The organism is Psychrilyobacter piezotolerans, assembly GCF_003391055.1.
GTDB classification, from domain to species: Bacteria; Fusobacteriota; Fusobacteriia; order Fusobacteriales; family Fusobacteriaceae; genus Psychrilyobacter; species Psychrilyobacter piezotolerans.
In genome coordinates this window covers 1-48,229 of sequence record NZ_QUAJ01000024.1, presented here as the reverse complement: position 1 = coordinate 48,229, position 48,229 = coordinate 1, and the positions used below count along the sequence as shown (strand labels likewise).

42 protein-coding genes and 2 riboswitches are annotated in these 48,229 nt (G+C 33.1%); of the genes, 28 read left to right on the top strand and 14 right to left on the bottom strand.

Going from position 1 to position 48,229, the window contains the following annotated elements; translation table 11 throughout:
- Positions 1 to 437 precede the first annotated feature (437 nt).
- The 8 genes from DYH56_RS12325 to rpmH form a co-directional block, all read right to left on the bottom strand.
- Positions 438 to 1,616, bottom strand: coding sequence for a cation:proton antiporter domain-containing protein (locus DYH56_RS12325; RefSeq protein WP_114643174.1), 1,179 nt, complete (start codon positions 1,614 to 1,616; stop codon positions 438 to 440).
- 56 nt (positions 1,617 to 1,672) lie between these two features.
- Positions 1,673 to 1,749: riboswitch (Fluoride riboswitch) on the bottom strand.
- A 123-nt stretch (positions 1,750 to 1,872) separates the two neighbouring features.
- Positions 1,873 to 3,723 (bottom strand): tRNA uridine-5-carboxymethylaminomethyl(34) synthesis enzyme MnmG, encoded by a 1,851-nt coding sequence (mnmG, locus tag DYH56_RS12320; RefSeq protein WP_114643173.1) that lies wholly within the window; start codon positions 3,721 to 3,723, stop codon positions 1,873 to 1,875.
- Positions 3,724 to 3,860: 137 nt separating this feature from the next.
- Positions 3,861 to 5,228 (bottom strand): tRNA uridine-5-carboxymethylaminomethyl(34) synthesis GTPase MnmE, encoded by a 1,368-nt coding sequence (gene mnmE / locus DYH56_RS12315; RefSeq protein WP_114643172.1) that lies wholly within the window; start codon positions 5,226 to 5,228, stop codon positions 3,861 to 3,863.
- Between the two features lie 4 nt (positions 5,229 to 5,232).
- Positions 5,233 to 5,880, bottom strand: a complete 648-nt coding sequence (gene jag / locus DYH56_RS12310) for an RNA-binding cell elongation regulator Jag/EloR (protein WP_233500039.1) — start codon at positions 5,878 to 5,880, stop codon at positions 5,233 to 5,235.
- The gene (locus tag DYH56_RS12305; RefSeq protein ID WP_114643178.1) at positions 5,870 to 6,466 is read right to left on the bottom strand and encodes a YidC/Oxa1 family membrane protein insertase; all 597 of its coding nucleotides are present in this window, start codon (positions 6,464 to 6,466) and stop codon (positions 5,870 to 5,872) included. Before DYH56_RS12305 ends, jag begins: the two co-directional genes overlap by 11 nt.
- A 73-nt stretch (positions 6,467 to 6,539) precedes the next feature.
- Entirely contained in the window at positions 6,540 to 6,749 is a 210-nt protein-coding gene (gene yidD, locus DYH56_RS12300; RefSeq protein ID WP_114643170.1) for a membrane protein insertion efficiency factor YidD, read from the bottom strand.
- Complete coding sequence (rnpA, locus tag DYH56_RS12295; RefSeq protein ID WP_114643169.1) at positions 6,746 to 7,084, bottom strand: ribonuclease P protein component; 339 nt, start codon at positions 7,082 to 7,084, stop codon at positions 6,746 to 6,748. Before rnpA ends, yidD begins: the two co-directional genes overlap by 4 nt.
- 50 nt (positions 7,085 to 7,134) lie before the next feature.
- Positions 7,135 to 7,272, bottom strand: a complete 138-nt coding sequence (gene rpmH / locus DYH56_RS12290; RefSeq protein WP_114643168.1) for a 50S ribosomal protein L34 — start codon at positions 7,270 to 7,272, stop codon at positions 7,135 to 7,137.
- Between the two features lie 763 nt (positions 7,273 to 8,035).
- Here rpmH and DYH56_RS12285 point away from each other — a divergent pair.
- From DYH56_RS12285 to spoVG, 7 genes are all read left to right on the top strand, one after another.
- Complete coding sequence (locus DYH56_RS12285) at positions 8,036 to 9,907, top strand: replication initiator protein A (protein WP_114643167.1); 1,872 nt, start codon at positions 8,036 to 8,038, stop codon at positions 9,905 to 9,907.
- 721 nt (positions 9,908 to 10,628) lie between these two features.
- On the top strand, positions 10,629 to 13,589 hold the full coding sequence (mfd, locus tag DYH56_RS12280) for a transcription-repair coupling factor (protein ID WP_114643177.1): 2,961 nt from the start codon (positions 10,629 to 10,631) through the stop codon (positions 13,587 to 13,589).
- Between the two features lie 13 nt (positions 13,590 to 13,602).
- Positions 13,603 to 14,463 (top strand): peptidylprolyl isomerase, encoded by an 861-nt coding sequence (locus tag DYH56_RS12275; RefSeq protein ID WP_147269615.1) that lies wholly within the window; start codon positions 13,603 to 13,605, stop codon positions 14,461 to 14,463.
- Between the two features lie 160 nt (positions 14,464 to 14,623).
- Positions 14,624 to 15,376 (top strand): nucleoside triphosphate pyrophosphohydrolase, encoded by a 753-nt coding sequence (gene mazG / locus DYH56_RS12270; protein ID WP_114643165.1) that lies wholly within the window; start codon positions 14,624 to 14,626, stop codon positions 15,374 to 15,376.
- A 103-nt stretch (positions 15,377 to 15,479) separates the two neighbouring features.
- Entirely contained in the window at positions 15,480 to 15,746 is a 267-nt protein-coding gene (locus DYH56_RS12265) for an RNA-binding S4 domain-containing protein (protein ID WP_114643164.1), read from the top strand.
- A gap of 129 nt (positions 15,747 to 15,875) precedes the next feature.
- On the top strand, positions 15,876 to 16,745 hold the full coding sequence (gene ispE / locus DYH56_RS12260) for a 4-(cytidine 5'-diphospho)-2-C-methyl-D-erythritol kinase (RefSeq protein ID WP_114643163.1): 870 nt from the start codon (positions 15,876 to 15,878) through the stop codon (positions 16,743 to 16,745).
- A gap of 26 nt (positions 16,746 to 16,771) precedes the next feature.
- The gene (gene spoVG, locus DYH56_RS12255; RefSeq protein ID WP_114643162.1) at positions 16,772 to 17,086 is read left to right on the top strand and encodes a septation regulator SpoVG; all 315 of its coding nucleotides are present in this window, start codon (positions 16,772 to 16,774) and stop codon (positions 17,084 to 17,086) included.
- 66 nt (positions 17,087 to 17,152) lie between these two features.
- On the opposite strand, the gene DYH56_RS12250 is transcribed toward spoVG, so the two are convergent.
- Together DYH56_RS12250 and proB are read right to left on the bottom strand one after the other, a co-directional pair.
- On the bottom strand, positions 17,153 to 18,400 hold the full coding sequence (locus DYH56_RS12250) for a glutamate-5-semialdehyde dehydrogenase (RefSeq protein WP_114643161.1): 1,248 nt from the start codon (positions 18,398 to 18,400) through the stop codon (positions 17,153 to 17,155).
- 18 nt (positions 18,401 to 18,418) lie between these two features.
- Entirely contained in the window at positions 18,419 to 19,540 is a 1,122-nt protein-coding gene (gene proB, locus DYH56_RS12245; RefSeq protein WP_114643160.1) for a glutamate 5-kinase, read from the bottom strand.
- A 263-nt stretch (positions 19,541 to 19,803) separates the two neighbouring features.
- Between proB and DYH56_RS12240 the strand changes: the two genes are divergently transcribed.
- The 3 genes from DYH56_RS12240 to DYH56_RS12230 all read left to right on the top strand — a co-directional run bounded on the left by DYH56_RS12240 (position 19,804) and on the right by DYH56_RS12230 (position 22,201).
- On the top strand, positions 19,804 to 20,232 hold the full coding sequence (locus tag DYH56_RS12240; RefSeq protein WP_114643159.1) for an S-layer homology domain-containing protein: 429 nt from the start codon (positions 19,804 to 19,806) through the stop codon (positions 20,230 to 20,232).
- Positions 20,233 to 20,279: 47 nt separating this feature from the next.
- On the top strand, positions 20,280 to 21,626 hold the full coding sequence (locus DYH56_RS12235; RefSeq protein WP_114643158.1) for a glucose-6-phosphate isomerase: 1,347 nt from the start codon (positions 20,280 to 20,282) through the stop codon (positions 21,624 to 21,626).
- 119 nt (positions 21,627 to 21,745) lie between these two features.
- The gene (locus tag DYH56_RS12230; protein ID WP_114643157.1) at positions 21,746 to 22,201 is read left to right on the top strand and encodes a Spy/CpxP family protein refolding chaperone; all 456 of its coding nucleotides are present in this window, start codon (positions 21,746 to 21,748) and stop codon (positions 22,199 to 22,201) included.
- A 45-nt stretch (positions 22,202 to 22,246) separates the two neighbouring features.
- Here the strand turns inward: DYH56_RS12230 and DYH56_RS12225 are convergent, their stop codons facing one another.
- Positions 22,247 to 22,861, bottom strand: coding sequence for a metal-sensing transcriptional repressor (locus tag DYH56_RS12225; protein ID WP_199533027.1), 615 nt, complete (start codon positions 22,859 to 22,861; stop codon positions 22,247 to 22,249).
- Positions 22,862 to 23,246: 385 nt separating this feature from the next.
- Here DYH56_RS12225 and DYH56_RS12220 point away from each other — a divergent pair, with 385 nt between their 5' ends.
- The 9 genes from DYH56_RS12220 to DYH56_RS12180 all read left to right on the top strand — a co-directional run bounded on the left by DYH56_RS12220 (position 23,247) and on the right by DYH56_RS12180 (position 34,584).
- Positions 23,247 to 24,971, top strand: a complete 1,725-nt coding sequence (locus DYH56_RS12220; protein WP_114643156.1) for an FAD-dependent oxidoreductase — start codon at positions 23,247 to 23,249, stop codon at positions 24,969 to 24,971.
- Positions 24,972 to 25,069: 98 nt separating this feature from the next.
- Positions 25,070 to 26,368, top strand: coding sequence for a YeeE/YedE family protein (locus DYH56_RS12215; protein ID WP_114643155.1), 1,299 nt, complete (start codon positions 25,070 to 25,072; stop codon positions 26,366 to 26,368).
- Between the two features lie 62 nt (positions 26,369 to 26,430).
- Positions 26,431 to 26,605: riboswitch (Lysine riboswitch) on the top strand.
- A 123-nt stretch (positions 26,606 to 26,728) separates the two neighbouring features.
- Positions 26,729 to 28,465 (top strand): Na+/H+ antiporter NhaC family protein, encoded by a 1,737-nt coding sequence (locus tag DYH56_RS12210; RefSeq protein ID WP_114643154.1) that lies wholly within the window; start codon positions 26,729 to 26,731, stop codon positions 28,463 to 28,465.
- 99 nt (positions 28,466 to 28,564) lie between these two features.
- Complete coding sequence (locus DYH56_RS12205) at positions 28,565 to 29,557, top strand: glycosyltransferase family 9 protein (protein WP_369928782.1); 993 nt, start codon at positions 28,565 to 28,567, stop codon at positions 29,555 to 29,557.
- A gap of 275 nt (positions 29,558 to 29,832) precedes the next feature.
- On the top strand, positions 29,833 to 30,480 hold the full coding sequence (locus DYH56_RS12200; protein WP_114643152.1) for a TVP38/TMEM64 family protein: 648 nt from the start codon (positions 29,833 to 29,835) through the stop codon (positions 30,478 to 30,480).
- On the top strand, positions 30,477 to 32,090 hold the full coding sequence (locus DYH56_RS12195; protein WP_114643151.1) for a phosphatidylglycerol lysyltransferase domain-containing protein: 1,614 nt from the start codon (positions 30,477 to 30,479) through the stop codon (positions 32,088 to 32,090). Before DYH56_RS12200 ends, DYH56_RS12195 begins: the two co-directional genes overlap by 4 nt.
- Positions 32,091 to 32,172: 82 nt before the next feature.
- Positions 32,173 to 32,706 (top strand): HdeD family acid-resistance protein, encoded by a 534-nt coding sequence (locus DYH56_RS12190; protein ID WP_114643150.1) that lies wholly within the window; start codon positions 32,173 to 32,175, stop codon positions 32,704 to 32,706.
- Between the two features lie 268 nt (positions 32,707 to 32,974).
- Positions 32,975 to 33,172, top strand: coding sequence for a hypothetical protein (locus DYH56_RS12185; protein ID WP_114643149.1), 198 nt, complete (start codon positions 32,975 to 32,977; stop codon positions 33,170 to 33,172).
- A 269-nt stretch (positions 33,173 to 33,441) separates the two neighbouring features.
- Positions 33,442 to 34,584 carry a tetratricopeptide repeat protein gene (locus DYH56_RS12180; protein ID WP_114643148.1) on the top strand — a complete coding sequence of 381 codons (1,143 nt, stop codon included), beginning with the start codon at positions 33,442 to 33,444 and terminating at the stop codon, positions 34,582 to 34,584.
- A gap of 436 nt (positions 34,585 to 35,020) precedes the next feature.
- On the opposite strand, the gene DYH56_RS12170 is transcribed toward DYH56_RS12180, so the two are convergent.
- From DYH56_RS12170 to rpmB, 3 genes are all read right to left on the bottom strand, one after another.
- On the bottom strand, positions 35,021 to 35,437 hold the full coding sequence (locus tag DYH56_RS12170) for a DUF2721 domain-containing protein (RefSeq protein ID WP_114643146.1): 417 nt from the start codon (positions 35,435 to 35,437) through the stop codon (positions 35,021 to 35,023).
- Positions 35,428 to 35,817 (bottom strand): DUF2721 domain-containing protein, encoded by a 390-nt coding sequence (locus DYH56_RS12165; RefSeq protein WP_114643145.1) that lies wholly within the window; start codon positions 35,815 to 35,817, stop codon positions 35,428 to 35,430. The genes DYH56_RS12170 and DYH56_RS12165 overlap by 10 nt, the downstream gene beginning before the upstream one ends.
- A 145-nt stretch (positions 35,818 to 35,962) precedes the next feature.
- Complete coding sequence (rpmB, locus tag DYH56_RS12160) at positions 35,963 to 36,220, bottom strand: 50S ribosomal protein L28 (RefSeq protein WP_114643144.1); 258 nt, start codon at positions 36,218 to 36,220, stop codon at positions 35,963 to 35,965.
- A gap of 173 nt (positions 36,221 to 36,393) precedes the next feature.
- On the opposite strand from rpmB, the gene DYH56_RS12155 reads away from it, so the two are divergent.
- The 9 genes from DYH56_RS12155 (at position 36,394) to DYH56_RS12115 (ending at position 47,757) form a co-directional block, all read left to right on the top strand.
- Positions 36,394 to 38,736 (top strand): endonuclease MutS2, encoded by a 2,343-nt coding sequence (locus tag DYH56_RS12155; RefSeq protein WP_114643143.1) that lies wholly within the window; start codon positions 36,394 to 36,396, stop codon positions 38,734 to 38,736.
- Positions 38,712 to 39,422, top strand: coding sequence for a 2-C-methyl-D-erythritol 4-phosphate cytidylyltransferase (ispD, locus tag DYH56_RS12150; RefSeq protein WP_114643142.1), 711 nt, complete (start codon positions 38,712 to 38,714; stop codon positions 39,420 to 39,422). The genes DYH56_RS12155 and ispD overlap by 25 nt, the downstream gene beginning before the upstream one ends.
- A 135-nt stretch (positions 39,423 to 39,557) precedes the next feature.
- Positions 39,558 to 40,373 (top strand): nitrilase-related carbon-nitrogen hydrolase, encoded by an 816-nt coding sequence (locus DYH56_RS12145; RefSeq protein WP_114643141.1) that lies wholly within the window; start codon positions 39,558 to 39,560, stop codon positions 40,371 to 40,373.
- A gap of 106 nt (positions 40,374 to 40,479) precedes the next feature.
- Complete coding sequence (locus tag DYH56_RS12140) at positions 40,480 to 41,748, top strand: hypothetical protein (RefSeq protein ID WP_114643140.1); 1,269 nt, start codon at positions 40,480 to 40,482, stop codon at positions 41,746 to 41,748.
- Positions 41,741 to 43,234, top strand: coding sequence for a cysteine--tRNA ligase (gene cysS, locus DYH56_RS12135; protein WP_114643139.1), 1,494 nt, complete (start codon positions 41,741 to 41,743; stop codon positions 43,232 to 43,234). Before DYH56_RS12140 ends, cysS begins: the two co-directional genes overlap by 8 nt.
- Positions 43,222 to 43,614: a ribonuclease III domain-containing protein gene (locus DYH56_RS12130; protein WP_114643138.1), complete on the top strand. Its 393-nt coding sequence runs from the start codon at positions 43,222 to 43,224 to the stop codon at positions 43,612 to 43,614. The genes cysS and DYH56_RS12130 overlap by 13 nt, the downstream gene beginning before the upstream one ends.
- Positions 43,615 to 43,747: 133 nt before the next feature.
- Entirely contained in the window at positions 43,748 to 44,806 is a 1,059-nt protein-coding gene (locus DYH56_RS12125; RefSeq protein WP_114643175.1) for a rod shape-determining protein, read from the top strand.
- Positions 44,806 to 45,756: a DNA polymerase III delta subunit-related protein gene (locus tag DYH56_RS12120; RefSeq protein WP_114643137.1), complete on the top strand. Its 951-nt coding sequence runs from the start codon at positions 44,806 to 44,808 to the stop codon at positions 45,754 to 45,756. The genes DYH56_RS12125 and DYH56_RS12120 overlap by 1 nt, the downstream gene beginning before the upstream one ends.
- Positions 45,757 to 45,780: 24 nt before the next feature.
- Positions 45,781 to 47,757, top strand: a complete 1,977-nt coding sequence (locus DYH56_RS12115) for an LTA synthase family protein (RefSeq protein ID WP_114643136.1) — start codon at positions 45,781 to 45,783, stop codon at positions 47,755 to 47,757.
- Positions 47,758 to 48,229: the final 472 nt, after the last annotated feature.

The following is a 48,229-nucleotide window of genomic DNA, read 5'->3' as shown; positions in this document are numbered from 1 at the left end:
ATCCTGAGCCAGGATCAAACTCTACATTCAAATTTATATCCTAACTTCATAAATGAAGTTTAGCTATCTATTAAAAGATAATTATTTTTATAGTGGTTCATTCCACTGTACACCTTAATCGATTGTTTGAAACAAGTTTCAAACGACAATTGAGTTTTTAATTTACACTTTCTTTCTCTATTTAATTGCTAATGTCCTATTGTTCGTCTCGCTCCAGATGCTTTCGCTTTCCCTCGCGGACAAGAAGAAGTATACCGCGTTTACAACTTTTCGTCAAGGATTTTTTTATTTTTTTATAAAGTTTTTTTTGTTTTTTTATATTTTTTTCAAAAAAAACCGACCACACCTCACTTATGCTTGATTTTATTGGCTTATAGATGGTACAACTAATGTGTTATCGATGTAGAAAATTTATAAGATTTTTTTTATTAACGAATTTATTTTTCCAATAATTTATCTGCACTTAGTCTTATTCCGATAGCTCCTATTGGTGCTGTTATAATCACACTCAAAATTGCCATGGCCTGTATCAACTCTCCACCTACAACTCCCATTTGAAGCGGTATCCCGGCTTTAGCAGATTGAACTGTTGCTTTAGGCAGATAAGCTATCACACAGAACAATCTTTCTTTCAGATTTAAATCTGTACCTATTAAAGCTATCAAAACACCCATTGATCTGACTATAAGAGAAATAAAAACTATCATACTACCTGTATAAAATATACTTCCTACTAGTGAAGGATCTATAGCAGTTCCTACCAATGTAAATAAAAATACTGCTCCAACAGACCAAGCCTTTCCCAATCCATCCATTATATTGTTTCCCAGCCATTCATAATAGTTAGTTATTACATAACCTATAACCATTATTCCTAAAAGAGAATTAAAGTACCTCAGATGATATGTAGTTTCAATTATCCTCATTCCTACTGCCATCCCTCCTACCAATATAGTTTGAAAGATCTCAGATTTTATTTTTTTGGATATTTCCCCTGCCATTACAGCTACTAAAATTCCTATAACTATGCCAACTGCTGCAGAGATTGGGATAGTAATTAAATTTTTTAAAATCCCGCCACTGGTACCTAAATACATTCCCATGAAAGACGTAAACATAGCTATAGCCACACTATCGTCTGCCGAGGCTCCTGTAAGCAGCATTTGAGGTATAGCTTTTTTTTCTCCTAAACCTCTCTTTATCAGGTCAACCATGGCAGGAACTAATACCGCCGGGCTCACTGCCGCTATTATAAACCCCAATATCCCAGCTTGTATCGTTGGCAGCCCCAAGACCTTTATAGATAAAAACATAACCGCCAACCCTTCTACCGACACAGGGATCAAGCTGAGTAGTACTGCTGCTCTGCCAACTTTTTTTATCTGTTTTTTTCTAATCCCCAAACCTGCTATCAGTAATACAACGACCAAAGCCAGGTTTTTCAGAATTCCCCCAAATTCTAAAGCTACGGGGTCTATTATTTTTAAATACACATTGGCTAAACAGCCAAATGCAATCATACCTATTAATTTAGGAAAATGTAATTTTTCTACTAATTTTCCAACTATTACTCCACCTATAAATAAAATTAAAAATGAAACTAAAATATTTAACATAACTTTCCTCCTAAAAATATATAATAAAAAAACTTCTACACCAATACAAAAATTGTATCGATGTAGAAGCCATTAACTTTTTTCAGTAGTTCTAGATCCTAAATCTAAGGAGAGCTTCATCTCCTAGATGAATTATATCATAATTCAATATTTTTTAGTAAATATTAAAAATATAATTTATCTTTATTTTTGTCTGTATACATATTTGTTAACAACTGAACTTTTGCGATGGTGCACACATTAAAAACCTAAAATTTTATTTCATATTCTCCAAATTTGTAATAAGTACTGCTATATCATTTCCTGTTACCCCGCTTATCCTTGTAGCTTCTCCGATAGACAGCGGCTTTATCTGTTCTAACCCATCTCTGGCTATATTAGATAATCCTGGTATAGTTTCAAATTTAAATCCTTCTGGTATTTTCATACTTTCTAGTCTTCTAAATTTTTCTATTTGTGTTTTTTCTCTCTCGATAAATACATTATATTTGATTATAGTTTCAATTTGATTTTTAACGAATGTCGGCAGCTCCTTAATATCTATAATTAACCCCAAAGAATCATAGGTAACTTCTTTTTGTTTTAATAATTCAGATAATTTTACCCCTTTACCAAATCTATCCTTAGCATCTACACTTGCTAAAACTTCATTTGCCTGTTTCATAGATATACTTATCTGGTTTATCCTTTCAACTTCGTATTCTACAATCTCTTTCGCTTCCTCTAAAAATTTAATTTTATCCTCAGAAACAATACCAATCTCTTTAGCTTTATCAAGGAGCCTCATAAATGCATTGTCAAACCTCAGAGTCAGTCTGTACTCTGCTCTTGATGGCAACACTCTATATGGTTCTGGAGTTTTTTTATGGATTATATCATCGACCAATACCCCTAGGTAACCTTCGGTTCGATCTACTACAACAGGATCTTTCCCCAATACTTTTCTACTGGCATTTACCCCTGCTAAAAATCCTTGAGCTGCTGCTTCTTCATACCCAGAAGTTCCATTTATCTGTCCTGCAAAATAAAGATTTTTTATTTTTTTACTCTCTAAACTAGGGTATAACTGGTAAGAAGGTGCATAGTCATATTCCACAGCATAACCATACCTCATTATTTTAGCATCTTCCAATCCTGCTATGGTTCTCATCATCTTTTCTTGAGCAAAGGGAGGCATAGCTGTTGTCAGGCCGTTTACGTAAAGTTCATTAGTTTCTTTGGATTCTAATTCCAAGAAAATTTGATGATTTGTTTTTTCAGGGAAGTTCAATACTTTTCTATCAAGTGACGGGCAGTGTCTCGGCCCGTGAGTTTCTATTATCCCACTTACTATTGGTGAATACTGCAGCAGATCCTGGGCTACTTTTACAGTTTCAGGAGTTGTGTATGTCAGCCATGTAGGTGCATTATTATTTTTTTCCTTTTTCGTAAATAATGAAAAATATTTTGGATGATCTTCTCCGTGTAATTCCTTCATCTTACTGAAATCTACAGTTCTCATATCCACCCTTGGCGGAGTAGCAGTTTGATACCTATCCAGTACTATTCCATTTTTAGTCAGTGCATCTGATAGTTTTTCAGCAGACATCTCACCTATTCTCCCTGCTGGATACTTTACATCTCCAATAACTATTCGTCCTTTTAAGAAAGTTCCAGTAGCTAATATTACAGAAGTTGCTTTATATTCTATTCCCAGGCCGGAGATAACTCCTTTTATTTGTCCATCTTCAATAATAATGTCCTCAATTGTTCCTTGGATACTATCTAAATTAGGAGTATTTTCTATTATCTCTTTCATTTTTACCCTATACCAGTATTTATCAGCCTGTCCACGAGTTATCCTGGCTGCAGGTCCCTTACTGGTATTCAAGTGTTTTAATTGCAGGTTATATTTATCGGTATGTTTTCCAATCTCTCCTCCCAACATATCTATTTCTGCAACTATATGACTCTTTCCTGGTCCACCTATGGAAGGATTGCACGACATCATAGCTATAGTATCTAAATATATTGTAAACAGAGCTGTTTTTAATCCTGATCTTGCTGAGGCTAGTGCTGCTTCACATCCAGCATGCCCTCCTCCTACAACGATTACATCATAATTCATAAGTACTCCTTTTTTTAAGTTTATTTTTGTTCATATACATATTTTTTCTTATCTTTACACACGAGACGCCAGATATTAATATTAAAAGAAAAAAATACTGCAGAAATATCTGCAGTATTTCATATTTTTTTTATAACTTATTTTCCTACACAGAAATTACTAAATATATGATCTAAAACATCTTCCGATGAGATCTCTCCAGTTACTTCCGATAGAGCATCCAAAGCTTCCTTTAGATCTACAGCTATTAAATCCATCGGCAGTCCCATATTTATTGTTTCAAATATATTTTCTATAGCTTCCTTAGTTTTAACCAAGGCAGATCTATGTCTAATATTAGTTATCACTAAAGTCTGAGAAGAATCTTCAACTTTACCTGATACAATATAAGAATATATTTCTTCTTCCATTTTAGCTATACCAATATTTTCTTTAGCTGAAATTTCGATCCATCTACCGACTTTATCTAATTTAGACAGGTCTATTTTCTGCTCTATATCTATCTTATTTAATATTCCAACAACTTTTTCACTATGAATACTATTATGTACTCTAAGATCCTCTTCACTGAGTTCTCTAGAACCATCTACAACGAATAAGATTAAATCTGCGTCATTTAATAACTTCTCAGATTTTTCCACTCCGATATTCTCAATAAAATCATCTGTATTTCTTATTCCTGCTGTATCAGCTAAGATAAGTGGTATTCCTTTTATATTAATAATCTCTTCTATTACATCCCTTGTTGTTCCTGGAATATGAGTTACTATGGCTCTTTCTTCTTTCAACAAAGAGTTCAATAAACTAGATTTTCCTACATTAGGTTTTCCAACTATTGCAGTTTTAACTCCCTCTTTAATCATCTTTCCCTGATTATAAGAAGCTGATAATCTATCTGAAGTTTCCAAAACTTCCTTCAAGTTACCTACTAACCCCTCAGGTAATGGATCATCGATCCCCTCTTCAGGATAGTCTAAAACTACATTTATATGAGCAACTACATCTAGAAGTAATTTTTTTAAATGCAGTATCTGATCTTTTAAGTCTCCCCTTAATTGGTCTAACGAAAGAGATAAACTTCTCTCTGTCTTACCATGGATCAAATCAATTACAGCTTCTGCCTGGGTAAGATCCAATCTTCCATTCATGAAAGCTCTTCTTGTAAATTCACCTTGTTCAGCAATTCTGGCTCCATTAGATAAAACTAACTCCAACACTTTCTCAGTCATAAGATAACCACCATGGCAGTTTATCTCGACTATATCTTCCTTAGTATAAGTTTTAGGACCCTTCATTATGCTGACCATTACTTCATCCACTAAATTAACACCTGAATATAGATGTCCATAATTAATAGTAAAATTCTTTAATTCTTCTACTTTTTTTTTAGATATTGGTCTGAATATTTTTGAAAGAATGTTTATGGAGTCTTCTCCGGACATTCTAACAATTCCTATTCCACCTTCTCCTCTAGGAGTAGAGATTGCTGCTATTGTATCAAACATAGTTTTACCCCATTCTTTTTCTTTTAATTACAATATATCTCTTAGGATCTCTACCTTCACTAAAAGTATCAAGTTCTTTGTATTTATTCACTATCTCGTGAATAATTTTTCTTTCCCTTGGCGGCATTGGATTTAATTTTACGATTTTATCGGTATTTAACGCTTTTTCAGCCATTTTTCTAGCTAAATCTCTAAGAGTTTCTGCTCTTTTAGCCTTAAATCCCTCTACATCCACTTCTACTTTTACACTTTTGCATAGAGAATTCAAAAGGTATTCGAAACTATTTAAAGTTTTACCTTTTTTTCCTATAATTATTCCATTGTCTTCACCAGATAGATTAATTAAAACATAGTGATCTCTTGCTTCTAAAACTTCTACATTCAGAACTAATCCCATATTATCTAATAATTCATTGGCTCTTTCTACTACCATATCTTCTATTTTTGTCTCTATTATATCGACTGTTTTTTCCATTTGAATCTGATATTCCCCATCTTTTTTAAAAAAACCAAAAAATGAAGTTGCTTTTGAGATCTCAATGATTTCTACGATTTTGCTCTTATCAATATTATGGTCTTTTACAGCTTTAATTATAGCTTCATCTTTTGATTTAGCTTTGATTTGATAAGTTAAGTTCATTTTACGCCTCATCCCTTCTACTCATAATAAAATATTGTTGTGCCACTGCAGCCAAACTTGATACGAACCAATACAATTGCAATCCTGCTGGCATCTTGTATGAGATAAATATCATCATTACTGGAAACATATAAGTCATCATTTTCATTTGCGGATTGGAAGATCCTTGACTTGCACTCATTAATTTTTGCTGGAAATAAGATACAGCACCATTTAATAATGGTAATAAGTAAAATGGATCTGGTTGAGATAAAGTTAACCAAAGAAATTTAGATCCGTCTGCTATAACTCCTCCATCTGCTCCTGTTTTTCTTAAAACTCCGAAAAGTGCAAATAATATTGGCATTTGTAACAATATAGGTAAACAACCACTTGCTGGGTTTACTTTATGTATTTTATATAGTTCAATTGTTTTCTGATTTAATGTTTGTGGATCGTTTTTATATTTTTCTTTAAGTGCTTCTAACTCCGGTTGTAGTTTTTTCATCGCACCCATTGATTTGTCCTGTTTTAACGTAAGTGGTAACAATACTAATTTAATTAAAATTGTTATACCAATTATAGCTAATCCATAATTTCCAAAAATATTATACATCATTCCTATGGCACTTTCTAAAACCCCTTGAAGTGCTCCATATGCAGCTCCGATCAACTTTGTTCCTCCTCATAATTTAAGGTACTGGGTCGTAACCACCCTTAGAAAAAGGATGACATTTTGATAATCTTTTTAGACCTAGATATACACCTTTGATACTTCCATGTTTTTTTATTGCTAAAATCATATAACTAGAACAGGTAGGTTGGAACCTACAATTTTTTTTTAAGACTGGTGATATAAACCATTGATATAATTTCACAAAAAATATTAAAATATATTTCATAGAAACATTTTAGCTCTTTTAAATATTTTTACACTGTCTTTTTCAATCATAGATAAACTTAGAGTCTTAAATTGTTCTCCTGCATTTTTTTTAGCGATAAATACTATGTCGTATCCTTGTTTTAAATTTTCATCTTGTTTCCTAAAATTTTCTCTAAAAAGTCTTTTTAATTTATTCCGACAAACAGCATTGCCAGTTTTTTTACTAGCTACTACTCCTAATCTATTTTCATTTAAGTTATTTTTTTTAAAATAGATTAACTGAAAATAACCAAAGTGTTTTTCTCCTTGGTTATATACTTTTAAGAATTCAGATTTTGTTTTTAACTTCAACATAAAATCTCCTTAAAATATTTTTAAAAACCCGGTGATATGAACACCGGGTTTTATGCTGACAATTTCGTTCTACCTTTAGCTCTTCTTCTCTTTAAAACAGATCTTCCTGCTTTAGTTTTCATTCTTTTTCTGAACCCGTGTTCCTTTTTTCTTTTTCTTTTATTTGGTTGAAAAGTTCTTTTACTCATCTTTGATTTACACCTCCTGTTACGTTTAAAAAAAATATTGTCATTTCAGTTTATAATTCTAATATATAAGTTATATTTTGTCAAGATAATTTTAAATAAGTTTTTTATAAAAGTAACCAAAAAGAGTATTTGTTTTTTGTAAGATGTAGTAAAAGTAAAGTCAATATTTGTTATAAGGAAATTCTATATTTTATAAGGGCTAGAAAAGAAATAAGCATTTAATTATTATTATTGTGGGTGTACATATGCTGAAAACCTTTAAATACAAGGCTTTTTATCTTTAGTGATAAATTAACCCCAATAAATACAAGGTTTGTTAAAGGTGAATGTTATTATTGTATGTGTACATAATCAAAATTCATTACTTTTAAAGGGATTAGGTGTACAGAGGTAGTTTAAAGCTCAATAAATTCAATAAATTCAGTATAATATAATTATTATTGTGTGTGTACATAGTTAAAAACCAGGTTTTTCAATGGTTAATTTTTATAATCCTAATATTATTAAGGGAAATTGATGATTCTAAATTATTAATGTTAGTATACATAATTTATTATTATTTTATTAAAGTGTTGAAAAGTTATTATTTATGATTGTTATTTAGTTGAAAAAGAAACAGTTAAGATGGGTGAAATGCTTATTAAATACAACAAATGATATGTACACCTTCAAAAATAAAGTTTGAATTTATTTAGTTTTGATGATACTATGTATGACACTAGGATTATTATTGTGAATGGACAAAAAAATTAATGGAGGAGTTATGTCAAAGGAAGTAAATATGGGTTTAATAGATGAATTTAATTTAAATAAAACTGGATCATTATTAACTGACTTGACTAAAGTTGATATAAAAATGAGCCAACTTCCTGAAATAGAAGTTAGAGAAGTTGTGATCAAAGAAACTGGAAATTTTCTAGATTTAAAAGAAAATATCATAAATATACCAATAGAAATGATAGTTTTTCCTTTTTTTACTCCTCAAAAACAAAATAAAAAAATAAATTTTAAATATTCTTTTGAAGATTTGGGAGTGACTATGTTTTGTACATTAGTTGCAAAAAATTCAGAGGATAAAATATACCAACCATCTATTTTTGAAGAAAAAATTTATACATATCTTATATCTCTCTATGAGTTAAAAAAGGAGACCAATGATACAGATGAGTATATAAAATTTGAAATTTCAGACTTTATAGTTAATTTTTTAGGAAATAAGATGAATAGAAATTATTATACCAAGGTAGCACAGGCACTTAAAAATTTGAAGAGTACTGAATATCAGTTTGAAGTATCTAACCATAGTAAGTTAGGAAATTATCAATTTGAAGATGAGGAATTTAAACTGCTTACCTATCAAAAACTTAAAGTGGGAACAAAGGTATATTATAAAGTAACTTTGAATAAAAACATCAGAAATAAAATTAAAGATAAAAGATATATAAAATATAATTCTAAAGCCCTTATAGAAATAATGGAAAAAGACCCCATTGCTGCAAGGATCTATAAGTATATAAGTAAAATTAGGTATTCCAAGCAGGAGGATTCTATAAATATCAGGACTTTAGCAGCTATAATTCCATTAAAAATGGAACAGGAAACAGAAAGAGTTAATAAAACTGGTGAGAAAAGGATCTATGTATTAAGCAGGGTAAAGCAGGTATTGAAAAGAATTGAGAAAGCTTTTTCACTCTTAGAAGAATTGGGATATATGGATTATTTTAACTCGGAATTTATTGCCGAAGAGGATAGTTATTATATAAACTATAGATTTAACCAGGATAAAGATGGAACTTGTCATATATCCAGTTATTTAAATGGACAAGAGAAACAAGTGGAATACAAAGGGAAATGGGACGCAGTAAATGCAGCTAAGAAAGCTAAGAAAGAAAAGTCATTTATTACCAAAGAAATAATAAAGGACAAGATAAAAGAGATAGAAATAAGAGATGATAATGAGATAATGGATGCTGAGATAGTTACTGGAAAGGCAGATAAAAATAAAACTAACGAAATTAACTTATCTGAAGATGTAAAAGAAAGGTTAAAAGACTTTTCGGAGGAACTCCAAAGCAGGATAATTAAGTGTAAAAGAAATATATTTGTTTCGAGAGCTTGGAATAAAAGAGTGGATAATAAATTTAAAAAGATAATAAGGGAAGATGGAGAAGAGGTAGCGATTGATATATTAAACCTTTTATATAAACGTCTTAACTCGGAAATAAAATCGACCTTAGTTCAATATATAAACGGGATACTCCGAAATTTAAGAAAGATGGATAGAAATGCTAGAAAATCCAATAAAAACAATCTAACCTTGTTTAACCAGGTAACTAGAGAAAAACCTTTAAAGAGTAAAAAGCAGTTAAAGAAAGCAAGAAAACACTTGAAGAATCCAGAAATAACAAGTATAAAAGATGTTATCGAAGATCTGCCTAAAAATGATATTATGCAGGATTATCATGGGTTAGATGAGTTTGAAAAGTTAATAATAGAGGAAAAAGCGCTGGAATTATGTTCACAATATGAAGATATACCAAAAGAATTTCTATATAATTTAAGAAAGGTATCTAAAAGAGTATACTTTATAACATTAAAAAAATATATAGGAATAGCCTTAAAAGACGGAAAATAAGAAGCTAAACTAAAAGATCACTTCGGTGATCTTTTTTATTCATCCATACTTTATTATTGAGTGTATACATATACAGATATTCTTTTAAGGCTAATATTTTAAAATTACCAGCTAACTGAAATTTTGTGATGGTATACGCATTAAAAACCGTAGAGTTTGCCCGCCTCCGGCGGGCAAACAGCTATAAATTTTTCTTTAAAATTATCAAAATACTTTATTTTAAATAGAATTTTAAAGAAAATAAAAATTAGATCTTAATATTATTATGGGCTTAGTAAGCGCGAAACATCAACAACTAACTATTTTTAACAGCTATAAAAAATGAAAGTAATATCTAGATATTTTGTTTATTATTGTGTGTGTACATAACGAATTTAGAAATATAAAGGTTGAATATGTACATAAACAAAAATAAAGGTTAATTTTTTTCTTTTTATTTTAATTTTTATTATTATTGATTGTAGACATAAATGATATAATGGTAGATTATATTTTTTTAAACTTACAATTAAATTCAAAAAAAGTTTATTATGTTTTTCATTTAAGACTATGATAGAATCTTTATAGATGAATAGATGAATAGATGAATAGATGAATAGATGAATAGATGAATAGATGAATAGATGAATAGATGAATAGAGATAAAAAAATATATACTATAGAGCAGACCGTTGAGAAAGATGATGTTAAAATGTATACTAACAAAAATAAAGGGGTATTTATGAAGTTTAAATCAACAATTAATAATGGGAAGCTATATAGGGGAGGAGTTCCCTATTTTTTAGAATCAGAAAAGGATCAGGTAATATATATATCTTCTTCCAATAAAAACATAATCGATTACTATTTCACATTAAAGGAAGATATAGATGTTTTAAAGATAGAAAATTATAATTATACAGAGGAGGAGTTTGACTGTATAACCTTTGAGTTGCTGGAAAAATTAAAGTTAGATAATTCAAAGATATTGATATCTATTGAGAGTATCTTTAAAAAATATTTTATAAATTCTGAACTATTAGAATTTTGTGTGGGAAAAGAATATAGATTAAAGAAGATAATAGAGAAGCTGGAAAAAAGTGGATTTCAAAAAAATTATCTGGTTGAAAAAAGGGGGGAGTATAGTCTCAGGGGGGATATTTTAGACATATTTTCTTTTGATGGGAAACATCCCATCCGTTTGGAGTTCTTTGATGATTTCTTGGAGGAGATTCGTATATTCGATGCAGAAACCCAGAGATCAATGGAGAAAATAAATAAAATTCAAATGTATATAAACAAAAATAAAGATGAGAATTATACTTTTTTAGACCTGCTGGATAAGTTAAAGAATGATAAAAGAAAGATCTATTTAGAGAATGAAGAGATCTTGGATTATAAGGTAGAGGAATATATTTTAGATAAAAGACAGGAAGAGGAAGAGATCCGGCTGGAATACTCCAAGATCAAGAAAATATCGGAAAAGATAGAGCTGGAAAGGTTTAAAGATGAGGAGATAGAAAATTATAAAAATTATGATTATATAAAAAAATTATCCCGAAAGAAAAATATAACAATTCTGACCGAGGAAAAAAGACGGTATACCGAAATATTTGGCGGTACATCTATAAAAATTCAGAGAAATCCCCACTACGAAGGATTTAAATATAAAAATGAGCTTATCCTGACAGACAGGGAATTAAAGGGGATAAGGGTAAAGAGAAGTGAGAAAAGAGCTGATGGAATAAAATTTAAAAAGATAGATCAGATACTGCCAAATGATTATATAATTCATGAAACTTATGGCGTGGGAATTTATCTGGGAGTAGAAGATATAAATGGTGCAGACTATTTAAAGATAAAATATGCTGATGAAGATAAACTTTTTGTACCCATAGCTAGTCTAAATAAAATAGAGCGGTATATCTCTGAACCGGGAGTAGTACCTGATATATTCAGGCTGGGTAGAAGGGGATTTAGAAAAAGGCAGGAAAAAATAAAAAAAGAAATAGAAAAATTTGCCATAGAACTTCTGGAAATACAGGCTAAAAGAGCTATGAATACAGGTTATTCATTCACTAAAGATACTATTTGGCAGGAGGAATTTGAAGAAGGGTTTCCATATAATGAGACTAAGGATCAGCTGAAGGCCATATTGGATGTAAAAGAGGATATGGAATCATCCACTGTCATGGATAGGATAGTCTGCGGGGATGTTGGATATGGAAAAACTGAGGTAGCTATGAGAGCGGCATTTAAAGCTGTTATGGATGGAAAACAGGTTGTTATCCTGGCTCCTACCACAGTTTTGGCTACCCAGCATTTTGAAAGATTTAAAGAAAGATTTCAGAATTTCCCGCTGGAACTGGAACTGCTGTCCAGACTGAAAACTCCAAAAGAACAGACCGAGGTAGTAAAAAAAATAAAGGATGGTGTAATAGACCTTATCATAGGAACCCACAGACTGTTATCTAAAGATATAAAATTTAAAGATCTGGGGTTAGTCATAATAGATGAGGAGCAAAAATTTGGGGTGAAGGCAAAGGAACATTTAAAAACCATGAGAATCAATGTGGATATGCTTACATTAACAGCAACCCCAATTCCCAGAACATTGAATTTAGCTCTTTTGGGAATAAGGGATATATCTATCATTCAGACTCCTCCAACCAATAGAATACCGGTAGAAACTTATATTATAGAAAAAAATAAAGCAGATATAAAAAATGCCATAATGAAAGAGGTCGCCAGAGAGGGACAGGTTTTTTACCTGTATAATTCAGTTAAGGGAATGAAGGTAAAGTTGAAGGAATTAAAAGAGATAATTCCTGAATATGTTGTGATAGACTATATCCACGGTCAGATGCCTTCAAGCGAGATAAAGTATAAGATAAATGCCTTTGAAAACGGGGAGATAGATGTACTTCTCACAACTACCATCATAGAAAATGGTATAGATATAGAAAATGCCAACACTATCCTCATAGAAAATTTTGATAAATTGGGATTATCCCAGGTATACCAGCTTCGTGGAAGGGTAGGCAGAAGCAGCAAACGAGCTTATTGTTACCTGCTGGTGGATTCTTTAAAGGGTGGAACCGAGAAAGGAAAACAAAAAAGAGAATCAATAAAAGAGATAAAAGATCTGGGAGCAGGATTCCAGCTGTCTTTGGAGGATATGAAGATAAGGGGAGCAGGGGAAATTTTAGGAGAGAAACAACACGGAGCATTAAAAATATTCGGTTATGACATGTATCTTAAGATGTTAGACGAAGAGATAAAAAAGATAAAGGGTAAAGAAACTATAGCAGAGGATATCGATCTGGATATAGGTATTCACGGATACATACCTAGTGAATATATAGAGGAAACAGAAAAAATAGTGGTATATAGAAGATTAGTTACCATAGATACAATCACTGAATTAGAGGAAATAAAAGAGGAGATAAAGGATAGATTTGGACGATTACCAAAAGTTGTAGAAGACCTGTTTGAATATCTGGCTATAAAGATTACAGCTCAGAAAAATCATATTCAAAGTATAAGACTAGAGGATGGATCATACAGGATAAAATTTATAGAAAACAAAATAAATATTGAAAAAATCCAAGAATTAATCCTGTCTAAAAAAATAAGATACCTTCAAAAAGAGGGCGCTATTGAGATAGACAGTATAAGAGAATTCTTTGAAGATTATAAATAAAAGGGGGAAAAAAATGAAAAAAATGGCAATAATATTGATCATAGCCTCATTGGTATTGACGGCTTGTAATAAAAAAGAGGGAGGGGTAAAAACTAAAGATGAATCCAATGTAATTATGGTTATTGGGAATGAGAATTTAACTGAATCAGAATTACAGGAAAAAATAGATACCCTGCCGGCCCAGTATAAGGAGTACTCTAAATCTGAGAAGGGTAGAGCAGCTCTGATAGAGGAGATAAGTGTAAGAAAGATGTTAAAACAGGAAGCTGTAAAAACAGGAATTGAAAACACAGAATCTTATAAAAAAGATTTAGAGGGGATTAAGGAAGATCTGTTGATAAGTCATGTGGTTAACAAGAAAATAGTAGAGGGTGTAAAGTTAACAGAATCAGAATTAAAGGCTGAATATGAAAAAAATAAGGAAAATTTTAAGACACCGGAGCAGATAAAAGCTGCTCATATATTAATAAATGTAAGTGATGATATGACTGAGGCTGAAAAAAAAGACGCTGAAAAAAGAGCTGAAAAAATATTAACAGAAGTTACACCAGCAAACTTTAGTGAGATGGCAAAAAAATATTCAGAGGGACCTACATCTGAAAATGGCGGTGAGCTTGGATGGTTTGACAAAACTTCCATGGTAAAAGAATTTGCCGATGCAGCATTCACAGGAGTACCGGAAAAAATATATGGAACTGTTGTTGAAACACAATTTGGTTATCATATAATATATATTGAAGATAAAAAAGAGGCCGGATATCTGAGTTTTGAAGATGTAAAACCATCTTTAGAGAAGGAATTATTAAATAAGAAAAGAGCTGAGGAATATAGAGCCTGGGTAGAGGAATTAAAAAAAGAGTATATAAAAAAATAAAAATTATATAGAAAATAAAATAGGTGGCTTAGCCGCCTATTTTATTGCATTTTTTAGATAAATAAAATACTATTAAAATAGAAGTAAATTTATTAAATTAATACTTTATTATTGAGTATATACATATTGTATATATATTTTTCACCCATGGAGGAAAGAGATGAATGAGTTTTACAAGTTAGTGGATATAATGAAAAAGTTAAGGGCTCCCGACGGATGCCCATGGGACAGGGAACAAACCATAGAGAGTTTGAAACCTTATTTATTGGAGGAAACCTATGAAACTCTGGAAGCTATGGATATAGGCGGAGAGGAGTTAAAGGGGGAGTTGGGAGACCTCCTGCTAAATATTATCTTTCAATCTTTAATAAAGGAGGAGGAAGGGGAGTTTACAATCGATGATGTGGCTAAAAAAGTCAGTGAAAAATTGATCAGAAGACATCCGCATATTTTTGCAGATGTAGAGGTAGAAGGAACAAAGGATGTCATGAGAAACTGGGAGGAGATAAAGAAAAAGGAAAAAGAGCATAGGGGAAGAAAATCTGTCTTAGACGGGATTCCCAAAATTTATCCACCCTTAGCCAAGGCATATAAACTCCAAGTTAAAGCTGCTAAAGTGGGGTTTGACTGGGAAGATGAGGTAGGAGCATTAAATAAATTAGAGGAAGAATTAGGTGAGATGAAGGCAGCATATGAAAAAAATGACAGGGAAAATTTAAAGGAAGAGATAGGAGATGTTGTGTTCACCCTTGTAAATATTGCTCGAAAATTAGATATAGACATCGTGGATGCAGTGATGAAGACCAACAATAAATTTGAAGATAGATTTAGATATGTAGAAGATAACTGTGATCTGGGAGAGAGTACATTGGAAGAGATGGATAGATTATGGGATGAAGCGAAAAATAAATAACTCTAAAAAATTTTTAATTTGGAGAGGAAGAAAAAATATAGTATAAAATACTATGGAATAGTACCTTTTTTTTAAAGCAAAGGTATTAAAATTAGGAGGAACAATGCGTTTAGATAAATTTTTTAAAGTCTCAAGAATAATAAAAAGAAGACCTGTAGCAAAGACAGTACTGGATAACAAGAAGGTAAAATTAAATGGAAAAATATCCAAAGCAGGAGCAACAGTAAGTGTAGGAGATATAATCGAGTTGGAATATTTTAGTAAATATATGAAGGTTGAAGTTTTAGAAGTGCCTAGTGGAAACACCAAAAAAGATGAAGCTGAGGAGCTATTTAAAATATTAGAGGTAAAAGAGATAGAGATAAATTAATAAAAAATTGATAATTGAAAAAATAAACAAATACTTAGTCACAGATTAAAAGGTTTAACATAATGTAAATTAATAAAAATATAACGGAAAAAACACTTTATTATTGAGTGTAGACATAAAGGAGTACAAGTGATTGTTGAGTTAAAATCAAATGCTAAGATAAACTTAGGATTGAATATAGTTGGAAAAGCAGAAAACGGATATCATCTTTTAGACATGGTTATGGTTCCTATATCTCTAGCGGATAATTTATCCATAGATTTTAAAGAGATAAAAGGAAATTTAAAGATAGAGACGAATATGAAAGACGTTCCTGTAGGAAAAGATAATATAATATCTAAGGTTTATAAGGAGTTCTATAGGGAAACAGGATTAGAAAAACAGATGATAGAGGTATATTTAAAAAAGAATATCCCGTCTCAGGCTGGCCTTGGAGGAGGAAGTTCCAACGGTGCATTTTTCTTTAATGCATTGAATAAATATTATGGAAATCCCATAAACTTTCAAAGGGCAGTGGAAATAACCAAGGAAGTTGGTGCAGATATCCCATTTTTTCTTTTAAATAAGCCCAGCAGGGTAGAAGGAATAGGAGAAAACTTAGGAGTAATAGAAAATAATATAAAAGATAAAATAATTTTGATAAAGCCGGATTTTGGTGTAAGCACTGTAGTAGCATATAAAAATTATGCTAAATTAGAGGACAAAAAAGATGCTGATATAGATAAGATTATAGAAGGGATGAAATCTGGTAATTTAGACGACCTGGAGAATTATCTGGAAAATCATTTGGAACAGGGGTTGTTATTGGAGGATAAAAATATAATCGAGTTCAGAAAAAAATTAGAAAAATTGGGAAAAAATCAGGATATGAAGTTTCATATGTCTGGTAGTGGTAGTTGTTATTATACTTTTGTAGGAAAAGATAATATAGATCAAATTTATGACGAAATAAAAACAACAATGGAGGGCTGCAGAGTTGAAATATGTAGTTTTCTTTGAATAAACTAAAAAGGAGAGTACTAAAAATGAATATTACAGATGTAAGACTGAGAACGGTAAAAAATGAAAATGAATTAAAGTTAAAGGCTTATGCAGACATCACATTGGATGGCAGCTTTGTTATTCATGGATTAAAGGTTATCGATGGTCAAAAAGGAATGTTTGTGGCTATGCCATCTAGAAAGATGCCCAATGGCGAATTTAAGGATATAGCTCATCCTATTACTCCGGATTTAAGAAGAATTTTAACAGAGATCGTTATAAAAAAATACAATGAAACTGTGGAAGAGATACAAGATACAGAGGAAACAAAAACTGTAGAGGATTTAGAAAAAATATAAAAAATAAATAAAAAAAATGCCGAAATCTATCGGCATTTTTTTTATTTCAATTGGATTGAAGTTTAATTATCTAATCTGTCCGTCTCCTCTAATTATATATTTAACAGAAGTTAGTTCTTTGATACCCATAGGTCCCCTTGCATGGAGTTTTTGAGTACTGATACCGATCTCTCCTCCAAATCCAAAGGCTCCTCCATCGGTAAATCTGGTGGAAGCATTGATATAAACTGCAGCAGAATCCACTTCCCTCAAAAATTTCTGGGTATTTTTATAGTTTTCACTGATAATTGCTTCTGAATGCTTTGTAGAGTAGGTATCTATATGCTTTATGGCTTCATCTATGGAATCTACAGTTTTGATAGATAAAATAAGATCTAAATATTCTGTATTCCAATCGCTGTCAGTTGTAGGGATTGCGTTAGCTAGATATTTTATAGATCTTTCATCGGCTCGAATCTCTACTCCTAAATCGCCCAATTTTTCTCCTAAACTGGGCAGGAGTTTAGAGATACTGTCACTATGAACCAGGAGAGTTTCCATGGCATTGCATACTCCTGGTCTGGAAGCTTTGGCATTGATAATAATATCTATAGCCATATTCAAATCTGCATTATGATCAACATAGGTATGACACAGACCTGCACCTGTTTCTATAACAGGAACACTTGCTCCTGCAAGGATGGCCTGCTTCAACCCCTTACCGCCCCGGGGGATGATAACATCGATAAAATCATTCATGGTAATCAATTCATTTACACAGCTTCTGTCGGTATTTTCAATTAATTGAATAGCACCATGAGGCAGGCCGAATTTTTCACCTGCCTGGATAATAACTTTAGCTAAGGCTATATTTGAACAAAGAGCATCTGAGCCTCCCCTTAAGATAATGGAGTTTCCAGATTTTAAACTGAGAACAGCTGCATCTACAGTGACATTTGGACGGGATTCAAAGATCATCCCAATAACTCCCAAAGGAACACGGATCTGTGATATTTCCATGCCGTTTTCATGTCTGAATCCGCTCAAGATTTCACCAATGGGATCATCTAAACCTATGATAGTCCTGATTCCCTGGGCCATCCCGTAAATTCTTTCCTCGGTCAGAGTCAACCTGTCGATAAAAGCAGGACTAAGTCCGTTTTTTCTGCCTTTAATCAGATCTTTTTCATTTTCTGACCTTATAAATTCCATATTGTTCAGAAGTTCCACAGCCATCTCTTCCAATATATTATTTTTAGTTGTAGTATCCATTTGGAGTAGTTTTCTGGAAGCTTTTTTAGCTAAGACACCCATATTATTCATATATTTTTTCATAATTTCATATCTCCTCTATTAAAAAATAAACATGTTATCCATATGTATAACCTCATCATAATCTTTATATCCTAAAATATGGCTGATATCAGAGGAATTTTTTCCTTTGATAAGGTCTACCTCTACCTGACTGTAGTTGGAGATTCCAACAGCAATCTCATTTTGATTACTGTCACAGATAGAGACAACTTCTCCCCTGTGGAAATTTCCTTCACACTTTATAATTCCAATGGAAAGAAGGCTGTGATGGTTTTTTAGGGCAGTTATAGCTCCATTATCTATAATGATCTTTCCTGTTTTAGTGGTTCCATAGGTGATCCAGTGTTTACGAGCCTTTAATTTTACCTTAGTCTCTAAAAACAATGTTCCGATCTCCTGACCATCCATGATATCTCCTATAATAGATGGATCAAATCCTTTGGCGATGATCATAGGGATTCCGGCAGAAGTAACTATCTCCCCTGCACTTATTTTGGTAGCCATACCCCCGGTTCCGAATTTACTTCCAGCTCCGGTAGCTATAGTTTTGATATGATCATCGATCTTTTTAACTGTATTAATAAGGGTGGCACTGGGATCAGTCTTGGGGTTACCGGTATACAAACCATCTATATCAGATAGGATAAGTAACAGATCGGCATCTATCAAGGTAGATGTAAAAGCTGAAAGAGTATCATTATCTCCTACCTTTATCTCATCTACAGCTACCGAATCATTTTCATTGATGACCGGGATTATCCCCATGGAAATCAGCCTCAGACAAGAATTTCTAGCATTTAAATATCTTCCACGATTGGATATATCTCCCTTGGTTAAAAGCAGCTGTCCTATCTGTTTTCCATATTCAGAGAATAATTTCTGATACAGGTGGATAAGGGCAACCTGTCCCACAGATGCAACAGCTTGTTTATCTGGCAGAGTTTTAGGTCTTTCTTTTAATCCCAAACTCCCCATCCCGGCTCCAATAGCTCCCGAGGTAACTAATATAACTTCATATCCTTTGTTATGAAGGTTAGCCAGTTCACGGACTAATTTATCTATTCTAGACAGATTTAATAATCCATTTTCAAATGTAAGGGTAGATGTTCCTACCTTTACAACCAATCGTTTTGTGTCTTTTAAATAATCTTTTCGAGTCATAAAATCCCACCTTCCAAATTGTAATTTTCTTTACAGTATATCATAGTTTTGAGCATTCGTTAAAAGGTAAAAAATATGGACTTTATCATATGATTAATAGTTAATATTAATTACTTCTGGTTCTTCCCTTGATTTGTCAAGGGCTAGATTGGTTTTGTTTTGCAACTTTTGAGTTTTATTTTACACTTGGAATGGAATTGCGAACTAAAAAAACATATGCTATACTCAAAGTACAGACTAAAGTTAATTAGATGGAGGAAAAAATGAAGAAAATATTAATAATATTTATAGCTGTGACCTCTATTACTTTTAGTTCACAGATGTATGGCGATATATCCAATGAACATTGGGCATACAGAGCAATTGAAAATCTATATATAAACGGAATCCTGCCTAAAGATTCCACAAGTTTTGACGGGGATAAAAATATCAATAAATATGATCTGGTTTACTATCTGTCCAAAACTCTGAACAAGATAGATGAAACTAAAGCCAGCCAGTCAGACCTGTTGATATTAGAACATCTGGTCTATGATTTTTCCAACGAATTGAATAAGATGGGTTTCAATTCAGAGCTGTATATAAAGAAGATAAAAGCCAATGAAGATAATATAGAGATCTTAAAAAAAAGTATTAGAAACAATGAGATTGAGATTGAAAAATTAAAGTTGGAATTGGAAAAAATGAAATAATTGATATTTTGTTTATTTAAAATTAAGTAATTAGAGGAGGATAAAAGATGAAAAAATTATCATTTGATTTGTCTAATAATGATCAGTTTTTTGGTGGTCATGAATTAGAATTTATGAGTACTCATATTGAGATTGCTGAAAAAGCATTGATGGAAGGTACAGGAGCAGGAAATGATTTCTTAGGGTGGGTAAACTTACCAGAAGATTACGATAAAGCTGAATTTAAAAGGATAAAGGAAGCTGCTGAAAGAATAAAAAAACAATCAGAGGTTTTAATTGTAGTTGGAATAGGGGGATCTTATTTAGGAGCTAAATCTGCAATAGAATTCCTGACACATACATTTTATAATGAATTGCCTGTGGAAAAAAGAGATACTCCAGAGATATATTTTGCAGGAACAAATATTTCAGGAACTTACCTGAAGCATTTAATAGAATTGATCGGGGATAGAGATTTCTCGGTAAATGTAATCTCAAAATCAGGTACAACTACTGAACCGGCAATAGCATTTAGAGTGTTAAAAAAATTACTTATAGAGAAATATGGAAAAGATGGAGCTAAAGACAGAATATATGCTACAACAGATGCTGCAAAAGGAGCATTAAAAAAATTAGCTACAGGGGAGGGGTATGAAACATTCGTAGTCCCTGACAATGTAGGAGGAAGATTTTCTGTATTAACAGCAGTAGGATTATTGCCTATAGCAGCAGCAGGAATAGATATAGATGCACTTATGGCAGGAGCAGCAGATGCTGCGGCAGATTATAAGAAACCATATGCTGAAAATGACTGTTATAAATATGCTGCTGTAAGAAATATCCTTCATAGAAAGGGTAAAGACATAGAGTTATTGATAAACTATGAACCTAGATTACACTATATTGCAGAATGGTGGAAGCAGTTATACGGTGAGTCTGAAGGTAAAGATAACAAGGGATTATACCCTGCATCAGCAGATTTTACTGCAGATTTACATTCTTTGGGACAATATATCCAGGATGGAAAGAGACATCTTTTTGAAACTCTTATCAATATAGAAACTCCGGAACTGGATATGGTTATCGAAGAGGATGACTTAAACTTAGACGGACTGAACTATTTAGCAGGAAAAACTATGGATTATGTAAATAAGATGGCAGCAGAGGGAACCAGGTTAGCTCATAGAGACGGGAACGTGCCTAACTTAACTATCAACTTACCGGAAGCTACCCCTTATCACTTGGGATATATGTATTACTTCTTTGAAAAAGCTTGTGCAATCAGCGGATATCTTTTAGGTGTAAATCCTTTTGACCAGCCAGGTGTAGAAGCTTATAAGAGCAATATGTTTGCGTTATTGGAAAAGCCAGGATTTGAAAAAGAAACAGAGGAAATTAAGAAAAGATTAAAATAGAATTTTTAGACCACAGAGATTTATCTGTGGTCTATTTTTATTTCTTCACATTAACTTCACAAAGGCCGGTTATTATATCTATGTAAAGAAAAATAAAACTAAATCAGGGAGTGATTAAAATGAAGAAGAAAATAATAATAGGTTTATTGATGGTATCGGCACTATCTTTTGGAGCAGGAAATATTAATAACAGCGGTCAAAGAGGATTTTATCATACTCAAATTATGAATAACTTATCTGAAAAGCAGCAGACGGAATTAACTGAGATGATGCAGGACAGAAGGGAAGCTAACTACAAAAAGAGCTTAGATATAAGATCTAAGCAATTGGAATTAGAAAAATTATTAGCAGAAGATAAGGTAAACTGGAAAAGTGTAGAAAGAGTAAATAAGCAGATATCGGATATGAAAGCTAAGCAAAGATTAGAGGGTATGAAATTTAGAAGTAATGTAGAGGATAAATATGGAATTTCTATGGGGCACAAGGGGATGAAAGGTAATTGCGGGTCTATAGGTGGAAAACATATGAATAATGGTAACCATATGAATGGCGGAAATGGATATAGAAACAACTAAAATTTAATAGATAGAAAATAGGAGCTCCTGGGGGCTCCTATTTTGTTATCCCATTAATTTTTTTAAATACTTGAAAAAATCCTTCTTATGTTCCTCAGATGTGATACAGACATTGGAAAACATCTCCATAATCTCCTGGTTGGTACTGTTGAGAGCTGATTTTACAGCCAGGGATTGGTTTAATATATCACCACAGTATTCTCCGTTCAGCAGCATTTTTTTCATTCCCTTTATCTGACCCTCAATTTTATTTAACCTGGTGATAATGCTTTTTCTAGCTTCGATTATCTCCTCGTCATTTAACTTTGAAATGGTGCAGATTAGATCGAGATCCTGCTGCCAGGATTTTAAACCACCTTTCATCTCGTAGATATTTTCAAATCCCAATTCAGCCATCTCAAGGGAGGCCTCTTTACTTATGTGTCCAACGGCACAGTAGATAAGATATTTAGTTTTTTTATTTAGTTTTTTGATCTCCCTTTTGAAGATACGTGGTTTTTCAAAATCTATTAAGATTGCACCATCTAACCGACCTTCGTATAGAAATTCTTTTTCAGTCCTTACATCGATGATGATAAGATCACTTTCTTTTGTCATCATTTTTTTTGCTTCTTGGGGGGTGATACAGTTATATGTAGTTGTCATCGTTTTATTTTCCATGAATAAATACCTCGTAAATTAGATTTTTAAGAATAAAGATATTATAACCTTATGATTACTTTATGTCAATTTTATAGAAATTAACGATGATCGGAGATTGTTAAAAAATTCTAGAAATGGTGTTTTCTCTATGGAATACTGTGGTAATAGAGAGGAATAAAATTAAAACAATTGGTGGTGTCCATGGTGTTTTTCGAAAGGGTAAAAGTACTAAAAAAGATAAAAATGAACTAAATCAAGAAAAAAACTGCAAAAAACATGGGAATTTAAGTTGACTCATGTTTTCTAATTTGATATACTGGGTCAGGGTATAACAGATTAGAAAATTAAAGAATAATAAATATAAATGTGAAAAAAAATACAATAGAAACCAGGGAGGAAGAAAATGAGTAAAAGAATACTAGTAATAGGTGGAGTAGCAGGAGGAGCGTCAGCAGCAGCAAGAAGCAGAAGATTAGATGAAAATGCAGAAATAATCATGTTTGAAAGAGGTCCGGTAGTATCATTTTCAAACTGTTGTTTACCGTACCACATCTCTGGTTTAGTTGAACAAGAGGAAACATTGATATTAATGACGCCGGAAAAATTTAAAGGCCAGTATAAGATAGATGCAAGGGTAAACAGCAACGTTATATCTGTAAATACAGAAGCTAAAACAATTGAGGTGGAAAATACCTTAACTAAGGAAATAACCACTGAAAAATACGATGCATTGGTAGTATCTCCTGGAGCAGATGCCATCGTACCTCCATTTGCAGGATTGGATAAGATAGATAACTTTGTACTAAAGACAGTACCTGATGTTTCCAAGATAATGAAGTTTGTAAAAGCTAAAAACCCTAAGCATATCACTGTAGTAGGTGGAGGATTCATAGGATTAGAAGCCGCTGAAAACTTGAGAGAAACAGGAATCGAAGTTACTTTAGTAGAAGGAACGGATCAAATAATACCTTTCGTAGATAGAGAGATATCTTATTTCGGGCAGGCTCAAATGGTTAAGCACGGAATTGAAATAGTATTGGAAGATCTTGTAGAGGGATTCGACACTAAAAAAGTATTATTAAAATCTGGAAGAGAGATAGAAACTGATGGGGTAATCTTAGCTATAGGAGTAAGACCATCTACCGGATTCTTAAAAGATTCGGGAATAGAATTAACAGACAGAGGGTATATAGTAACTAACGATAACTATGAAACAACAGCCAAGGATGTTTATGCAGCAGGAGACGCAATCTTAGTGAGAAACCAGTTAACTGGAAACTTATGCCCATTGGCAATGGCAGGTCCTGCTAACAAGCAGGGAAGATTAATAGCTGACAGAATCAATGGCAGAGAGATAAAAAACAATGGTTATATCGGATCAGGAGTAGTTAAGTTATTCGATATGAACATAGCTTCTACAGGATTATCTGAAAAAATGTTAAAAGATTCCGGAATCGACTATGAAGTAGTTTATGCAGCACCTCCAGGAATTGTAGGAATCATGCCTGGAGCACACCTGGTATTCTCTAAATTGTTATTTGAAAAGAAAACCGGGAAGGTATTGGGAGCTCAATTTGCAGCAACAGGAGCACCGGATAAGAGAGCAGACGTAATTGCTACTGCAATCAAAGCCGGTATGACAGTAGAAGATCTATTTGACTTGGAATTAACTTATGCTCCTTCATTTGGAACGGGTAAAGATGTAGTCAACAAGATTGGGTACATCGGTTCAAATTTGAACGAAGGTGCATTTAAGCAGGTAACATTTATGGAGGTCTATGACTTATTAAAGGCCGGGGAACAGGTTATTGACGTTAGAGAAGTTTGTGAATATGAAGCGGGACATGTAAAGGGAACTGTAAATATTCCTATGAGTGTTATGAGAGATAGATTAGATGAATTGGATAAAACAAGGCCGGTATACGTTCACTGCAGAACAGGTGAGAGAAGTTACAACATGACATTGATGCTTCAGGCAAATGGTTATGATGCAAAAAACGTTGCAGGAAGTTATGAATTTATCAAGATGTATGAAGAGGTATCTTGTTATAACGACAAAACCAGGGAAGAGATCATGATAGGTGATTGTGTTGGTTGTTGTGCAACTTTAGAAAATACAAAGTTCTAATAAATAAAATAAGGGGAGGCAAAACCTCCTCCTGAATTTTATAATATATAACGTGAAAAAATATACAAAATTTAATTAGTATTTTAGGAGGTTTAAAAATGAAAAAAGGACAAAATTTATTAGGATTAATAGTTATAATCTTAACATTAATCATGGGTAAAACAATGTTAGGCAGCTCCATGTTATTTTTCAGATTGTTAGCGGGAATAGGATTTGGATATGCACTAACCAGGGCATTTATGGGGTTTGCAGGATCTGTTAACAGAGCATATAACACAGGTTCGACAAAATTAATGAGAATACTGGCTTATATGTTCTTGGGAACTTCTATCTTATCCGCTGCATTTCTTTATAATGCAGATGCTTCATCTTATGATTTATGGGTAAACCAGGTTAACTCCGGGTTAATCCTTGGTGGAATCATGTTTGGATTTGGTATGACATTTTCAGTTTGTTGTGCATCGGGAGTTTTAACAGATGTTGTTACTGGATTTTCAAGAGGTTTTATAACTCTTATCTTTTTCGGTATGGGTGTTTTCCTAGGGTTTCCTTTCCAAAGAGCAGCAACTTGGGTAAAAGATGCCGGTATTCCAACGGATTGGATCAGAAAATCATGGTTCACCTCTGAAACAGGAGCAAAGTTATATAACGGAGTTTATTTCCCGGACTTATTCAAATGGGATGGATTAGACGGATATTTAGGAGCAGTTTTATTAACTTCATTCCTATGTGGTATTGTAGTTTATTTATCTAAAAAATACGAATCATCTAGAAAAATCTCAGGAACTTTTACAGGGGTACCCAGTGAAATAGAGCAGGTTAAAATCGTCACTCAAAAGGATGAGAGTAATAAAGAATTCAAATTATTAAGTGAAGAGACATATGTAAAATTATTTGTTAAACCTTGGAGTATGGGAGTAGGGGCTGCAGTAATAGCAGTTATATTCACATTATTAATGGGTGTAACTAAAGCCGGATGGGGAGCTTCTACGCCTTACGGATGGTGGTTTGGAAGATTCTTAATGGTATTCGGAGTATCACCTGAATCATTATCTAACTTTACTAACTTCCCAGTAAAATTATACACAATGCCATTTTTCAACCATCCAATCAATGTTCAAAATGTAGGGATCATGGTAGGAACGGTAATTTGCTTACTTTTAGCCGGGACATTTAAAAGTGTAGTGACAAGTGAAATTAAAGTTACACCTAAACAGGTAGCTTTATATGCTATGGGTGGAATATTAATGGGATTAGGAACTAGACTTGCAAACGGTTGTAATGTAGGAGCACTATATACTCCAATTGCAAACTTCTCACTATCCGGATGGGTTTTCTTTGCTGCTTTAGTAGGTGGAGGAATTTTAGGAAACAGAGTTGCAGTAAAAATAAAATAATTAAAATATGTTTGACAAATATAGCTGAAATGGATATACTAGTCTGAACATAAAAATATATGAATGAAGATAGAGGTTGCAAACCTTAGGAGTATTTTGGAGGAGTCGGATAGACTTTGAGACCAAAAGAAAGGAAGTTTTGCCGAAATTTAAGATTTGTCGAAATCTTAGGTTGGGACTATGGATAATATCTGTAGGACTGTCATTATCAGATGATAATGGGGAGCTGTCGAATGATTTTAAGATAGAGCCTATTATACATAACTATAGGTTTATAAATTAGAGTTATCGGTAGAGATCCGATAACTCTTTTTTTGAGTTAAAAGATCTCCTTTCTTCAAAACATCAAGGAGGAAAGATATGAGAGGTATAATAATTGTATTGTTGTTAGGAGTTATGAGTAGTTTGGGGTTTGGAGCAGATTCGGCAGAGGCAGCGTTAAATTTAGGGATGTGGACACTGTTGCCACCAATTGTAGCTATAACTTTAGCTTTTATCACTAAGAATGTAATTTTGTCATTGTTTATAGGAATCTATTCAGGATCGTTTTTACTGGGAATAACTCAGGGGAAAAATTATTTATTTAGTCTATTGGGAGGATTTTCCGATATAACCAACAGGGTAATCGGGTCCATGGCAGATTCATGGAATGCAGGTATAATCTTACAGTGTTTAACTATAGGGGGATTGGTAGCATTGATCTCTAAAATGGGGGGAGCAAGAGCTGTGGCAGAATCTTTGGCCAAAAGAGCAAAAACTCCCAGATCAGCTCAATTGATCACCTGGGTTATGGGATTATTTATCTTCTTCGATGACTATGCCAATGCACTTATTGTAGGACCGATTATGAGACCCATAACGGATAAGATGAGAATATCCAGAGAAAAATTAGCATTTATAATAGATTCCACTGCAGCTCCGATTGCAGGGATAGCCCTTATCTCTACCTGGGTAGGATATGAAATATCGGTAATAAAAGACGGATATTCACTGATAGGAATGGATAATATAAATGCATACAGTATCTTTGTACAAACAATTCCATATAGATTTTATAATATACTGATGCTGATATTTGTGGCTTCTACAGCATATTTCTTGAGAGAATTTGGTCCCATGGCCAAAGCTGAAATGAGAGCCAGAACAACCGGTCAGGTAACAAGCGGTTCAGCAGCTAAAGTTTCTCCTGAGGAAGCTGCGATGATAGCTCCCAAAGAGGGAGTGGCATTGAACATATGGAACGCCATCATACCTATCATGGTATTGATCGTAGGTTCTTTTGTAGGTTTCTATCTGAATGGAAAGGGTTATTTAGAGGGAGCGGTACTGGAGACTGTAAATAATTCTCCACTGTCATTTTATGCCATCAGGGAAACCTTTGGAAATGCCGATGCATCATTGGTAATATTCCAGGCAGCATTGTTTGCTTCCATTGTAGCTATCATTATGGGAATATCTAAGAAGATATTTAAGTTTTCAGAGGCTGTCGATACCTGGGTACACGGGATGAAATCATTGGTGATCACAGGAGTTATCTTATTATTGGCCTGGTCACTGACTTCTCTGATAAAGGAATTAGGAACATCGGTATACCTGGTAAATGCACTGGCTGGAAGTATACCAAAATCAATTCTGCCATCTATAATATTTGTCTTGGGATCTGTAATTGCTTTTTCTACAGGAACATCATATGGAACTATGGGAATATTGATGCCCCTGGCAATACCGTTAGCTAATGCCATCGGTGGAGGGGCCGGGTTATCGGGAGAAACATTATCATCATATATAGTAATGAGTATAGGAGCAGTTCTTACAGGAGCTATCTTCGGGGATCATTGTTCACCGATATCCGATACAACTATTCTTTCATCCATGGGAGCTGAATGTGATCATATAGAGCATGTTAAAACTCAAGTTATATATGCACTTGTGGTAGGAGCTATCACAGTATTATTTGGATATCTGCCAGTTGGGATGGGAATATCTATCTATATCGTTTTACCTATATCCGTACTGGTTACTATACTTACTGTAAGGTTTGCAGGTAAGTCTGTAGAGGAAGTATCGGTGGTAAAAGAAGAAGTGGAATTAGCATAGAAAATTTAGGAGACCTAGTCGAAAACCCGACTAGGTTTTTTTTATTTTGAATAATAATTATGGTATAATAAAATGATAAAAAACTAGTGTAATTATAGATTGGGGGAAAAAATGAGAATATTAATAATAAGACTGAGTTCAATAGGGGATGTTATCTTGACCACCCCAATCCTGAAAAAATTAAAAGAAAAAAATAAAAACTTAAAGATTGACTTTATAGTCTTGGATAAATTTAAAGACGCCATAGAGGGTAATCCCAATATAGATAACCTGATAACCTTTAAAAAAGATACAGATGACGGGATAAAAAATATAAGGCGATTTTCAAAGATGTTGAAAGAAAATAACTATGATTATGTGTTTGATCTGCACTCCAAGGTAAGATCCAGATTAATCACATTTTTTTTGGGAGAGAAAACTTTCAGGTATATAAAAAGATCGCTATATAAGACTATCCTGGTAAAATTAGGATTGATTAAGTATAGGGCTGACAATACCATAGTAAAAAATTATTTTGATGCCTTCAAGGTTTTGGGAATAGAGTACACCGGGGAAGATCTGGAGTTTAATTTTACCTGTGAGGATGAAAAAAAAGTAGAGAACTATAAAAATTATGTAGTGTTTGCACCGGGAGCTTCTAAAAACACTAAAAAGTGGACTGTAGAAGGATTTGGTAAACTGGCTCAATTGGTAAAGGAAAAATATAAGACAGAGATAATCCTCATAGGAAGCCCCAAAGAGAAGGAAGAGTGTGAGGAGATCAATAAAATAAGTGGAAATATCTGCATAAATCTGGCTGGCAGACTAAGCCTGAAAGAGAGCGGGGCATTGTTAGCAGGAGCAAAATTTTTGGTGACCAATGACTCGGGACCATTTCATATCGGGCGTGGAGTTAAGACTAAATCCTATGTAATATTCGGCCCTACAGATCCAACTATGTTTGAGTACGATGAATTAGGAGTTTTGATCTATGGAAATGAACCCTGTTCTCCATGTTCTCTGCACGGGGATAAAAAATGTCCTAAGGATCATTTTAACTGTATGAAGAATATAAGTGCTGAAGACCTTATGGGAGAAATAGAGAAAAAATAAAAAAAATCGGGGAATTCCTCGATTTTTTTTATTTAACTAATTAAAAAAAGGAACACTCTATTTTAAATCGGGAGATCCTGTGCCAGGAGCCACTATATATGGCTGTATAATTTATAGAGATTATATTGAATTGACGGAATTTGAAAAATTTTGTGATTATTGATGCAGGGATAGTTCATTAATTTGTATATATAATCTGTAGAATATTAAAATAATCTTAAATTACACAAGTCGAGCAAAATATCTTTAAATATTTCTTGTAGAAAGGAGACAATATGAAAAAAATTGATTATTTGTTATTAGGAGTATTTATTCTTATACTCTACTTTTCTCATACTTATTTTGATTTAAACAGCATCATGGATATTGTTAAGAAGAGCGGACGTTTAGCTCCTGTAATCTTTATACTTATTTATACTTTTACCCTTCTTTTAATGCTTCCAGTCCTTCCACTTACAATAATGAGTGCTCTTATTTTTGGTGGTTTTATGGGTGCATTTTACAACACAATAGCCTGTACCCTGGGACTGATTATTTCTTTTGGTATAACCAGATCTAAAATCAGCACTTCAATTTTAAAAAAAATAGAAAAAGTAAAGTTTTTTAATGTTATAAAAAAAGGTGTGAATAGAAATTTTATGAAAACAATTTTGATTACAAGGTGTGTTCCTGTTTTTTCATATGGAATACAAAATTATATATATGGACTCGTTGAAGTGAAATTTACGCCATACCTTATAATCTCTACTATTTTCACGTATATTATGAATCTTTTCTATACTACTGGTTTTAGCAAAATCTTCGAGAATAAAAAAATAGAACACTCATTGCTATTTCTCATCTTGTTTTTAAGTTTAATAAAAGGAATCAGTTACTTGTACACTGAAAAATCAAATAATTTTAAAAAGGAGGAAAATCTGTGAAAACCTTAAAAGCGATCAAGTACCTATTACTATTCAATGTTCCATTTGTTTTGAGTATCCTTACTCTATTTAGCGGCTCTCTTCTATTGGTAAGCGGAATCTACCCTGAAAATCTGATTATTTTTAACTTTTTATTTAAAATATTTCCAGAGGAAGTAATTTTTCTTTCGAAATATCTTATAAATGTAACCTCTATTTTACTTATTGTTATGTCATACGGCCTTTTCAAAAAGATGAAAAGAGCCTGGTTCTTGAATAATTTCATCCTAGTAGGAGCGATCCTCCTTCTTCTTCTAAAGGGGATCAACTACTTAGAGTGTTTTATCCTAATATTTGTACTGTCCCTTTCCCTTCTTTCAAAAGATTATTTTTATAGAAAGGGATTTCTTCTTAAAATGAATGTTTCTAAAATATGGTTACTCTACTTTTTTGTGCTTATACTAATCTCAACAATCATTGGTTTAAGTATCCATACAGATGTTCGCTACAGCAGCTCTCTTTGGTGGAATTTCAGTCACAATCATAGCGTTTTTATATTTTTACACAGTATTCTTATAGGTAGTTTAGTTATTCTGTATTACTTAGGGATATTATTTTTTAAACCATTTGAAGTTGATGGCTGTGAAGCTGATATAGATAAAGAGGAGATTAAAGAAATTCTCTCTCATTTCAACTCAAGTCGTGGATATTTTTCACTTTTAAGTGATAAAAAGTTTTTACTCACCGATAATAGAGATGGCTTCATTATGTACGGAACGACTAAAAACAACTATATTTCTTTAGGAGATCCAATCTGCCGCTGTGAGGATATACCTATTTTATTGGATAAATTCAATACCTTAGGCCGGGTGAATGATAAAAATATTGCATTCTACGAGATCGATGAATCTTATTTAAAATACTATCTTAACCTAGGTCTAAAAGTTATTAAGATAGGCGAGGAAGCTGTAATTGACCTCCCATCCTTCTCCCTTGAGGGTTCTGAAAACAAAAAACTCAGATATGTTAACAGTAAGCTGTCTAAAGAGGGATTAAAATTTGAAATTTTTTATGACTTGAAGCCTGTCTTAAATGAGCTGAAAGATATTTCAGATGAATGGTTAACTACTAAAAAAACCAGGGAAAAGGAATTTTCCCTTGGACTTTTTGATGAAGATTATTTAAAAAATTTTCCAATTGCTGTACTGTATTATAACGATGAAATCATTGCTTTCTCCAATCTTTTACCTACAAAAGATAAAAAAGAGATGTCTATAGATCTTATGAGATATTCAAATAAAGCTCCTGCAAGTACAATGGAGTTCCTGTTTATTCAAATAATCCTATGGGCTCAGGAAGAAGGATATGAAAAATTTTCTCTTGGGATGGCTCCATTATCAGGAATAGAAACGAGCATGTATGCTAACTTTTGGAATAGATATGCTGGATTTATATATGAAAATTCCGATACTTACTACAACTTTGAAGGACTTAAAAAATTTAAAAATAAGTTTTTTCCAGAATGGAATTCTAAATATATAGCTTATAGCGGAAATTTTAACCTCCTTCGACTTCTCCTTGATATTACTTCCCTTGTTTCTGGAGGAGTGCTAAAGGTTTTTAAAAAATAATTTTATAATGATTGATAAATTAATAAAGTATGACCCACCATATAGTATAGTTTTATAAAATTAATTTAGGAGGTAGATTATTATGAACAAAGAAACAAAGGCAGGTATTAGTCTCTATTTATTGGCGGTTCTCTATATTATTACAGGGATATCAGGGGTTATCTATCCAGTGGTATTTTCAGTATATTTAATCTATATTTTAGGAGCCTTCTTTTTATTAAGTGGGGTTATTAATTTTATAGATGGGATAAAAAATTTGAATAATCCAGCATATCATTGGGGGATGAGTCTGTTTTTAGGAATTATAGAGATTATTCTTTCCTTCTCAATTTTCATATCACCGATTCTTTCAGAGGTATATTTAATTGTTTATATTGGTATATTACTTTTAATCAGAGGTCTGTTTATTATCTTTAACTCATTTGGTAAAAAAGACGAACTTAAGACACCTCATATGTCGACGGCAGTTGTAAGTATACTATTTGGAATGTTATTTGTAGGAATCCCTATGTTTTCAACTGAACTAATAGTTCTTGCCATAGCTTGGTTTATAATATTTAGTGGGGTTGACCTATTTATTATAACAATGGGGATGAATAAACTGTATAAGGAGTAATGTATATCGTAGATAGTACCCCCACTCTTCAAATATATTTGAAGAAGGGGGAAGATTGTTGATTTAAGGTATTTATGACACAATAAAAAAGGCAGCAGCAGGATCTACTGTATATTACTGTATAATTTATAGAGATTATATTGAATTAATTGAATTTGAAAAATCTTATCAATATTAATATTAATATTAGGTTAACTCATAAATTCCTAAAGGAAAACCCTATTAGTTTATGTATATTACCTATGAAAACTAAATTGAGGTGATGAATATGGAATATACAGCAAATTTAAAGGTAGATCTGACAGAGGTAAAATTAATCAGGACATTGGTAGAGGTTGAGATGAGCAGTAATAAGCTTAAAATAGATTCCCTTAATATAATTGAATATAATGAGCTGCTGAAAAAGTTATTGAAAAAAATACAATTAGGAGAGATCAATATTTTGGAGGATTCATTGGAAGAATGACATTTGATAATTTTTTTATAATATAAATAGTAAAACAATCAAAAAATAAGAAAAAAGAGAGCTATGAGCTCTCTTTTTTCTTATTTATTCTTAACTCTCTCCTGAGTGTTACTATATTATATTATTAAAATTGATTTCCCAAATTTTTTATAAAAAAACATAAAAACTGAATTTTAAGTGTTCCTTTATTCATTTTTTACCATAAATTGAATTTCGGTAGAAAAAAATGAACATTAGTTATATAATGTGATTACATTTCAGGAGGTCATATGGAAAACAAAATATTTGAAATAGCTAAAATACACAAAATAACTTTAAAAGAACTAGGGTGTAAAGGGATTAGCGCTACTTATCTTACTAAAATAAAAAAAGGACATAATGCTCTTAAAGAAAAACATATCCCTTTATTGGTTGATTCTTTTAATGAAATTTTTCAGGAAAAAAATATAGATAAGGTTATTACCATAGAAGATTTATATATTACTCCCCAACAGGAACTGGATCAATTAGTCAATGAAAGCCTTATAAATAAAAGTATTTATTCCAAGGAAAAACAAGAAGAAATTGAGAATTTTGAACGGGACAAAGAAGTTCACAGCTGTAAATACCGATATATTATAGCCAAGCATAAGCAAAAGACAGGCAGGGAAGAAGAAGCTTTAAAGGGCTATTATGATCTGTTAAATAATTTTTCTTGCTCCGCTCTTTTCTACTCCGTCTTAATTGAGATTATCAGATTGGAAAAAATTGAACTTACCTATGATATATACCTGAGATATAAAAAAAAGATAGATACAGCTCCATATAAAACAAAAGCTATCTTAGTTTATAATACCGGAGTGAACCTCTTTGAAACTCAAAAATGGAAGAAGGCTATTTCGTGTTTTGAAATTGTTATTAATATGCAGGAGATTACAAAAGACTACTACCGTTCTTACAATAATCTGGGAATTTGTTATCAAAATCTAGATGAATATGAAAAAGCCATTGAATACTTTAAAAAAAGTGTAAGTGACCCGGTAAATTATCATGAGTTAGAAATTTGTTATACTAATATCATTTCCTGTGCTAAAAGAATGAAAAATGAAATGCTGATAAAGGTTACTATTAATAAACTTGAAAATATACTTAAAGAGTTAAAAAGTGAAATATTGTATCAAACTTATCGGAATATAGGATTAACTTATTTATATTTAGGAGAAAAAACGAAAGCTATAGATGCATTTGAAAAGGAAATTTCATTTCCCATAGATCTTAACCATTATCACTTTAACCCGATTAAATATTTAGATTCTATTAAACAACTTGCTTTACTTTATGGGAATCAACCATTAAAACAGCAAGAATTAATAAAAATAATTTGTAAAATACCGAAAAAAATGATTTGTTACGATTTTTTGCACATATATTAAAATTTTATATAAATAATTCTTTAGAATATGAGGCTAATCTTCTTATTCAAAAAATACCATTATAAATTTAAAGGAGGTATTCAATGGCTTTTTTTTCATATTTCAGAGGATATATGATGAAAAATTAAAAAAACATCAGGAGATAACTAATCAATTTTATGTTAGGGTCTAACATAATTAAAGTCTGAAGACTCTTAGAAACAAAATTAGAGGTATTAAAAATTAAAAAACTTATTAATAAATGAAAAAAAATAAATTACAGTATTTAATATAATATGTGATATTTTTTTAGAGATACCTAAACCCCTGTCGTTAGTCGCACAAGAAGATAAATTAATCCTAAAATCACTATGATATTGCACTTCTATTTTAAAAAAATAGGCAGTTGTAAATAATTTTGAACCTTCAGGGTGGGCAGAGATTTCTGCCACTTTTTTTATTTAACTAATTTACACCGATCTCCTACACACTGGCTCAACTCTATATTCAGTGCTTTTACCGATATATTGATCTCTATAGCAGAAAGGGACAGTGAGATCATGAGTAAGATCAGACTGACCGCAAAGGCAAATTCTGCCAAGATCATCTGCTGTAAAAATATTAAAAACATGGAAAAAACACAGAAAAACAGGGAAATAATTGCTATTAACTGCATATTTTTTATAATTTTTACCCTCAATCTTAAATTTTCTATCTGGGGCATGAGGATATCAACTCTATTTATCTCTTGAGAAGCCTGACTGTGCAGCGACCTGATAAGGTTAGCTAAGGCCAAAAATCTGCTGGTATATGCCAAAAGTAAAAGTGAGATAGTAGAAAAAATTAGTGCCGGGGTTGTAAGTGTTAACTGCATCTTGGATCGCCTCCGTTTTTTGTGGAAATATTTAAAGCTGTTGTAGAAATTTTAATTTCCAGGGCAGAAATAATGAGAGATATTAAAAAACTGATGATGGAAAATGCAAATAAAATCCATCCAGTCTGAATATATTCAAAAAAAATAGTGAATACAGACAAAGTGGCTAAAAGCAGGGAAAATACAGAAAATAATTGTATCCACTTAATATATTTTACCCGTAATCTAAAAATTTCTATCTGGGCTTTGAGATTACAATCTTTATCCGGGCGGCTATGAAAATCTCTGATTAACCTGGATAAATTTAAATATCTAATGGTATACCCATTAAAAAACATGGAAATTCCTGAAAATAACAGTGCCGGAATGACATAGTTCATAGGAAACCCTCCTTATTATTATTGATTATCCATCTATTGTTAAGTTATGATCTATTCTATCAAGATAGGTGGAAATATACAAAATATTTATTTACGGGAAATAAAAAAAGACAGATCCTTAATGGCTGTCTTTTTTTTATTGCTATTACTTGCTTAAAACCTTAGTGATTCTAGGGCTTAAAGTAGCAGCATTTTTCTTTAAAATTCTAGCAACTTCAACTGAATCTGCAGCTTTTAAAGATCTTAACATTTTAACACAAACTTTTACTTTAGTTAATTGACCGTTGATTTCAACTTTAACTGTTTGTAAGTTTGGCTTCCATATTCTCTTGTTCATGTTATGAGCATGAGAGATACTGTGTCCGAAAGTAATTCCTTTACCAGTGATTTCACATCTTTTCATTATATTGCACCTCCTATTTATTAAAACATCGGCTTAAATTTTAGCATAAAGAAAGTAAAAAAGCAAGGGTTTTTCTACAATAAAGATATAGTTTCCTGTAAAAAAAAAAACTCTTATGATATAATAGAATGTATAAATTATAGATAAAAGTCGAATAATAAAGAGGTCGTAAAATGAATGAGCACAGTTTAAGCGTATTGGAGTTTGATAAAGTAAAAGAAAACATAAGTGAGTATGCTATTTTGGATGAAACTAAGGGGAAAATATTAGAGATTATCCCAATGAAAGATATAAATAGTATAAAGAAAGAATTAGAAAATGTACAAGACTTTATGGATATGCTGAAGTATGACGGCGGGATAGAACTGTCGGAGATAAAGAATATAGTGATGTATTTAAAGAAAACCAGCCTGATAGGAACTTATTTAGATGTAGAGGATCTGTATCATATTGCCAGAAACTTAAGGGTATTCAGAGTGATAAAAACTAAATTTCAGGAATTAGAGGGGAAATACAGAGGTCTGCATATGAGGTTTAAGGATATACCTACATATAAAGGAATAGAGGAATTGATTGAGGCAGTTATAGACAACCAGAAAGAGATAAAAGATACAGCCTCCCTTGACCTGAGAGATATCAGATATAGTAAAAAATTAATTCAAAATAATATCAAAAGAAAATTTGATGATCTTATTTCAAATCCTGCATATGCCAAGGCTATCCAGGAAAAGATAGTGACAGTAAGGGACGGCAGAAGTGTAATACCTGTAAAAACAGATTTTAAAGGGCAGATTAAGGGAATAGAGCACGACAGGTCATCTAGCGGACAGACAGTATTTATAGAGCCTATAAGTGTGGTTTCGTTGAATAACAAGATGAGAGAATTAGAGGTAAGGGAGAGAGAGGAGATCAGAAAGATCCTTCTGAGACTTACCGATAATCTGAGAAATAATCTAGTGGGGTTAATGGAAGTAGGAGAAGCTCTTTTAGATTTAGATTATTTAAATGCTAAGTGCAGCTATGGGCTGGAGAATAAATGCATAATCCCCAGATTAAATCAGAGGGAATATATTTCCATCGTAGAAGGAAGACATCCCTTGATCAATCCCAGAGAAGTTGTACCTTTAACTTTTGAATTGGGAAAAAATTATAACAGTCTGTTGATTACCGGGCCGAATACCGGAGGTAAAACAGTAGCTTTAAAAACAGCAGGACTGCTGACGGTTATGACATTATCCGGAATACCAATTACAGCCAGTGATAAAACAGATATTGGATACTTTAGTGGTGTCTATGCTGACATAGGTGATGAACAGAGTATTGAACAGAACCTGTCATCTTTTTCAGCACATCTAAAAAATATTCAAACTATCCTGATAGGAGTAACCAAGGCAAGTTTAGTATTGTTAGATGAGTTAGGTTCAGGAACAGACCCCATAGAGGGATCGGCATTTGCCATGGCAGTGATAGACTATCTCAAGGAAAAAAAGTGCAAATCTATGATATCTACCCATTATAGTGAGGTAAAGGCTCATGGGTACAATGAGGATGGGATAGAAACTGCATCTATGGAATTTGATTCTGAAACACTGTCTCCTACATATAGATTGCTCATGGGAATTCCAGGGGAAAGTAACGCTCTTACCATTGCCAAAAGACTGGGAATACTCCCTGAAGTAATTGAAAGAGCAAAAAGTTATATCAGTGATGAGGATAAAAAAGTAGAGGGAATGATAACCAACATAAAGGAACAATCGGATGAATTGGAAAAATCCAATGAAGAGGTAAAAAAATTAAAGTTAGAAGCTGAAAAGCTAAAGGATAGTTATGCTGAAAAAGTAAGAACACTGGAAAAAGAAAAAGAAGAAATATTGGAAAAGGCATATAAAGAATCGGAAGAGATGATGAAGAATATGCAGGCCAAGGCCAAAGCTCTGGTTGATAAAATTCAGAGGGAAGATAACAAAAAAGATGAGGTAAAGGATGTTCAAAAAAGTTTGAATATGCTTAGAAATTCCATGGTAGAAGAAAAAAAGAGAAAATTAATGATGAAACCAAAGGTTGCCAGAAAGATATCTTATGGGGTAGGAGACAAGGTCTTTGTAAAGAGTTTAAAACAGCATGCAATTATCCTGCGTTTATTTATGAACAAGGATCAGGCTCAGGTACAGGCAGGAATCCTAAAGATGGTAGTATCATTGGAAGATATAGGTATAATGAAGGAAGAGAAGAAAAAAACATACACTAAGATCCACAGTCATAAAGGAAGCAGCACTACCTACAAGATCGATCTGAGGGGCCAGATGGTAGATGAGGCGATCAATGAATTGGAAAACTATATGGATAGAGCTACATTGAACGGATATACTGATATTCAGGTAGTTCACGGAAAAGGAACCGGGCAGCTGAGAAAGGGGATCCAGGAATACCTTAAAACATGCAGATATGTAGCTAGTTTTAGAGATGCAAATATGAATGAAGGTGGATTGGGATGCACAGTAGTAACGCTGAAATAGATTATTATTATATAGTAGCAGCAGCAGGAGTCGGGAAGAGGATGGAGCTCGACTACCCCAAGCAATTTTTAGAGGTAGAGGGGAAACCAATATTTATAAAGACTCTGGAAGTGATTGAAAAAAATAACAGGGTGACAGGAATTGTAGTTGTTACCAATAAAGAGTATATCTCTGAAGTGAAAAAGATGTGTAGAACCTTTGAAATAACCAAGGTGATAGACGTGGTCAGCGGCGGAAAGGAAAGGCAGGATTCGATCTATAATGCATTAAAGCAGATTCCAAAAGAAAGTATAATTGGAGTTCAGGATGGGGTAAGACCCTTTATAGAGGATAGATATATAGAGGAGTCTTATGCTAAACTGATGAAGGAAACTGATTTGGATGGGGTAGTTGTAGGAGTACCTATAAAAGATACTATAAAGGTAGTAAATTCAAAAGGGGAGATAGTAGAGACTCCTAAAAGAGACCAGTTATTCGCGGCCCAGACTCCTCAGGTATTTAGAGGGGAAATTCTGCACAGAAGTTATAAAACGGCCAGGAAACAAAAGTTTTTGGGGACAGACGATTCCTCCCTGGTGGAAAAAGCGGGGGGACGTGTAGGAGTTCTGGCGGGAAGTTATGAAAATATAAAGATAACTACACCGGAAGATCTACTTGTTTTTTCTAAAGAAAAAATAAAGAGATAACAAAAATCTTTTACCGCCAATGAATACTAATCTGCATGATGTAGATTGGCGGCAGTTTTAAATCTGTGAAAATCATAGCTGTTATCAGACTTAATCTGTGTGGAAGAAAAGCAGCGAAAATAAAAGGAGTGGAGTATGAAATTAGCAGTAGCACAAATAAATCCAACACTTGGGAATGTAGAAAAAAATAAGATAAAGATGATATCATATATAGAAAGTGCTATAAAAAAAGGAGTGGAACTGGTAGTTTTTCCAGAACTGTCTCTGACTGGATACCTTTTGGAGGAATTGACCTTTGATGTGGCAGGAATCCCGGTAGAATTTTATGAGCTGAGTAAAAAAATAAGTATTTTATTTGGTGGGGTTGAGGAAAGCAGGGATTATTATTACTATAACTCTGCCTTCTATTTAGAGGATGGAAAATTGCAGCATACCCATAGAAAGGTCTATCTGCCTACCTATGGTCTTTTTGATGAGGGAAGATATTTAAAATCCGGGAATGAAATAAAGGCATTTGATACTAAATTCGGCAGGTTCGGTATCTTGATATGTGAAGATGCCTGGCATCTTTCAAACCCTTATGTGTTAAGTATGGATGGAGCCGACTATGTATTTACCCTGGTAAACAGCCCCTCAAGGGGAGCTCAGGGGGCGAAATTATCTCCTAACCAGACTTGGGATGAGATGATGAAGACTTATTCTAAATTACTCACAAGTTTTTATATCTTTGCCCACAGGGTAGGGTATGAAGATGGGGTAAACTTTTTTGGCGGATCCAGGGTATATTCTCCCAATGGGGATATTTTAGGTGAAGCTAAAACCTTTGAAGAGGAAATGATAGTGGTGGATTTAGATAAGAGAGATTTGAGAAGAGCCAGGATAAATAACCCTGTCATGAGAGATGAAAAACCAGAATTAGTTATGAGAAGTTTAAAGAAGATAATTGGATAAACAATAATAATTTCAACGGGAAATTATTCATTGAGGAAGGGGCGATTCATGAATTGCCGTACTTATAAGTTATTGGGTTTTTCAAAACACATGGGAGGGCTATATTATGAATAAAATTTTAAAGAATATAACAGGAGCAATAGTTTTATTAGTAATACTGATAGTTTTTTATCTGTTAACTTTTCAACTGTCCCACGAGAGGCTGGTAGTAAAGGAAAGTAAGGCCGTGATATCTATTGGAGATCTGAACAGTAAGAAAGTAAATGCTTACTATGAGCTCTATGAAAAAACTACACAAACGGATCTTGAAGAGTCTAAAAAGTGGACGAAACACATAAAAGGATTAGACCTTATCTATTACAATGATTCTAATGCTGAAAATCAAAAAGAAGATAAGGAAATAATAGCTATAAACCTGGGATGGCGATACCCTGCTGCTAAATTTAAACAAGGGGAATATTTCGATGATCTGGGAAAAAACTATTTTTCCCTGAAAGAGGTTTACCAAAAACAGCTGGAAGAAAACTATGATGTGGATAAAAAAATCTATATGACCAATTATAAAGGGTATTATTTTATATCGGATGATGTGATGAAACTATCTGATTATATGGGGTTACTTGTAAAAAAAGAAATAAACAAAAACATATCTTCTAAGATGAAAGGTGATACTTTAGGAGAAGCTGTAATAGACCTGGAAGGATTAGCTCAGGGTATGGATGCCGTAAAGATAAACGTAGATTATGAAAAGAATGAACTCTCTATAAATAGTTATCTATATGGTGATTTGGAATTTTCAAAATATCTCAATGGGATAGAACAAAAAGATAGAAAATTTCATAACTATATGGGCAAAGACAAGATCTATATTACTAATACGGATTTTAAAGGTCTGACTACATTTATCAGGGGTAATATAAACCCGGAAATAAACTCAATGTTATCCATGGTAAAGATGTTTACAGGAAAAGATTTTGAAGAGTATATGGATAAAGTGGATGGAGAAATTGTCTATGACTATGTGAAAAATCAAATGATCCTACCTGTAAAAGAGACAAAAGATTTTAAGAAACTTATAGAGATCTTTGCGAAAAAAGATGGAGATAAATATATCTTAGGCAATGGGACGACCATAGAGATAAAAGATAATGTTATCTACTATAACGGAATCATGTCGGAAGGGTCAACAACTCCCAAAGAGGATGAATTTATAAATATATCTTTAAATTTAGGGTTATACAATCCGGTACTAAAAGATATATATATGGATATGGGAGGAAAAATAGAAAAAAATAAGATAAACATAAGAGCAGCCATAACGGATGAAGAGCTGCTTGAGATATATAATAGGATGGAGGGGGAAAAAAATGATTAAGATACACAATACACTTACTAAAAAATTAGAAGAATTTGTTCCTATAGAACCTGGTAAGGTGAAGATGTATGTTTGCGGGCCGACAGTATACAACTATATCCATATAGGAAATGCAAGACCTGCCATCTTCTTCGATACAGTAAGAAGATACTTTGAATATAGAGATTATAAAGTTACATACGTACAAAACTTTACCGATGTAGATGATAAGATGATAGAAAGAGCCAATGCTGAAGGGGTAACGGTGAAGGATATAGCTGACAAATATATCGCTGCTTATCTGGAAGATACAAAAAAAGTCAACTTAAAAGAAGAGGGTATGATAAGACCTAAGGCTACCGACCATATCAAAGAGATGATAAAATCTATCAAAATCTTGGAGAGTAAAGGGTATGCCTATGAATCTAATGGGGATGTATACTTTGACGTGGAAAAGTATAAAGAAAATTATGGTGAGTTATCAGGGCAAAAGATTGAAGATTTAAAAGCTGGAGCCAGGGTAGAAATTACCGATATAAAAAAATCATCTGTGGATTTTGCCCTCTGGAAAGCAGCAAAAGAAGGGGAGCTTTCTTGGGGATCGCCTTGGGGTAAGGGTAGACCGGGATGGCACATTGAGTGCAGTGCTATGAGTGAAAAATATTTAGGGGCATCATTTGATATTCATGGGGGGGGGCAGGATCTTATATTCCCCCATCATGAAAATGAGATAGCCCAATCAAAGTGTTCTTATGGCGGAGACTATGCCAGATACTGGATCCACAACGGTTATATCAATATCAAAGGGGAAAAAATGTCTAAATCTAAGGGGAATTTCTTCCTTCTCCGTGAAATATTGGAGGAGTATGAGGGGAAGGTAGTGAGGTTCTTCATGCTTTCGTCTCACTATAGAAAACCTGTTGATTTTTCCGATAAAGAACTAGATATGGCTAAGAGTGCCATAAACAGGATTGAAAATAGTATGCTGGCTATGCTGGAAAAACTGGATACTGAAACTTCAGCTGAAGGCAGTGACGGGCTAGAATTAAAGGCTGTGCTGGAGAGTTCTGAACAGAGGTTTGTAGAAGCTATGGATGAGGATTTTAATACCGCACAAGCTATAGGGGTATTATTTGAGCTTATAAAAGAAGCCAATAAATTTATGGAACAAAAACTAAGTGATGACGGAAAAGCAGTGCTGAAAAATGTTTTTGATTTCTTAAAGACTACCCTGGTAGATGTATTGGGAGTGGAAATCGTGGCGGAAAAACAGATCAAAGACCTCACTGCAGAATTGATTGAACTTCTAAAAGAAGTAGGGATAGAAAATTCATTAGGAGACAGTGCAGGAAACTTAACTGTGGAATTGATAGAATTTTTAATAGAGAAGAGAAAAGCTGCTAAAAAAGACAGGAACTTTGCATTATCCGATGAAATCAGGGATAAGATGGCTGAAATTGGTGTAAAAATAAAGGACGGAAGGGAAAAAACTACATGGAAAATATAAGGGTAAAAGAATTAAACGGATTGGCGCTGGCATATTTGGGAGATGCCGTCTGGGAGTTGAGGCTTCGGGAAAAATTTATAGCAAGAAATCTTAAGGTAAAGGATTTGAATAAATTGGTCAAGGCTCATGTGAGTGCTGTGGCACAGAGTAAGATATATTTAAGTGTGGTAGATGAGCTGGAAGATGAATACAGAGCTTGTGCCAAAAGAGCCAGAAATTCCAAAATTTCAACTTTTCCAAAATCGTGTACTATGAAGGAATATAAAAATGCAACAGCATTTGAGGCCTTGATTGCCATGTGTTATATAAATAAGAGGGAAGACATAATAGAGGAAATTATAGAAAATTATGTATTTGAAAAGAAAAATGATGAGAAATAAAAAAATAATGGTGCAGAAAAACCGGATAAAGCCTAAAGAAACTGAGATAGAAGAAAAAAAAGAGGGGGAAGCTCAAAGAGCCCCTATACAGGCAGAAGAAAATGATATTAAAAAAGGAGATGAGAAAAAGAAGATGAAGAAAAAAAGTAAATTTAAATTTAATATTAGTTTTCCAGGCTTTAAATTTCAAAAAAGTATAGGGATAGATCTTGGAACAGCCAATACATTGGTATATGACAAACAAAAAGAAAAAATTGTTTTGAATGAACCATCTGTAGTAGCTGTAGACAGGGAAACAAAAAAAGTCTTGGCAGTAGGGAAAGAAGCAAAGGATATGCTGGGGAAAACACCTGATCATATAATGGCTGTAAGACCACTCCGTGAGGGTGTTATAGCGGATTACGATATTACAGAAGCAATGATAAAGTATTTTATAAAAAAAGTCTTCGGAAAGTTTAACATGATCTTGCCGGAGGTAATGATCTGTGTCCCTATCGAAGTAACCGGGGTAGAAAAAAGAGCGGTATTAGAAGCTGCAATTTCAGCAGGAGCGAAGAGAGCTTACTTAATAGAGGAGGCCAGAGCAGCGGCATTGGGAGCGGGGATAGATATCTCGGCACCTGAGGGAAATATGATAGTGGATATTGGCGGAGGATCTACAGATATAGCTGTAATTTCCCTGGGTGGAACTATTGTAAGTAAATCTATCAGGATTGCGGGAAATAATTTTGATGAAGATATTATTAAATATATAAAGAGAAGACACAATCTGTTGATTGGGGAAAAAACTGCCGAAGAGATCAAGATCAAGATAGGTACGGCAATTCCTTTAGAAGAAGACGAAACAATGATAATTAAAGGAAGAGACCTTATGACTGGATTACCGAAGCCGTTGGAGATAAGTTCTAGTGAAGTACTGGATGCCATAAAAGATTCCCTGGATGCTATAGTAACCAGTGTTAAGCAGGTTTTAGAAAAAACACCACCGGAATTATCAGCTGATATAGTAGACAAGGGGATAGTTATGGCAGGCGGGGGATCAATGATTAGAAACTTCCCGGAATTACTGGCTAAAAATACCCTTTTAAATGTGGTTTTAGCTGAAAATGCCCTAGAATCAGTGGTACTGGGTGCTGGATTAGCCCTTGATAAATTGGACGTTCTTAGAAAAATAGAAAAGGCTGAAAGATAATGTTTGATACTTTGATTTTTGGAGATGAAGTTAAGCTGTTTCTAAAAAATGAATTGAGACAAAATAAGGAAGCAGGAACCTACCTTTTCTATGGGGATAAAGGGATAGACCTGTTGGGGTTGGCAACAGCATTTACCATGGCTATGAATTGCCCGGAATTAGAAAATGATTATTGCGGTGTCTGTGAAGTGTGTAAAAAGATAAAGCACGGAAACTATGCTGACTTAGAGATCGTAGGCCTCCTGCAGGGAGAGAGCAAGGTCGGAATAGATAAGATAAAAAACACCATATATAAGGCCTCCAGTTCCAGTTATGAAGGAAGAAAAAAAGTGTTTATTATAAAGGATATTGAGAGTATGAATAAATATTCTGCAAATGCTCTCCTAAAAATAATGGAAGAACCTCCTAAGGGGACGTTTTTCATCCTTGTATCCAATACTTTAAATATTTTACCGACCATCTTATCCAGATCTATTGTGGTAAAGGTCGATAAACCCTCTGCTGAGGATCTGGGGATCACAGAAAAAGTATATAATTTTTTTATGGGAAATATGGGTGAGATATTGGAATGGAAGGAGGAAAGGTTTGATCTCAATGAGATCAGGTCTTACTCCAACCTAGGTGAATATCTGAATCTATATCTTGCAGAAAAAAAATTAAAATATAAGATCGATCTATTAAAGGGGATAGATGACTATATATATAATGCAGAGAGGATAAAAAGATCAGAAAAACTTTCTATAGTTTTTGATCTGTTATTCATTTTACAGGATGATAAACTGGTGGAAAATAAGTCTCATGAGAGAAAAGTAATCGAAGAATTGATGCATATATTCATCGTAAGGTTAAAAACTCCTAAATATACAGAAAAATTGATAGAATTAAAACAAGGGCTGAGGCATAACGTTAATACCCAGGCAGCATTAACTTTATTTTTTCTGAATTTTTAGGTTAAAAAAGGGGAGAGATATACAATGGAGAAAAAAAATAGGTTGACCGAGTATATAGTTTATCAATATTTTTTGCTATTATCTTTGATAACTATAAACAAATTATTATTTATATATGTTAACATTCCTCTAAAAGACAGAGGAGATTTTATAGATTATATAGGCAGCTTTAGATACGGATTGATATTTGACAGTGCCCTAAGTTCTTATATTATTTTGGGGTCATTAATTTTTTATATGGTGTATAAAGTTTTATCGATAATAAGATTGGAAATAATTGGCAGGTATTTAAACTATATATATTGTTTTACAATGGGGTTTGTTTTTTTTACCATAATGATATTGGATATCTGGTATTACAACACATTTACCCATCATGCTGATATCACAGTTTTTGGATATACAGGCCATATGGGTGAAATATGGACGACGTTTTGGGTGGAATATCCTGTTATAAGAATCATTCTATGGCTTATATTGACGGTTATAACTTACACTACCTGTTCAATAATCAATTTTAGTAAGGTGATGGATAGAAATCCGAAATTTAATATTTTAGAGATAATAAAATCCTCAATGATTATTATTGTGGCTGTACCGATTTTTGTGATAAGTGCCAGAGGCGGGATAACCGGGGCTACCCTTACGTGGGGGAGGGCTGAATTTTCTCAGAATTATTTTGCCAACCAAACAGCACTTAATGGAGTATTTGCATTATTCCAGTCGGTGGATGTGAACAGAAACATGAAATCCAGCGATGCCAATTCAATAAAAAATAAGTTTACTCCTGAAGAGTTGAAAAGTAATATCAGAAACTACGTGACTCAGCCGCAGGATACCTACCTTCCTGGAAAAAATATATTGAGAAGGACAACGGATACAGGGAGACCTGTAATAAAGCCTAATGTAGTATTGATTCTTATGGAGAGTTTTATGGGATCAAATGTGGGTGCTTTGGGATATGAACCTGACCTGACACCTAACTATAACAGGCTTGCCAAAGAAGGGATAATATTTAAAAATGTATACTCTACAGGAAAGAGATCCAATAGAGGTGTAGTTAGTGCAATAACCGGATACCCATCCAGTTATGGACAAGCCTTGATAAAAAAATCTATAGCAGGGAGGAGAACTTTTTACTCTATCCCCGATATATTAAAAAATCGTGGATACACCACTCATTTCTATTATGGGGGAGATATTGAATTTGATAATATGAAGGCTTTCTTAGTAAGAAACGGTATAGATACGATATTTGATATGGATGATTTTCCTAAAAAAGACAGAACGATAGCCTGGGGAGTTCCAGATGATAAAATGTTTGCACGGATGACCAAAGACATGGGGGAGATTAAGGAGCCCTTCTTTGCAGAAGCGTTCACTTTGAGCAATCACTCGCCATATGATGTACCTAAAGAATTCCAGACTCACAGCAAAAAAGAATATCCCAGAATGTATAATAAATATAATGGTACAGCTTTTGCCGATTATACAATAGGTAAATTTACAGATTCGGTGAAAGATAAAAAATGGGCTCAAAATACGATATTCGTGTTTGTAGCTGATCATGGAGCTAATAGAAGTATACCTATAGAGATAGATTGGAAAAAATTTACGAATCCACTTTTAATATGGAGTCCAAATAAAAACTTGGTTAAACCACAGGCAATAGATACTTTAGGTTCTCAAATAGACCTGCTGCCGACTCTGATGCATATCTTAGGAGGAAAGTATGAGCATGCTACATGGGGAAAAAATTTATTTTTAAAAGATAATGAAGAAGAGTTTGCCTATGTAGTTGATACTCAATATATAGGGGTTATAGATAAAAATTATATCTATATAGAAGATATAATCGGGAAAAAAGATAAACTTGTAAGGAAGGAAGATAATAAAAAAGTTGAAAATATAGACTTGGCAAATTATAGAGAAAAAGCCAGAACATTTTTGGAGTTATCGATAGAACAAGAAAAAGAAGGAACTTTTGGAAAAGAGAATTAATAAATTTAACTAACTAATCAAAAGGAGAGCGGTCCCTGCTCTCCTTTTAATTAGCTTGTTTTAGGAATACCTTCATTAAATATAAAAATATTATTATAATGGGTTGATACTCATACTGGGTTTAATTTTATTGGGTTTGAAGTCGGGTGCCGAGGCGATGAAGTTCGTAGAAATAAAAACATACAATAAAAAAACAAAAAAATCCTTGACGAAAAGTTGTAAACGCGGTATACTTCTTCTTGTGCATCAGAGAAGTATCTTTGAAGCAGACAACAGGACATTAGCAATTAAATAGAGAAAGAAAGTGTAAATTAAAAACTCAATTGTCGTTTGAAACTTGTTTCAAACAATCGATTAAGGTGTACAGTGGAATGAACCACTATAAAAATAATTATCTTTTAATAGATAGCTAAACTTCATTTATGAAGTTAGGATATAAATTTGAATGTAGAGTTTGATCCTGGCTCAGGAT

Excerpts from the sequence above, each read along its gene's own strand:
- DYH56_RS12325 (WP_114643174.1), bottom strand. The coding sequence starts at position 1,616 with ATGTTAAATATTTTAGTTTCATTTTTAATTTTATTTATAGGTGGAGTA.
- mnmG (WP_114643173.1), bottom strand. The coding sequence starts at position 3,723 with ATGAATTATGATGTAATCGTTGTAGGAGGAGGGCATGCTGGATGTGAA.
- mnmE (WP_114643172.1), bottom strand. The coding sequence starts at position 5,228 with ATGTTTGATACAATAGCAGCAATCTCTACTCCTAGAGGAGAAGGTGGA.
- jag (WP_233500039.1), bottom strand. The coding sequence starts at position 5,880 with ATGAGGCGTAAAATGAACTTAACTTATCAAATCAAAGCTAAATCAAAA.
- DYH56_RS12305 (WP_114643178.1), bottom strand. The coding sequence starts at position 6,466 with ATGATGTATAATATTTTTGGAAATTATGGATTAGCTATAATTGGTATA.
- yidD (WP_114643170.1), bottom strand. The coding sequence starts at position 6,749 with ATGAAATATATTTTAATATTTTTTGTGAAATTATATCAATGGTTTATA.
- rnpA (WP_114643169.1), bottom strand. The coding sequence starts at position 7,084 with ATGTTGAAGTTAAAAACAAAATCTGAATTCTTAAAAGTATATAACCAA.
- rpmH (WP_114643168.1), bottom strand. The coding sequence starts at position 7,272 with ATGAGTAAAAGAACTTTTCAACCAAATAAAAGAAAAAGAAAAAAGGAA.
- DYH56_RS12285 (WP_114643167.1), top strand. The coding sequence starts at position 8,036 with ATGTCAAAGGAAGTAAATATGGGTTTAATAGATGAATTTAATTTAAAT.
- mfd (WP_114643177.1), top strand. The coding sequence starts at position 10,629 with ATGAAGTTTAAATCAACAATTAATAATGGGAAGCTATATAGGGGAGGA.
- DYH56_RS12275 (WP_147269615.1), top strand. The coding sequence starts at position 13,603 with ATGAAAAAAATGGCAATAATATTGATCATAGCCTCATTGGTATTGACG.
- mazG (WP_114643165.1), top strand. The coding sequence starts at position 14,624 with ATGAATGAGTTTTACAAGTTAGTGGATATAATGAAAAAGTTAAGGGCT.
- DYH56_RS12265 (WP_114643164.1), top strand. The coding sequence starts at position 15,480 with ATGCGTTTAGATAAATTTTTTAAAGTCTCAAGAATAATAAAAAGAAGA.
- spoVG (WP_114643162.1), top strand. The coding sequence starts at position 16,772 with ATGAATATTACAGATGTAAGACTGAGAACGGTAAAAAATGAAAATGAA.
- DYH56_RS12250 (WP_114643161.1), bottom strand. The coding sequence starts at position 18,400 with ATGAAAAAATATATGAATAATATGGGTGTCTTAGCTAAAAAAGCTTCC.
- proB (WP_114643160.1), bottom strand. The coding sequence starts at position 19,540 with ATGACTCGAAAAGATTATTTAAAAGACACAAAACGATTGGTTGTAAAG.
- DYH56_RS12240 (WP_114643159.1), top strand. The coding sequence starts at position 19,804 with ATGAAGAAAATATTAATAATATTTATAGCTGTGACCTCTATTACTTTT.
- DYH56_RS12235 (WP_114643158.1), top strand. The coding sequence starts at position 20,280 with ATGAAAAAATTATCATTTGATTTGTCTAATAATGATCAGTTTTTTGGT.
- DYH56_RS12230 (WP_114643157.1), top strand. The coding sequence starts at position 21,746 with ATGAAGAAGAAAATAATAATAGGTTTATTGATGGTATCGGCACTATCT.
- DYH56_RS12225 (WP_199533027.1), bottom strand. The coding sequence starts at position 22,861 with ATGGAAAATAAAACGATGACAACTACATATAACTGTATCACCCCCCAA.
- DYH56_RS12220 (WP_114643156.1), top strand. The coding sequence starts at position 23,247 with ATGAGTAAAAGAATACTAGTAATAGGTGGAGTAGCAGGAGGAGCGTCA.
- DYH56_RS12215 (WP_114643155.1), top strand. The coding sequence starts at position 25,070 with ATGAAAAAAGGACAAAATTTATTAGGATTAATAGTTATAATCTTAACA.
- DYH56_RS12210 (WP_114643154.1), top strand. The coding sequence starts at position 26,729 with ATGAGAGGTATAATAATTGTATTGTTGTTAGGAGTTATGAGTAGTTTG.
- DYH56_RS12200 (WP_114643152.1), top strand. The coding sequence starts at position 29,833 with ATGAAAAAAATTGATTATTTGTTATTAGGAGTATTTATTCTTATACTC.
- DYH56_RS12190 (WP_114643150.1), top strand. The coding sequence starts at position 32,173 with ATGAACAAAGAAACAAAGGCAGGTATTAGTCTCTATTTATTGGCGGTT.
- DYH56_RS12185 (WP_114643149.1), top strand. The coding sequence starts at position 32,975 with ATGGAATATACAGCAAATTTAAAGGTAGATCTGACAGAGGTAAAATTA.
- DYH56_RS12180 (WP_114643148.1), top strand. The coding sequence starts at position 33,442 with ATGGAAAACAAAATATTTGAAATAGCTAAAATACACAAAATAACTTTA.
- DYH56_RS12170 (WP_114643146.1), bottom strand. The coding sequence starts at position 35,437 with ATGCAGTTAACACTTACAACCCCGGCACTAATTTTTTCTACTATCTCA.
- DYH56_RS12165 (WP_114643145.1), bottom strand. The coding sequence starts at position 35,817 with ATGAACTATGTCATTCCGGCACTGTTATTTTCAGGAATTTCCATGTTT.
- rpmB (WP_114643144.1), bottom strand. The coding sequence starts at position 36,220 with ATGAAAAGATGTGAAATCACTGGTAAAGGAATTACTTTCGGACACAGT.
- DYH56_RS12155 (WP_114643143.1), top strand. The coding sequence starts at position 36,394 with ATGAATGAGCACAGTTTAAGCGTATTGGAGTTTGATAAAGTAAAAGAA.
- ispD (WP_114643142.1), top strand. The coding sequence starts at position 38,712 with ATGCACAGTAGTAACGCTGAAATAGATTATTATTATATAGTAGCAGCA.
- DYH56_RS12145 (WP_114643141.1), top strand. The coding sequence starts at position 39,558 with ATGAAATTAGCAGTAGCACAAATAAATCCAACACTTGGGAATGTAGAA.
- DYH56_RS12140 (WP_114643140.1), top strand. The coding sequence starts at position 40,480 with ATGAATAAAATTTTAAAGAATATAACAGGAGCAATAGTTTTATTAGTA.
- cysS (WP_114643139.1), top strand. The coding sequence starts at position 41,741 with ATGATTAAGATACACAATACACTTACTAAAAAATTAGAAGAATTTGTT.
- DYH56_RS12130 (WP_114643138.1), top strand. The coding sequence starts at position 43,222 with ATGGAAAATATAAGGGTAAAAGAATTAAACGGATTGGCGCTGGCATAT.
- DYH56_RS12125 (WP_114643175.1), top strand. The coding sequence starts at position 43,748 with ATGAAGAAAAAAAGTAAATTTAAATTTAATATTAGTTTTCCAGGCTTT.
- DYH56_RS12120 (WP_114643137.1), top strand. The coding sequence starts at position 44,806 with ATGTTTGATACTTTGATTTTTGGAGATGAAGTTAAGCTGTTTCTAAAA.
- DYH56_RS12115 (WP_114643136.1), top strand. The coding sequence starts at position 45,781 with ATGGAGAAAAAAAATAGGTTGACCGAGTATATAGTTTATCAATATTTT.